This window comes from Actinotalea caeni, from assembly GCF_009733795.1.
In the GTDB taxonomy this organism is placed as follows: domain Bacteria; phylum Actinomycetota; class Actinomycetes; order Actinomycetales; family Beutenbergiaceae; genus Pseudactinotalea; species Pseudactinotalea caeni.
The window spans coordinates 1-55,615 of sequence record NZ_WNXX01000012.1 but is presented as its reverse complement, the minus strand read 5'-3'; the positions used below and the strand labels follow the sequence as shown (position 1 = coordinate 55,615).

The following is a 55,615-nucleotide window of genomic DNA, read 5'->3' as shown; positions in this document are numbered from 1 at the left end:
AGACACCTGGCATGACCCGACGCATCGTCATCACCGGCGGCGGCAGCGGCCTGGGCCGCGCCGTCGCGCACCGACTGCTCGCTGAGACCCCCTCGTTCGCGCTGGTCGGGCGACGGCTCTCGGCGCTGGAGGAGACCGCGGCCGAGCTGCGCGAGACGAACCCCGACGTCGAGGTCACGCTGCACAGCGCCGACCTCGCCGACCCGGTGGCCGTCCACAACGCCGCGGCGGAGATCACCCTCGGGGGCTCCGTCGACGTGCTCGTGCTCAACGCGGGCGGGAACTTCGGCGTCGGCGCCGGGAGCGACCTCGGCTCGGTCGCCGAGGCCTGGCGGGCCGACTTCGAGGGCAACGTGCTCACCACGGTGCTGCTCGCGCACGCGCTGCGGCCGCACCTGACCCGCCCGGGAGCGCGGGTCGTCGCGATGAGCTCGGTCGCCGGGATCCGCGGCTCCGGCTCCTACGGCGCCGCGAAGGCCGCGATCAACGCGTGGGTGTGGTCCGAGGCGAGCGCGCTCGCCACCGAGGGGGTGACGGTCAACGCCGTCGCGCCCGGGTTCGTGCCGGACACCGACTTCTGGCGGCCCCGCATCGAGGCCGACCCGGGAGTCTGGGACTCCCGGGTCGCGCAGATCCCGATGGGGCGCCCTGGCACCCCCGAGGAGGTCGCGGAGGCCGTCGCCTACCTCGCCTCGCCGCAGGCCGGCTGGACCACCGGCCAGATCCTGCAGGTCAACGGCGGCACCGTGCTGGGGCGCGGCTGAGCGCTACGCCCGCACGACCTGCTCGTGCTCGGCGAGCGCCTCGGCCAGGCCAGGCACGCCGTCCGCGCCCACCGGCACCTCGAGGCTGGACCCGGACAGGTCGCCACCGATCGGCTCCGCGCGGCCGCCCAGGTGCGCCGCGAGGAAGTGCTCGGTGACCGCGTTGAACGCCTTGCTGTTCTCCGGCCGGTGGAAGCCGTGGCCCTCGTCGGGGAACAGCGCGTAGGTGACCGGGATGCCGTTGCTGGTCATCGCCTCGACGATCTGGTCGCTCTCCGCCTGCTTGACGCGCGGGTCGTTGGCGCCCTGGCCGATCAGCAGCGGTCGCACGATCCGCCCGGCGTGCGTCAGCGGCGACCGCTCGGTGAGCAGCGCCTGGCCGTCCTCGGTGCGGGGGTCGCCGACGCGGCGCGCCAGCGACTCGAACATCGGCTTCCAGTACGGCGGGATCGTCGCGAGGAGCGTGTGCAGGTTCGACGGCCCGACGATGTCGACACCGCACACGAACGTCTCGGGCGTGAACGTCAGCCCGACGAGCGTCGCGTAGCCGCCGTAGCTGCCGCCCATGATCGCGACCCGGTCCGGCGTGGTGACGCCGTGCTCGACCGCCCAGGCGACCGCGTCGAGGAGGTCGTCGTGCATCGCGGCCGCCCACTCGCGGTCGCCCGCGTTGGTGAAGGCCTTCCCGAAGCCCGTCGAGCCGCGGTAGTTCACCTGCAGGACGGCGTAGCCGCGGTTGGCCAGCCACTGCGCGTACGGGTCGTAGCCGAGGGCGTCACGCGCCCACGGCCCGCCGTGCACGCTCAGCACGAGCGGCACCGCCGCGGTGGCGAGGCCGTCGCGCAGCTCGACACCCGCCGGCAGCGTGAGGTAGCTCGGCAGCGTCAGGCCGTCGCGCGCGGCGATCTCGACCCCGTGCATCGGGACCAGCGGTGCGCCGTCGAGCGCGGGCCGGCCGCTGAACAGGTGCTCGAGACGGCCCTCGGCACGGTGGTAGCGGTAGTAGGTGATCGGCTCCTCCGGCGCGGTGCGGGCGATCACCCAGGTGGCGTCGTCGAGCGTGCGGGAGGTGACGACGACGTCGCCCGGCCCGAGCTCGGCGAGCCGGTCGAGGTCGGCGCGGACGGCGTCGTCCAGGACGGTCCAGGTCTGCTCGAGGTAGGTGACGGCGACCGCCTGCACCTCGCCGGTGGTCGGGTGCACGAGCAGGTCGCCGCCGACGTCGGCGCGCGGGTCGGCGTGCAGCAGGGTGCGCTCGCCCGAGCCCTGGTCGACCGCGAGCAGCGCCGCGGTGTCGCGGTCGCGCGAGTCGAGCATGTACAGCACCCGGCCGTCGGCGGTCAGCCCCAGCGGCGCCGTCGTCAGCGAGTCCTCGAACCCGATCTCCTCGCTCAGCCGCCAGCCGTCCTCGGTGCGCGCGAGCAGGTCGGTGCCGGCGTCCGGGCGCTGCCGCACCGCGTACCGCAGCCGGTAGTCGTCGTCGGCGAGGTAGCCCGCGAAGCCCTCGGTGTTCTCCTCGACGAGCGTGCGCTCGCCGGTGACGAGGTCGACGCGGTAGACGTCGTGCAGCTCGGCGTCGCGGTCGTTCATGCCGACGAGCACCTCGTCCGGCACCCGCTGGCTGAGGTGGACGACGTCGGCGCGCGTGTGCTCGTACGCCGTCAGGTCGAGCGGCTCGCCGCCGGTGACGTCGACCCGGAACAGGTGGAAGTCCTCGTCGCCGCCGGTGTCGCGCAGGTACAGCAGCACGTCGGGGCGGTAGGACCAGAAGAACGCACGGATGCCCCGCGCGGCGTCGCGCGTGACCGGCCGCGCCGCGGCGGGGTCGTCGGCCGGGGCCACCCAGACGTTGAGGACGCCGTCCAGCGGGGCCAGCCAGGACAGGTGGCGGCCGTCCGGGCTGAGCCGGACGGCGGCGCGCTCGGGGTTGCCGAACAGCGCGTCGCGGGGGATGAGGTCGACGTGGGGTGAGCTCATCGGAGCAGTATCACCCGGCGGCGCGCCCCTGGGCCGGACGCCGCCGGGGGACCGCGGGACGAGCCCTCGCGATGCGGCATGATGACGCCCATGCGTCTGCACATCGCCGCCGACCACGCGGGCTTCGAGCTCAAGACCGCCCTCGTCGAGCACCTCCGCTCGGCCGGCCACGACGTCGTCGACCACGGCGCCCACACCTACGACCCCGCCGACGACTACCCGGCGTTCTGCTTCGCGGCCGCCGAGGCCGTCGTCGCCGAGCCCGGTTCGCTCGGGATCGTCATCGGTGGCAGCGGCAACGGCGAGCAGATCGCCGCGAACAAGGTGCGCGGCGTGCGCTGCGCGCTCGCCTGGAACGTCGCCACGGCCCAGCTGGCGCGCCAGCACAACGACGCCAACGTCGTCGGCATCGGCGCCCGTCAGCACAGCCAGGAGGAGGCCCTCGCGATCGTCGACGCGTTCGTCGCCGAGCCCTTCTCCGGTGACGAGCGGCACCAGCGCCGCATCGACGAGGTCGGGGCCTACGAGTCGCGCTGAGCGCGGGCCGCGGCGCGCGCCTGCTGCCGCCGCGTCAGCACGGCCAGCGCCGCGTTGAGCGGCACGAGCACCACCACGACGACCGGCATCAGCGCGGTCGCGGCGACGCACAGCGCGGTGACGACGGCGGTGAGGACCAGCCAGCCCGCCTCGACGTAGGGGCTCGGCCGGCCGGCGGTGCGCACGACCCCCGAGCGGGCGGCCTCGCCCTCCCGCGTGTCGGCCACCAGCACCTCGCGCAGCCGCACCGTGCGCACGCCGGTGACCACCGCCGAGGCCACCAGCCACCCCAGGCCGGCGGCGGCCGCGCGGGCCGCGACGCCACCGGGCGTGAGCAGCGCGACGAGCAGTGCCAGCAGGGGGGTGACGGCCGCCGTCGTGACGGCGCCGACGATCACCGCGGCCGCACCGGGGCGCGACCGCCGGGTCAGCGCGAAGGCCACCAGCCCGAGGGCGGTCGCCAGCACCCAGGACGCGGCGCCGAGCACCGTCGCGAACGCGGCCTCGCGCGCGAGCAGCAGCGTGGCGGCCAGCCACAGCACGGCCAGCGCCGCGACGGCCACGAGGGCACCCAGCAGCTCGCGCCGGTAGGCGTCGACCAGCGGCTTCTCGTCGACGTGGCTGTGGGGCACCGAGTCGTCGCAGTGCTCGCAGACGTACGGGGTCTCCGCCGCCGTCCCGGCAGCTGTCGCGGTGCTCTTCTTCGCCTCGGCCACGACAAGCGATCATAGGTGGGTGCTGCCGCCGCCCGACGACTACGCCGAGCTCGTGCTGGACACCGTCGCGACGATCCCCGAGGGGCGGGTCGCCAGCTACGGCGCGGTCGCGGCCGCCGTGCGCGAGGTCACGGGCAGGGGGAGCGCCCGCGTCGTCGGGCGCGTGATGGCCCGCTACGGCAGCGAGGTGTGCTGGTGGCGCGTGGTGACGGCGTCGGGCGCGCTCGCCGAGCGGGTGGCGGGCGAGCAGCGGGCCCGGCTGCGCGCCGAGGACGTGCCGTTCACGCGCGACCGCGTCGACATGCGGCGGGCCGCGTGGCAGCCGTCGCCGCCGGGGCTGTGACGCCTCAGATGTAGATCGCCGGGTCGGTGAGGTCGTCGCGCGCGGCGGCCGCCACCTTCTTCGGCTTGCCCGGCACCCCCACGACCACGAGGCCGTCGGGGACGTCCTTGACGACGACGGCGTTGGCACCGATCTGCACGTCGTCGCCGACCGTGATCGGGCCGAGCACCTTCGCGCCGGCGCCGATGACCACCCGGTCGCCGATCGTCGGGTGGCGCTTGCCCTTGCTCATCGAGCGGCCGCCGAGCGTCGAGGTGTGGAACATCAGCACGTCGTCGCCCACGACGGCGGTCTCACCGATGACGACGCCCATGCCGTGGTCGATGAAGAAGCGCCGCCCGAGCTGGGCACCGGGGTGGATCTCCACCCCGGTGACCAGCCGGACGACCTGCGAGATGACGCGCGCCGGGAGCCGCAGCAGCGGCGAGGTGACCCAGAGCCGGTGCGCCAGCCGGTGCGCCCACAGGGCGTGCACACCGGGGTAGAGCAGCGCGACCTCCAGCAGCGTCCGCGCGGCGGGGTCACGCCGTCGGGCCGTCTCGAGATCCTCCCGGACCAGCCAGAGCAGGGGGAGGTGGTGGGTCGCGCTCATGCTGTGCGGCTCAGGCCTCGGCGAGGTCGGCGAACAGGATCGTCGACAGGTAGCGCTCGCCGAAGCTCGGCACGATGACGACGATCGTCTTGCCGGCGTTCTCCGGACGCTTCGCCACCTGCACCGCAGCGTGGATCGCGGCGCCGGAGGAGATGCCGACCAGCAGACCCTCCTCGGCCGCGGTGCGGCGCGCGGTCTTCACCGCGGTCTCGGCGTTGACGTCGATGACCTCGTCGTAGACGGAGGTGTCGAGGATCTCCGGCACGAAGTTCGCGCCGATGCCCTGGATCTTGTGCGGGCCGGGCTGGCCGCCGTTGAGGATCGGGGACTCCTCGGGCTCGACCGCGATGATCTTGACCTCGGGCTTGCGCGACTTGAGCACCTGGCCGACGCCGGTGATCGTGCCGCCGGTGCCGATGCCGGCCACGACGATGTCGACACCGCCGTCGGTGTCGTTCCAGATCTCCTCGGCGGTGGTCTTGCGGTGGATCTCCGGGTTGGCCTCGTTGGCGAACTGGCGGGCCAGCACCGCGCCGGGCCGCTCGGCGGCGATCTCGTTGGCGCGGTTGACGGCGCCCTTCATACCCTCCGAGCCCGGGGTGAGCACGAGTTCGGCGCCGAAGGCGCGCAGCAGCATCTTGCGCTCGTTCGACATCGTCTCCGGCATCGTGAGCACGACGTCGTAGCCGCGCGCCGCGCCGACGAACGCGAGCGCGATGCCGGTGTTGCCCGAGGTGGCCTCGACGATGGTGCCGCCCGGCTTCAGCTCGCCGGAGGCCTCGGCGGCGTCGATGATCGCGACGCCGATGCGGTCCTTGACGCTGTTGGCCGGGTTGTAGAACTCGAGCTTGGCGAGCACGGTCGCCTCGGCGCCGTCGGTCACCTTGTTGAGGCGCACGAGGGGCGTGTTGCCGATGAGCTGGGTCGCGTCGTCGTAGATGCGGGCCATGGGGTTCCTTCTGCTGCTGGGACCGATACGGGGCAAGGGTCGCACGAGCGGGTCGGTGCCCGCTCGCCGTCGGGGGCCGTCTCAGCCCGCAGACGGGCGGCGGACGGGGTCCTCGACGGGCTCAGGAGGCGTCGTCGGGGGTGGGCTGCCGGGCGCGGTCGGCGACCGTGTTGAGCAGGGCCGCCGCCTGGGTTGCACGGTCGACCGTGACGACCACGCGGCGGCCCGCGGTGCGCTCGACCTCCAGGCCCTCGCCCGCGCGGGTGACGAAGCCGAGCGCGCCCGTGAACGACACGCGCACGCCCCAGCCCCCGAAGTCGTGCATCGGCCTCACCTCGGTGACGTCGGCGCGCACGACCTCGGCGGCGGGCACGTGGTAGCGCGGCCAGCCGAGCCCGCCGCGCAGCGTGAGCCCGCCGGCGTCGACCTGGACGCGCCAGCCGGACATGACGAGCAGCAGCGCGCCGATGAGGACCGGGAACACCAGCGTCCACCAGTCGCCGGTGAGCAGCCCCACGGGCACCGTGACACCCAGCAGCAGCGCGATCACCGCGATCGGCACCGCGACGGGGATCGAGGGGAGCGGCGCCGTCCACACGGCCTCGCCGCCCTCGGGCAGCGACAGCCGGGGCGCGTCGGCAGGGACGGCGTCGGTCGCCGGGGCGGGGGCATCGGCCCCGGCCAGCCACGTCGCCAGCCCGCCGACGACGACCGAGGCCAGCACCGCCAGTGCGATCGGGGCGCCGGGGGTGCCGACGGCGGTGGCGTCGGTGGCGTCGAGCTGGACGGCGGTGATGCCGACGACCAGGCCCGCCATCATCGTGGCCATGCCGGCCGAGAGGCCGACCATGCCGCGGCGTGCGGCGCCGCGCACGACGACCGCCAGCACGACGGCCGGGAGGCAGATCGCGGCGCTCATGACCGCCAGCGGCAGCAGGTGGTCGCCGAACGAGCCGACCCGGTCGACGCCGTCGACACCCCAGTGCAGCGCCAGCGGGTCGGGCAACCGCGGGCGCCAGGAGAGCACCAGCGACACCGCCGCCCCCAGGACGACGGCGGGGAGGACGGCGCCGAGCAGGACGGCGCGGGTGCGGAGGGTCACGTGGTCTCCTCGGTGAGCAGGGCGGCGAGGGTGGCGGGCTGGATGCCGAGGCGCTCGGCCTCGGCGCGGGTGGCGGCGACCAGCTCGCGCAGCCGGGCGTAGTCGCGGGCGGCCGAGGGGCTTACCGTGGCGCCGCGGCCGCGGTGCAGGTCGAGCAGGCCCTCGTCGCGCAGGTCGCGGTAGGCGTGCAGCACCGTGTTGACGTTGAGGTCGAGCGCCTCGGCGAGGTCGCGCGCGGCGGGCAGCCGCTCGCCCGGCGACGCCTCGCCCCGCACGACGGCGAGCCGCACCGCCGCGGCGACCTGCTCGAAGAGCGGCCGCGGCGACGCGGGGTCGATGGCGATCAGCACACAACTATGCTACTTGTGATAGCCCAAGCATCACAAGTAGTGGGCGGGAGCTCAGGCGGTGCCCGCGAGCGTCTGGACGGTGAGCACGACGATCGCGACCCCGACCGTGAACGCCAGGAGCCCGACGGCGCCCGCGAGCCAGTGCGGGGCGCCCAGGCGTCGTCGCGGCTGGCTGCGCGCGGGGTCGTGCGGGTCGACGACGACCGGGATCTCGGTGCCGTTCGTGGCGTGGAAGGTGATCGGCCCGGACCCGCTGCGCACCCGGCCGCCGGCGGTGTAGGAGTAGGAGGCGCGGTAGGAGCGGGTCACGCCGTCGGACGCCGTCGAGGCGTGCGTGTGCAGGACGACCCCGGTGGTGCGGGTCCAGGCACGCTCGCGCAGCTGCGTGCGCATGACCAGGGCGACCTGCACGACGAAGGGCGTCATCGCCAGGGCGCCGAGCAGCAGCCCCACCCAGGGGTGGTCGTCGAGCATCGCCGGTCTCCTGTGTCGGTGCTGGGTCGGTGAGCGCGGCCCGTGGGGCGGGGTCACCGTAGTGTGTCGTGGGTCGCTCTCGCGGATGTGCGAGCGGCCACCGATTACGGGTATGATCGTCCGGTTGCGGCTCCCGGGCTGCACCCTGGCGCGCCCTCAGTCCCTGGTCCGCGCGCCGCCCCTCGGGAACGGTGTCGATGTGTGCCGCCCCCGTCACGAACCAAGGAAGCGACAGCCATGAAGAAGGACATCCACCCGGAGTACGCGCCGGTCGTGTTCCGCGACATCTCCGCGGACTTCGCGATCCTGACGCGGTCCACGCTGACCTCGACGCAGACCGTCGAGTGGGAGGACGGCAACACCTACCCGGTGGTCGACGTCGACATCTCCTCGGCCTCGCACCCGTTCTACACGGGCAAGCAGAAGATCCTCGACACCGCGGGTCGCGTGGAGAAGTTCCGCCGCCGCTACGCAGCCAAGGGCGAGTCGCAGGCCTGACGGCCCGGCTCTCATCACCAGACCTAGGAGACATCGATGGCCGTCCCCAAGCGCAAGCTCTCGCGCAGCAACACCCGCGCCCGCCGCTCGCAGTGGAAGGCGCAGGTCACCGACCTCGTGCCCGTCCGCGTCGGCGGCCGTGAGGTCCGCGTGCCCCGCCGCCTGGCCAAGGCGGTCGAGCGCGGTCTCTACGTCCCGGAGGACTGAGACCCCCGCGTCGGCGTACCGACGCGTCCACGACAGGCCGTCCCGCACCGCGGGGCGGCCTTCGTCGTTGCCCGGGTGGGGCCGGTGCGGGTAGGGGCGTAGGCGTAGGCGTAGGCGCGGGCGTGGGCGCGGGCCTCGCCCCAGCGTTCTCCGCACACCCACGCCGAGTTCGTGCCCCCGTGCCGAGTTCGTGCCGGGCACGGCACGAACTCCGCCCGGGAGCACGACCTCGGCACGGACCCGGACGCGGACAGGCTGCAGCAGGGGGCACCCGGCGACGCCGACGCCGGGGCGCGGGCGGACGCGGCTCGGGCTGGGTGCGGGCCGCAGCGGCGTGGACGCTGCCGCGAACTCGTACCTGCGTGCCCAACTCGTACGGTGCACGCTACGAGCTGGGCGCGGCGCTACGAGTTCGCTGGTGGTCGTCAGCGGCTGCCGGCCCATGCCTCCGATCGGCGCCGAGTTCGTGCCTGCGCCCCGAGTTCGTGCCGGGCGCGGCACGAACTTGGCGGCCACGCACGAACTCGACCCATGGGGTGGCCAGAGGGGCGACGGCAGGGCCGCGTGGGGTGGCGCCTCACCGTGGCCGTGGCCGGCGCGGGCCTCATGACGGAGGCCGCCTCGACTGCGTCGGGCGGCCTCGTCGTGCGGAGCGGGTGACGGGAATCGAACCCGCACCATCTGCTTGGAAGGCAGAGGCTCTACCATTGAGCTACACCCGCTGGTCGTGCCCCACGAGGGTACATGCCGCCGGCGGGTCGTTTCGTGCGCGAGCCGCCGTTCGCGCAGCACGGGATGTGGCGCAGGTTGGTAGCGCGTCCGCTTTGGGAGCGGAAGGTCGCAGGTTCAAATCCTGTCATCCCGACATCGGCCGGGCGGCAGCCCGGCCGTGACGGGATGGACAGATGCTGGGAGCCGATCGCGCTGCGACGAAGGAGCGGCGCGACCGGCGGTTCCTGTCATCCCGCCGCCGGAGCGTCGGCCCGGTGGCTCCTCCATCCCGACGCGTGGCCCTCTCTGCGGCGACCGTGGACGCGGCGACCAGCAGTTCCTGCCGTCCCGACGGCGACCGCACGGCGCCCGGGTCGCGGTGGGACCGGCGCATGCTGGGAGGGGCCGTCGGCGGCCCCTGCCCCCGCGTCCGTGGCGGGGACGGCGGTGCCGTAGGATTGGACGGCCCGTCGGCGCCTGATCGACCTCCTGCGCCGGGCTACAGACCACCTCCGAGCCGGTGCCATCCATGTGCGAGCGCCCGGGCGGAGACCCCCGAGTACCACGTTCAGGAGTGCATGCCGTGAAGAGCGCCGTCGAGACCGTCGACGAGACCCGGGTCAAGCTGACCGTCGAGGTCCCGATGGTCGAGCTGCAGCCCAACGTCGACAAGGCCTACAAGGAGATCGCGCAGCAGGTCACGATCCCGGGCTTCCGCAAGGGCAAGGTGCCGCCGCGGATCATCGACCAGCGGGTCGGCAAGCCCGTGGTGCTGGAGCAGGCGATCAACGAGGCGATGCCGGAGCTGTACCGCCGCGCCGTCACCGAGGCCGACATCAAGCCGATCGGCCAGCCGAAGATCGACGTCACCACGATCCCCGGCCTCACCGGCGAGGACGACGGCGACGACCTCGTCTTCACCGCCGAGCTCGACGTGCGTCCCGAGATCGAGCTGCCCGACCTGTCCGGCGTCACCCTGACCGTCGACTCGGTCGAGGTGACCGACGAGGACGTCGAGGAGAGCCTCACGACGCTGCGTCAGCGCTACGCCAGCCTCGTCGGCGTCGACCGCCCGGTCGCCGACGGCGACTTCCTCAGCATCGACCTGCGCGCCGCGATCGGCGACGAGGAGATCGACACCGCGAGCGGCGTCTCCTACCAGGTCGGCTCCGGCAACCTGCTGCCCGGCATCGACGAGGCCGTCATCGGCCTGTCGGCCGGCGAGACCGCGACGTTCTCCGCCCCGCTCGCCGGTGGCGAGCACGCCGGCGAGGAGGCCCAGGTCACCGTCACCGTCGTCTCGGTCAAGGAGCAGGAGCTCCCCGAGGTCGACGACGACTTCGCCCAGATGGCGTCCGAGGTCGACACGATCGACGAGCTCCGCGAGAACCTGCGCACGCAGGTCGCCGACGCCAAGGTCAACAACCAGGCCGTGCAGGCGCGTGACCGGCTGCTCGAGCACCTGCTCGAGAACACCGAGTTCCCGCTGCCGCAGGGCGTCATCGAGGACGAGATCCACCGCCACCTCGAGGGCGAGGGCCGCCTCGACGACGACGAGCACCGCGAGGAGGTGCGCGAGCAGGCCACCGACGCGCTCCGCCGTCAGCTGCTGCTCGACGCGCTGGCCGAGAAGGTCAAGGTGCAGGTCGAGCAGGGCGAGATGGTCGAGTTCATGCTGCGGACCGCCCAGCAGTACCGGATGGACCCGAACGAGTTCATCCAGAGCGCGGCGGCGAACAACCAGATGCCGCTCTACATGGCCGAGCTCGCGCGCAACAAGTCGCTCGCGGTCGCGCTGCGCGACGTCACCGTCGTCGACGAGGCGGGCAACGCCGTCGACCTCACCGAGTTCATCGGTGACGAGGACGAGGACGCCGCGGCGACCACGACCGAGACCGTCGAGGTCGAGGCCGACGAGCCCGAGGCGGACGAGGCGGCCGAGGCCGAGGACGGCGACACCCAGCAGTCCTGAGGGAGTCTCGCTGCCGGCGCCCCGTGTGCGCTGGCAGCGAAACCCCGCCGGGCGCGGGCATGACCCGCCGGAGGGCGGCGTTAGCCTCCCATGCAAGGCGGCTCCCCGGCGGGGACCGCGGCGAGCGAAGACCACCTCGAACCGAGCAGAAACGGCGGCACACGTGAGTCAGCACATGATCGACCTCCCGCAGGCGGCGGGCCCCGACACCAAGGGTCTGACGCTCGGCGACAGCATCTACAACCGGCTCCTCCAGGAGCGCATCATCTGGCTGGGCTCCGAGGTGCGCGACGACAACGCGAACCAGATCTGCGCGCAGATGCTCCTGCTCGCCGCCGAGGACAGCGAGAAGGACATCTGGCTGTACATCAACTCGCCCGGTGGCTCGGTGACCGCCGGCATGGCGATCTACGACACCATGCAGTACGTGCAGCCCGACGTCGCGACCGTCGGCATGGGCATGGCCGCCTCGATGGGCCAGTTCCTGCTCTCCTCGGGCGCCAAGGGCAAGCGCTACGCCACCCCGCACACGCGGGTGATGATGCACCAGCCCTCGGGCGGCATCGGCGGCACGACCACCGACATCAAGATCAACGCCGAGCTGATCCTGCACATGAAGCGGGTGCTGGCGGAGATCACCGCCGAGCAGACCGGCAAGACCGTCGACGAGATCCTCCGCGACGCGGACCGCGACCGCTGGTTCACCGCCGACGAGGCGCTCGAGTACGGGTTCATCGACCACGTCGTCACGCACGCCAGCTCCGTGCGCGGCGGCGGCGGGACGTCGGACTGAGCCGGCCGGTCAGGACAGGGAGACAGCAGACATGAACTACGACCCCACCCTCGGCCTCGCCGGCGGTCGCGCACCGCAGACGCCCTCGGCGCGCTACATCCTCCCGCAGTTCGAGGAGCGCACCGCCTACGGCTTCAAGCGCCAGGACCCCTACACCAAGCTGTTCGAGGACCGCATCATCTTCCTCGGCGTGCAGGTGGACGACGCCTCCGCGGACGACATCATGGCCCAGCTCCTCGTGCTGGAGAGCCAGGACCCTGACGGCCTCATCACGCTGTACATCAACAGCCCCGGTGGCTCGTTCACCGCGATGACGGCGATCTACGACACGATGCAGTACATCAAGCCGCAGATCCAGACCGTCTGCCTCGGGCAGGCGGCCTCGGCCGCGGCGGTCCTGCTCGCCGCCGGCTCGCCCGGCAAGCGCCTGGCGCTGCCGAACGCGCGCGTGCTGATCCACCAGCCCGCGATGGAGGGCGGCTACGCGCAGGCGTCGGACATCGAGATCCACGCCAACGAGATGATCCGTATGCGCGAGTGGCTGGAGAACACACTGGCGCAGCACTCGGGCAAGGACGTCGAAGAGGTCCGCAACGACATCGAGCGGGACAAGATCCTCTCGGCGGAGGCGGCCAAGGAGTACGGCCTGGTCGACCAGGTGCTCGAGAGCCGCAAGGCGCCCGCCGTCACCGCGGGCTGAGACCACTGACCACGCACGGGGCTCCGCACCGGCCGCAGCAGGCCGGGCGGGGCCCCGCGCGCGTGTCCGGGGACCTCCGTGCGAGCACCGTGCTGCCGACACGCGGCCGGTATTCGCACGTGCGTCACCGGGGCGACATAGTGTGCAATGGTGCTGTGCGCCCGGGTCGGCCGGCCGCCGCGCACCCAGCAAGAACCCAGACGAGCAGGAGGTACCGATGGCGCGCGTAGGAGAAGGTGCCGACCTGCTCAAGTGCTCGTTCTGCGGCAAGAGCCAGAAGCAGGTCAAGAAGCTGATCGCCGGCCCCGGCGTCTACATCTGCGACGAGTGCATCGAGCTCTGCAACGAGATCATCGAGGAGGAGCTCGCCGAGGCGAGCGAGCTGGGGCTCGTCGAGCTCCCCAAGCCGCGTGAGATCTTCGAGTTCCTCGACTCCTACATCGTCGGCCAGGAGAGCGCCAAGCGCTCGCTCGCGGTCGCGGTCTACAACCACTACAAGCGCGTCCAGGCCAGCGAGCAGGGCGGCACCGCCTTCGGCGGCGGCGAGGGCGACGACGTCGAGCTCGCCAAGTCGAACATCCTCCTCATCGGCCCCACCGGCTGCGGCAAGACCTACTTCGCGCAGACGTTGGCGAAGATGCTCAACGTGCCGTTCGCGATCGCGGACGCCACCGCGCTCACCGAGGCCGGCTACGTCGGCGAGGACGTCGAGAACATCCTGCTCAAGCTGCTGCAGGCGGCGGACTTCGACGTCAAGAAGGCCGAGACCGGCATCATCTACATCGACGAGATCGACAAGATCGCCCGCAAGAGCGAGAACCCGTCGATCACGCGCGACGTGTCCGGCGAGGGCGTGCAGCAGGCGCTGCTGAAGATCCTCGAGGGCACGACCGCGTCGGTGCCGCCGCAGGGTGGGCGCAAGCACCCGCACCAGGAGTTCATCACGATCGACACCACCAAGGTGCTGTTCATCGTGGCGGGCGCGTTCGCGGGCCTGGAGGAGATCATCGCGGGTCGCGCCGGCCGCGCCGGCATCGGGTTCGGGGCGCCGCTGCGCTCGGCCGAGGACACCGACGCGATCGCCGACGTGATGCCCGAGGACCTGCTGAAGTTCGGGCTGATCCCCGAGTTCATCGGCCGTCTGCCGGTCGTCACCACCGTGGCCCCGCTCGACGCCGAGGCGCTGGGCCGGATCCTCACCGAGCCGAAGAACGCGCTCATCAAGCAGTACCAGAAGATGTTCGAGCTCGACGGCGTCGAGCTGGAGTTCACCGACGACGCCGTCGCGGCCGTCGCCGACCAGGCGATCCTGCGCGGCACCGGCGCGCGGGCGCTGCGGGCGATCCTCGAGGAGGTCCTGCAGTCGGTGATGTTCGACGTCCCCTCGCGCGACGACGTCGCCCGCGTGGTCATCACCCGCGAGGTCGTGCTCGAGAACGTCAACCCGACCCTCGTGCCGCGTGAGACCACGCGCGCCAAGCGGACGCCGCGGGAGAAGAGTGCCTGACGCCGACGCACCCGGCGGCGTGCCGCCCGAGCTCGTCCGGCTCCGCGGCAGCATCGACAACATCGACGCCGCCCTCGTGCACCTGCTGGCCGAGCGGTTCAAGTGCACCCAGCAGGTGGGCCGGCTCAAGGCCGAGCTGGGGCTGCCGCCGTCGGACCCGGCGCGCGAGGCGGTCCAGATCGCGCGGCTGCGCGCGCTCGCCGAGGAGGCCGGTCTCGACCCCGTCTTCGCCGAGAAGTTCCTCGCGTTCATCGTCGCCGAGGTGATCCGGCACCACGAGGACATCGCGGGCTCCACGCGCTCCTAGGTCCTGCGGGATCTCACGGTCCGCGCCCGGCCGGCGTGAGACCGGTGTTACGGCTGGGCAACGGCCGTCGAACGGCCGTGAAACGCGCCCTGGTTAGCGTCGTCGTCACCGAGCACGCGACCCTCCCGGGAGGCCCGATGACCGCGCAGCACCCGCGTCACCTCGTCGTCGTCGGAGGCGGCATGGTCGCGCAACGACTCGTCGAGGCGCTGCGTGCCCGCGACGAGGCCGGCACGTGGCGCGTCACCGTGCTCGCCGAGGAGCCGCTCGCCCCCTACGACCGCGTCGCGCTCACCTCCTACTTCGGCGCCCGTGACGTCAGCGAGCTCACGCTCGGCGACCCGGCGCTGTGGGAGGACGAGCTGGTCACGCTGCACCGGGACCGCGCCGTCACCGCGATCGACCCGCAGCGGCGCGAGGTGACCGACCGGCTCGGCACCGTGCACCGCTACGACGAGCTGGTGCTCGCCACCGGGTCGCGCGCGGCCGTGCCGCCGATCCCGGGCACCGACCTGCCGGGCGTCTTCGTCTACCGCACGATCGACGACGTCGCCGCGCTGCGCGGGTGGGTCGAGGGGCTGCGGGAGGACCAGGGGCGGGGGCCGCGCGCCCGCCCGCTGCGGGGTGCCGTCATCGGTGGCGGCCTGCTCGGCCTCGAGGCCGCCGGCGCCCTGACGGCGCTGGGTGCGCAGGCGACGGTGGTGCAGTTCGGTACGCACCTCATGGACGCCCAGATCGACCTCGGTGGCGCGCAGGCGCTCACGCGGCTGATGAACGCGCAGGGGATCGCGGTCCGGACCAGCACCGCGACCACGCAGATCCGGCCCTCGCGGCGCACCAGAGCCGTCGGGCGCCTGGACTTCGCCGACGGCGGCCGTCTCGACGCCGACGTCGTGGTCCTCGCGACCGGTGTCCGCCCGCGCGACGAGCTCGCGCGCGCGGCCGGGCTGGAGGTCGCCGACCGTGGCGGGGCCGTCGTCGACCTCGCGTGCCGCACGTCGGCGCCGCACGTGTGGGCGGTCGGCGAGGTCGCCTGCATCGAGGGACGCTGCCTCGGGCTGGTCGCGCCCGGCTACGCGATGGCCGAGGTCGTCGTCGACCGGCTGCTCGGCGGCGACGCGACGTTCCCCGGCGCCGACACCGCGACCAAGCTGAAGTTCCATGGCGTCGACGTCGCGAGCTTCGGTGACGCGTTCGCCGCGTCCGAGGGCGCGATGGAGGTCGTCTGGGCCGACCCGGTCGGCGGCGTCTACAAGAAGCTCGTGCTCTCCGACGACGCCCGCACCCTGCTGGGCGGGGTGCTCGTCGGCGACGCCTCCGCCTACGCGACGCTGCGCCCGCTCGTCGGGACGGCGCTGCCGGCGGAGCCCGGGGCGTTCCTGCTGCCCGAGGGCGGTGGGGGAGCGCCGTCGGTCGAGCTGCCCGACGACGCCGCGGTCTGCTCGTGCAACAACGTCTCCGCGGGAACGGTGCGCGCGGCCGTGACCGAGCAGGGCTGCACCGACCTCGCCGGCGTGAAGGCCTGCACCCGCGCCGGCACCAGCTGCGGGTCCTGCCTCCCGCTGGTCAAGACGATCGTCGGCACCGAGCTGGAGCGGGCCGGGATCGCCGTCTCGACGGCGCTGTGCGAGCACATCGCGCTCTCCCGCGCCCAGCTGTTCGACGCCGTCCGGGTCGCCGACCTGCACACGTTCAGCGAGATCATCGAGCGGTTCGGGACCGTGCCGGCGGGCGAGAGCGGGCCGGCGCGCGGGTGCGACATCTGCAAGCCGGTGATCGCCTCGATCCTGGCCTCCCTCGGCAACGGCCACATCCTCGACGGCGAGCAGGCCACGCTGCAGGACACCAACGACCACGTGCTGGCCAACATCCAGAAGGACGGCACCTACTCGGTGGTGCCCCGCATCCCCGGCGGCGAGATCACGCCCGAGGGGCTCGTGGTCATCGGGCAGGTCGCGCAGGAGTTCGGGCTGTACACGAAGATCACCGGTGGCCAGCGCATCGACATGTTCGGCGCTCGCATCGAGCAGCTGCCGCAGATCTGGGCGCGGCTCGTCGAGGCGGGCTTCGAGTCGGGGCACGCCTACGGCAAGTCGCTGCGCACCGTGAAGTCGTGCGTCGGGTCCACCTGGTGCCGCTACGGCGTGCAGGACTCGGTCGGCATGGCCGTGCGGCTGGAGCTGCGCTACCGGGGCCTGCGCTCGCCCCACAAGATCAAGCTGGGGGTCTCAGGGTGTGCGCGCGAGTGCGCCGAGGCGCGCAGCAAGGACGTCGGCGTCATCGCGACCGAGAAGGGGTGGAACGTCTACGTGGGCGGCAACGGCGGGTTCGCGCCGCGGCACGCGCAGCTGCTCGCCGAGGACCTCGACGACGAGACCCTGGTCCGCACGATCGACCGCTTCCTCATGTACTACATCCGCACCGCCGACTGGCTGCAGCGTTCCGCCAGGTGGATGGAAGAGGTCGAGGGCGGTCTCGACGGCGTCCGCGCGGTCATCATGGACGACACCCTGGGCATCTGCGCGGACCTGGACGCCGCGATGCAGGCCCACGTCGACAGCTACACCGACGAATGGAAGGCCGTGCTCACCGATCCCGACAAGCTGCGTCGGTTCGGCTCGTTCGTGAACGCGCCGGACGTCGCCGACCCCGATCTCGCCTACGTGGCCGAGCGCGGGCAGCGGCGACCCGCGACCGACGCGGAGCGGAGCGCGGGTGCGACCCTCATCGCGGGCCCGACGCTGGCGGTGCGCTCGTGACCGCAGCACCGACGGCGACGGGCGTGCGGGTGTGCGCGCTCGCCGACCTGCTGCCGGAGCGGGGCGCGGCGGCGCTGGTCGACGGCGTGCAGGTGGCGGTGTTCCGGCTCCTCGACGACACCGTGCGGGCGGTCGGGCAGCGAGACCCGTTCAGCGGTGCGAACGTCATGTCGCGGGGGATCGTCGGCACCCGCCAGGGCGAGCCGACGGTGGCCTCGCCCATGTACAAGCAGGTGTTCTCGCTCGACACCGGCCGGTGCCTCGACACGCTCGGCTACGAGCCGGTCGGTGGCGCCGACCCGGACCTGCCCGTGTGGCGCGCCCGGGTCGTCGACGGCGACGTCTGGCTCGAGCCGACCACCGGGGAGGGCTGACGTGGAGGTCCTCGGGCTGCGGCTGGCCGGCCGCCAGGTGCTCGTCACCGGCGGCGGGCCGCGCGCGGCCGACGTGGCCGCGCGGCTGCGCGCGACCGGCGCACGCGTCCGGGTGGTCGCCGCGCTCGTCTGCGAGGACCTGCGCGACCTCGCCGCCGAGGCCGCCGTCGACCTCGTCGAGCGGGACGCTCTCGCGAGCGACCTCGACGACGTCTGGCTGGTGGCGTCGGCCGACGACGGCCCGTCCGAGCGGGCGCGCGTCCGCGCCTGGGCGGAGCAGCGGTGCGTCTGGTGCCTCGACCCCGACGGCACGGCCGCGCTCGCGGAGACCACCGACGTCGCGGGCGTGCGGATCGGCGTGCTCGCCGACGACCCGCGCCGGGCCGCCGCCGTCGGCTCGGGCATCGCGGACCTCCTCGACGAGGGGCGGCTGGACCTGCGGGGCGACCCGGCCGCGGCCGGCCGCGTCACCCTGATCGGTGGTGGCCCGGGCTCGCCCGAGCTCATCACCGTGCAGGGCCGGCGGGCGCTCGCCGAGGCCGACGTCGTCGTCACCGACCGGCTGGGCCCGCGCAGCGTGCTGCGGCACGTGCGGCCCGGCGTCGAGGTGATCGACGTCGGCAAGACCCCCGGTCACCACCCGGTGCCGCAGCACGAGATCAACGCGATCCTCGTCGAGCGGGCGCGTCGCGGGCAGGCGGTGGTGCGGCTCAAGGGCGGCGACCCGTTCGTGTTCGGCCGGGGTGGCGAGGAGGTGCAGGCCTGCCGGGCCGCGGGCGTACCGGTGACGGTCGTGCCGGGCATCAGCAGCGCGATCGCGGTGCCCGAGCTGGCGGGCATCCCGCTCACGCAGCGGGGCGTCGTCGCGGCGTTCCACGTCACGAGCGGCCACGAGGGCCTGGACCCGGCCGCGCAGGCGTGCGTGCGCGACGGCTCCGCGACCGTCGTCGTGCTCATGGGGGTGTCCAACCTCGGCCTGATCGTCGAGCAGGCGCTCGCGGCGGGGGCGCCCGCCGACACCCCGGTGGCGATCGTCGAGCGCGGCTCGACGCCGGAGCAGCGCGTCACGCGGGCGCCGCTGGCGGAGATCGTGGCGCAGGCCGCGGTGGCGCGGGTGCGCGCCCCGGCGGTCGTCGTCGTCGGCGCCGTCGCCGACCCGGGCCTGCTGGCGGACGCGTGAGCGTGACGCGCCGCGAGCAGGGCCTGCAGCAGGTGATGGCGGGCTGCTCGGTGCTGGTCACCGCCGACCGCCGCGCCGCCGAGCTGGGCACCGCGCTGGCGCGCCGGGGCGCGGTCGTGCACCACGCGCCCGCGCTGTCGATCACGAACGCGGTCGACGACGCCGCGCTGCTGGCGGCGACCGCCGACCTGGTCGAGCACGGCGTGGACGTGCTGGTCGTGACGACCGGCATCGGGTTCCGCTCCTGGGTGGAGGCGGCCGACTCGCACGGCCTCGGGGACGCGTTGCACGCGACGCTGGCGCAGGCGCGCATCGTCGCTCGCGGCCCGAAGGCCCGCGGCGCGATCCAGGCCGCGGGCCTGACGCCGGACTGGGTCGCCGAGTCGGAGACGGCCGCCGAGGTCGGGGAGCTGCTGCTCGGGGAGGGCGTCGAGGGGCTGCGGGTGGCGGTGCAGCACCACGGCGCCGGCTCCGACGGTCTCGACGGCCTGCTGACCGCCGCCGGGGCGCAGGTGGTGCCGCTCGTCGTGTACCGCTGGGGCCCGCCGCCGGACCCCGAGGCGCTGCGGCGCTCGGTGGTCGCGGCCGCGGCGGGGGAGTTCGACGCCGTCGTCTTCACCTCCGCCCCCGGCGCGGAGGCGTGGCTGTCCGCCGCCGACGAGGTGGGCGTGCTGCCGGCGCTGCGCGAGCGGTTCGACGACGGCACCGTCGCCGCGGCCGTCGGGCCGGTGACGGCGCGGCCGCTGGTCCGGCTCGGTGTCACGCCGCTGCAGCCGGAGCGCGGGCGGCTCGGTGCGCTCGTGCGGGCGCTGGTCGAGCACTTCACGCACGCCGAGCACCTCGCGGTCGACACGGTGCGCGGGCGGCTGTGCGTGCGGTCGCGGGTGGCGCTGCTCGACGGCGAGGTGCTGCCGCTGTCGCCGAGCGGTGTGGAGGTGCTGCGGCTGCTGGCCTCGGCGGCGGGCGGCGTCGTCACGCGCGCCCAGGTCCTCGCGGTGCTGCCGGGCGACTCGCAGGACCCGCACGCGGCCGAGGTCGCGGTCGCACGCGTGCGGGAGTCGGTGGGGCGCGAGCTCGTGCGCACGGTCGTCAAGCGCGGCTACCGGCTGGCGGTCGCATGACGACGCTGCTGCTGTCGTCCCACGGCACCTCCGACCCCGGGGGCCGGCGGGCCGTCGCCGGGCTGGTGTCCGCGGTCGCCGAGGCCGCCTCGACGCCCGTCGCGGCGGCGTTCGTCGACGTCGAGCAGCCCGACGTCCCGACGGCGCTGGACCGGCTGGTGGCCGACGGGGCGACGCCGGTCGTGGTGCCGCTGCTGCTGTCCGCGGGCTACCACGTGCACGTCGACCTCACCGAGGCGACGGACGCTTTCCCGACGGCGCGGCTCACCGGGGCGCTCGGCCCGGACCCGCGGCTCGTCGCGGTGCTCGTGCGGCGGCTGCACGAGGCTGGCCTGCGCGACGACGACGCGGTGGTGCTCGCCGCGGCCGGGTCCTCCGACGCGCGCGCCGTCGTCGATTGCGGCCGCGCCGGCGCCATGCTCGCCGAGACGCTGGGCCGCGACGTCGTCGTCGGCTACCTGTCCGCCGCGACGCCGGCGCTGCCACGTGCCGTCGCGGACGCGCGCGCGAGCGGGCGTCGCGTCGTCGTCGCCACCTACCTCCTCGCGCCCGGGTACTTCCTCGACCTGACCCGGCAGGCAGGCGCCGACGTCGTCAGCGACCCCTTGCTCGTGCCCGACGCCCCCGCACCCCCCGAGCTCGTCGAGATCGTGCTGGAACGCGCCGCGGCTACCCTCGCGGGGTGAGCGCGCACGCCGACGACCCGGAGGTCCTCCCGGACGGGCGCGTGCTGCTGCGGCTGCCCGACCCCGCGCACCGCCACCAGCGGGTGCGGCTGCTCGCCGGTCTCGGCACCCTCGACCCCCGGCCCGACCTCTCCTGGTCCGACGGCGTCTGGTCGGTCTGCGCCGCGCTGCCGCCCGTCGACCGGGTCGAGTACGCGTTCGAGGTGACGACGGCCGGGCAACCGGCACCCGCCGTCGTCCCGGGCGGGGTGCTGGAGCGACACGGCTACGCACCGCCCGCGTGGTGCGGTCGCGAGGTGCCGGACGGCGCGGTCGCACCGTTGCCGCTCGACGTCGCGGGCGTGACCGCGCGGCTGTGGTCGCCCGCCGGGCTCGACGGCGCCGCGGCCGCGCCGCTGCTGGTGGTGCACGACGGGCCGGACTACCTCGAGCACGCGGCGCTGGTGCGCTACCTGAGCGTGCTCGCGGCCGACGGCGAGGCGCCGCCGACCCGGGTGCTGGCGCTCACGGCGGACCCGCGCGACCGGTTGTACGGCGCGTGCGACGAGTACGCGCAGGCGCTGGTCGCCGCGGTGCTGCCGCGGGCGAACGAGCACGCCCCGACGACGGCGGTGGTCGGCCTCGGCGCGAGCCTCGGCGCGCTCGCGGTGCTGCACGCCGAGTGGCGCCACCCGGGCACCTTCGGCGCGATGCTGCTGCAGTCGGGGGCGTTCTTCACGCCCGCGACCGACCCGCAGGAGCGCGGGTTCCCGGCGTGGGACGCCGTCACCGGACTGGTCGCGGAGGTGGGGGAGGACGACCGTGCGGCCGACCTGCCGCCGACCGTGGTCACCTGCGGCGCGCACGAGGAGAACGCTGCGAACAACCGGCTGCTCGCGCGGCGGCTGGCGGAGGTCGGTGTCGCGACGACACACATCGAGACCGGCGGTCTCCACACGATGAGGGCGTGGCGCGACGCGCTGCACCCCGGTCTGCGCGACCTGCTCGTGGCGGCTGCGTGAGCGACGCGCCCTAGGCGGTTCGCGCCATCGGCGCCTCGCCGAGCAGGGCGAGCGTCGCCTCGACGATGCGGGCGGCGGCGTCCTCGGCACGGCGAACGAGCTGTCCTCCTCGCTGCTGCGCGTCACGCAGGCGGCCTGGTGGACCCGGTGGCGCATGTCCGCGGCGCTCGGCGCGGTCCGCACCCAGTCCACGCGCCGCGGCGTCACCTCCGACCTCGCCGCCGCAGGGTGGTCGGCGACGGGGTGATCGGTCCGCCGGCGCGGTAGCGTTCCCGTCGAGGACGGGAGGGCTCATGGCGGAGTCGCGACACCTCGTCGGGCTGCTGCTCGGCACCGAGGAGGACTGGCCGCGGGCCTTCGAGGAGATCCTGCGCCGGGTCGGCGGGGTGACGACGGCCGACGGCGTGCGGCACACGTTCGCGACCGAGCGGCTGCGGATCTCGCCGTTCGACCTCATGGACCCTGTGCGCCCCGGGCTGGTGATCGACCGGCTCGCGCACTGGTACTACCACCCGCGCGAGTGGCTGAAGAAGGCCGCGCTGGTCGACGGCACCTACCTGCTCAACTCGCCGTTCACGTTCCAGGCGATGGAGAAGCACAGCGCCTACTGCGCGATGCTCCGGCTGGGTCTCAAGGTGCCGCGGACCGTGCTGGTGCCCTACAAGAACCCCGTCGACAACGCGCGCTGGGCGTACACCTCGGCCACGTACAACGACCCCTTCGACCTCGACGAGATCGCGGCCGACCTGGGCTACCCGCTCTACATGAAGCCGTTCGACGGCGGTGCCTGGCGGGGCGTGTCCCGGATCGAGAACCCCGAGGAGCTGCACGCCGCGTACGACGCGTCGGGTGGGATGCTCATGCACCTGCAGGCGACCGTCGAGCACGAGGCGTTCGCGCGGGCGCTGTCGATCGGTCCCGAGACGATGGTCATGGACTTCCGGCCCGAGCTGCCGATGCACGAGCGCTACCAGGTGAGCCACGGCTTCCTGTCACCGGGTGCGGGCGCCGAGGCGGTCACGGTGAGTCGCCTCGTCAACGCGTTCTTCGGCTGGGAGTTCAACTCCGCCGAGATGCTGGTCGCGGGCGACGAGGTGTACCCGATCGACTACGCCAACGCCTGCCCGGACGTGGCGCTGACGTCGCTGCACTACTACTTCCCCTGGGCGATGACCGCGCTCGTGCGGTGGACCGTGTACTGCCTCGCCACCGGACGCCGGGTCGGTCTGGAGCGAGGCGTGGAGCGCTACCTCGAGGTCGCCGACGCCGCCTCGCTCACCTACGAGGAGAAGATGGAGCGCTACCGGAGGCTCGCGGACGAGTACTTCGAGACCGAGCGCTACTGGACGTGGTGCGCCGAGCACCTCGGCGACCTCGACGCGCGCGTGCTCGACTGGGTGGCCTCGCCGGACTTCGACGCACTCCTCGTGGAGACCGTCCGCGCGACCTACCCCGAGCACGAGCACGACCGGTTCGTGGCGCACGTCCGCGGGCTGGTCGGGCAGTGGGTGAGCGAGCGCCGGGACTAGCAGCCGGGTGGCGAGCGTCGCACCACGAGGGCGACCACGACACCGACGCCGAGCGCCGCCGGCGCGGTGACGACCGGGTGGGACCCGGCGGCGGCACCGAGCACGGCGCCGCCCTGCGTCTCCACGGCCGTCCACGCGGTGGCGAGCACCCCGCCCAGCCAGCGCAGCACCGGGGGCACCGAGGCGGTCACCTGCACGGAGGCGAGCAGATCGAGCATGGGGCACCTTCCGGGTGGGGTGCCTCCAGCCTCGGCGCGACACGGCGCCGTCGGTAGTGCGGGGGCTCACCGGTCCACGGGATGCCGTCACCGGTCCTGGCTGACGGATGTCACGCGGGGACGGTGAGCCACTCCTGCGGGGTGATGTCGCGGGGGTGCGACGCGGCGAGACCCAGCGCGGGGCGCCCGACGTCGATCGTGAGCGTCGCCTTGGTCTGCGGGCGGTCGTCGGGCGCGCGCCGCGGGTCGGGGTCGACGCAGACCGAGCCCGGCTCGTCCGACGCCAGCGCCGCGACCCGTGCGAGCGGGTCCACGGCCGCGAAGGCGTCCGCGCGGGCGCCCAGGAACGCCAGCCGCTCGCGCGTGGTGCTGTAGGGGTTCGCGGCCGCCTCGCCGGCCGCGAGGCCGGGGTCGAGGAAGTGGTTGGTGTGCAGCAGCGGCTCACCGGGGGTCGCGCGCAGCGCCGCCCAGCCGGCGGGGCTGAGCTCGACGCACGCCGCGGCCGGCTCGGCGGTCACCACGGTGAGGACGGTCGAGGCGCCGAGCGGGACGCCGTCGACCACCGCGAGCGCGTCGGCGAGCGTCCCGGCGCGGTCGAGGATCATGCGTGCGACGACGTGCACGGGGACCCCGACCTGGGAGCCGTCGGTCGTGTGCTGGAGGATGTTGAGGTGCACGCCGACGCCGCGCGAGCTCACGCCGATCTTGGCGACCTGCCCGTGCTCGCCGAAGGCGACCACACGGGCGCCGTCGGCGGTGGGGAGCGAGCGCACGACGGTCTCGTGCGCCATCTGCGCGTACCAGTCCCACGTCTGGATCGTGCGCGGGGTGCCGCCGTCGGCCGGCAGCACCACGGCCGTCGAGCACTCCTCGACAGCCGCCGCGCGCGCGAGGATCTCCGTGCGGGCGTTGATCGCCATCGCCTGCCACGGCTGCCGGCCCGCGCCACGGGCCACGCCGTCGATCTCGGCGAGCAGCTCGGGCGCGTGCCGGTCCACGACGGCGCGCGACTCCTCGGCGATCGCGCGGACGGTCGCGGGGTCGACTCCGCGGCCGGCGAACAGGGTGTCGTACTCGGCGAGCGTCGTGCGTACCTGGTCGCGCCAGGCCCGCCCGTAGGCCTCGCCCCGCTCGCCCGGGTCGGTGAGGTCGGTGCTCCAGGTGCGGATCGTCGTCGGCGTCACGGCGCCTCCTCGAGGACGATCTCGACCACAGGGACGGCGACGTCCGGCCTGCGGGCGGGCAGGTGGAGGGTGGCGCTGTCGAGCGGGACGTCGGGGGTCATGTGGCCGTGCGGGTCGTGCGGCTCGGGCTCGCTGACGCGGACCTCCGAGGCGTCGTGCAGCAGCTGGGCGTAGGCGATGCGGCCGCGCAGCCCCGGCAGGTGCACGTGGTTCATCGGCCACGCGAACAGGTGCAGGTAGAGCCGGTCGCCGCGCAGCGTGTAGCGGGCGTCGGGCGGGGGAGCGAACGGTGCCGGTCCGGCGCCGCGGAAGGACCGCTCGTGCACCGCGGTCCACGCGCCGATCTCGGCGAGCGTGCGGCGCGCCACCGGGTCGAGGTCGCCGCGGCCGGTGGGGCCGACGTTGAGCAGCAGGTTGCCGCCCTTGGAGACGCCGTCGACCAGCATCCGCACCAGCAGCTCGGGCGCCTTGTGGTCGTGGTTGTCGCGGTGGTAGCCCCAGGAGCCGTTGATCGTCTGGCACGCCTCCCACACCACCGGCTCGCCGTCGACGAGCACCTGCCCGCTGGGCTGGTGCTGCTCGGGCGTGGCCACGTCGCCCGGCAGGCCGAGGCGGTCGTTGACGACGATGCCGGGCTGCAGCTCGCGCACCGTGGCCAGCAGCTCCTCGGCGCCCCAGTCCTCCGGGCCCTTGCCCGGCAGGCCGTTGCGCTCCTCGGGGAACGTGAAGTCGAAGAACAGGTAGTCGATGCGGCCGTACCGGGTGAGCAGCTCGCGCACCTGGCCGTGCAGGTAGGCGCGGTAGCGCGCCATGTCGCGACCGGCGTTGAGCGCCTCGACGTCGTCGCCGCGCCGCGGGTGGTGGCCGTCGACGACGTAGTCGGGGTGGTGCCAGTCGAGCAGCGAGTGGTAGAAGCCCACGCGCAGGCCCTCGGCGCGGACCGCCTCGACGAACTCGGCGACGGCGTCGCGCCCGAACGGGGTGTGCACGCTCGTGTAGTCGGTGAGGTCGGAGTCCCACAGGCAGAACCCGTCGTGGTGCTTGGTCGTCAGCACCACGTAGCGCATGCCCGCCTCCCGGGCGGCGCGGGCCCAGCCGGCCGGGTCGAAGAGGTCGGCCTCGAACCGCGCGAGGTAGCGGTCGTAGTCCGCCTCGGGCGTCAGCTCGAGGCTCTTCACCCACTCGTGCCGCGCGGGGAGCGCGTACAGACCCCAGTGGACGAACATGCCGAAGCGGTCGTGGGTGAACCAGGAGGTGTGCGCCGTCACACCTCGGCAGCCAACACGGCCGCGGCGCCCGCGGTCAACTCGGGACCGTAGGCTGGACTGGCGGCCGACCGGCCGCGAGGACGACGAGGAGCACGTGCATGCAGCAGCAGCGGACCAGCTCGACGGGCTCGGTGGGCTCGACCCTGTTCTGGTTCGTGCTCTCGCTGGTCGTGATGGCGGTGAACTTCACGTCCGCGACGCGGGGGAGCTGGCTGGCGCTGCTCCTGGGCCTGCTCGCGGCGTGGTTCGCCTACCGCAACGGCTCCGTGCTGCTCGCCCACTACCGGGCGAGCACCGCGCGGCGCCAGGGCTGAGCCCCGGCGCCGTCACGGCGTCGTCCCAGGTGACCTCAGGGTCGTCTCAGGACTCCAGCACCAGCTCGCCCTCGGCGCGGTGCTCGGCACCGGCGACGAACGTGAGCTCGCCGTCGACGCCGCCCACGGCGCGCAGGTCGTCCAGCACCGCCGGCAGCAGCGCCACGTCGGCCTCGGGGGCGTGCACGACGGCGTCGGCGAAGCGGGTCTTCTGGCTCACCTTCGCCTCGCTCTTGACCTTGCGCAGCGCCGCGAGGGCGGCGCCCGCCGCGCTCAGCAGCGCGGGGTCGCCGTCACCGGCGGCCTCGCGCAGCGGCGCCGAGGTCGGCCACGGGGCGCGGTGGATCGAGCCCTCGCGCCACCACGACCAGACCTCCTCGGTCGCGAACGGCAGCACGGGAGCGAGCAGCCGCAGCACGACGTCGAGCGCGATGCCCAGCGTCGCGCGCGCCGAGGCGACGGCGGCCGGGGCGATGCCCGAGCCGTCGCGGCCGTAGGCGCGGTCCTTGACCAGCTCGAGGTAGTCGTCGCAGAGGGTCCAGAAGAACGTCTCCGTCACCTCGAGCGCACGCGTGTGGTCGTAGCCCTCGAGCGCCTCGGTGGCCTCGTCGACGACGTCGGCGAGCGCGGCGAGCACCGCCTTGTCGATCGGCTCCGCGACCGCGGCCGGGTCGAGCGAGACCGGCTCGTCGCCCCCGAAGGACAGCGCGAACTTGCTCGCGTTGAGGACCTTGATCGCGAGCCGGCGACCGATCTTCATCTGGGTCGGCTGCTGCGGGTCGAAGGCCGCGTCGGTGCCGAGCCGCGCCGAGGCCGCCCAGTACCGGACCGCGTCGGAGCTGTGCTGCTCGAGCAGGTCCATCGGGGTGATGACGTTCCCCTTGGACTTGCTCATCTTCTTGCGATCGGGGTCGAGGATCCAGCCCGAGATCGCGGCGTGCGCCCACGGCAGCGAGCCGTGCTCGAGGTGGCTGCGCAGCACGGTCGAGAACAGCCAGGTCCGGATGATGTCCTGGCCCTGCGGGCGCACGTCGAACGGGAACAGCCGCGAGAACAGGTCCTCGTCGTCCAGCCAGCCCGAGACGATCTGCGGCGTCAGCGAGCTGGTGGCCCAGGTGTCCATGATGTCGGCGTCACCGATGAACCCGCCCGGCACGCCGCGCTGGTCCTCGGTGTAGCCCGCGGGCGCCTGCGAGCTGGGGTCGATCGGCAGCTCGTCCTCGGTGGGCTGGATCGGGTCGTCGTAGTCGGGCTCGCCGTCGGCGTCGAGCCGGTACCAGAGCGGGATCGGCACGCCGAAGAAGCGCTGCCGGCTGATCAGCCAGTCACCGTTGAGACCGTTGACCCAGTTCGCGTAGCGGACCCGCATGAAGTCCGGGTGGAACTGCAGCTCCTCGCCGCGGCCGAGCAGCTCCCCGCGCAGGTTGCGGCCCGGGGCCTCGCGACCACCGTTGCGGATGTACCACTGCCGGCTGGTGACGATCTCGAGCGGCTTGTCGCCCTTCTCGTAGAAGTTCGCCTTGCGCTGGGTGGGCTTGGGGTCGGCGAGCAGGTCGCCGCTGGCGCGCAGCGCGTCGACGACGGCGGCGCGCGCCGAGAACGTCGTCTTGCCGGCGAGCTCGGCGTAGGCGGTGCGCCCGGTCTCGCTCGTGATCCAGTCGGGCGTCTCGGGCAGCAGACGGCCGTCGCGGCCGACGACGGAGCGGGTCGGCAGGTCGAGCTCGCGCCACCAGGTGACGTCGGTGAGGTCGCCGAAGGTGCAGCACATCGCGATGCCGGAGCCCTTGTCCATCTCGGCGTCGGGGTGCGCGAGCACCGGGACCTCGACGCCGAAGACCGGCGTGGTCACCGTGGTGCCGAAGAGCGGCTGGTAGCGCTCGTCGTCGGGGTGCGCGATCAGCGCGACGCAGGCGGGCAGCAGCTCGGGGCGGGTGGTCTCGATGACCACGTGGCCGCCGTCGGGCTTGTGGAACGCGAGCTCGTGGAAGTGCCCGGGGTAGTCGCGGGCCTCCAGCTCGGCCTGCGCGACCGCCGTCTGGAACGTGACGTCCCACAGCCCGGGCGCGTCGGCCTGGTAGGCCTCGCCGCGGGCGAGGTTGCGCAGGAACGCGACCTGCGCGACCTTCTGCGCGCGCGGGCCGATCGTCTGGTAGGTCTGCGACCAGTCGACCGACAGCCCGAGGTGGCGCCACAGGGCCTCGAACTGCTGCTCGTCCTCCGCCGTCAGGCGCTCGCACAGCTCGATGAAGTTGCGGCGCGAGATCGGCACCTGGTCGGCGGGCTTGATCGCCTTGCCGGTCTCGGTGACGCCGCCGGTGAAGGGCGGCTCGAAGTTCTCGACGTATGGCAGCGACGGGTCGCAGCGCACGCCGTAGTAGTTCTGCACGCGGCGCTCGGTCGGCAGGCCGTTGTCGTCCCAGCCCATCGGGTAGAACACCTCGCGGCCGCGCATCCGCTGGAAGCGCGCGACGACGTCGGTGTGGGTGTAGGAGAACACGTGCCCGATGTGCAGCGAGCCGCTGACGGTCGGCGGCGGGGTGTCGATCGAGAAGACGTCCTCGCGCGGGCGGGTGCGGTCGAAGGCGTAGGTGCCCTGCTCGCTCCAGCGCTGGCCCCAGCGCTGCTCGAGGCCCTCGAGGCTCACCTTGTCCGGGACCTGTGCGCGGCGGGTGGGCGCGGCGTCCGGCTGGTGCGAATCGGTGCTGGTCATGTCCTGGTCTCTCCGGGTCGGCGGGCATGGTCGCCCGCGTGGGGGATCGGGGGCAGGGGTGTCCTGCGGTCGCGAGCGTGGCCGACGGCCCGAACGCTCAGGCGAGGGGTACGGATACTCGTACGGGTACCTCGACGCGCGCCAGCACCACCGACGGGCCGGCCAGGAGGAACGAGGTCACGGGCACAGGGTACTCGGACCCGCGTCGGCGGGCCACAGCAGGTCAGGCCGCGGCGCCGCGCGCCCGGGTCCGCACCCGGTACAGGTTCGACGTCGCGGTGACCGCGAGCGTGTCCCGCTCCGGGCCGCCGAAGGCGAGGTTGGCCACGCGCAGCGGCACCCGGACCGAGCCCAGCCGCACGCCCGGCTCGCCCGGGGCAGCGGGCGCGTAGACCTGGATGCCGGAGGCGCACGAGCTCCACAGCCGGCCCTCGGTGTCGACGCGGATCCCGTCGGGCGGGCCGGGGTCGAGGTGGGCGAAGACGACGGGCTCGCCGAGGCGGGTGCCGCCGTCGAGCACGGGGAGGGCGAGGACGTGGCCCACCTCGGAGTCGGCGAGGTAGAGCACCGAGGCGTCAGGGGAGAAGGCCAGGCCGTTCGGGCCGGGGTGCGGGCCGCTGACGACGGTCGTGACGCCGTCGGTGCCGAGGCGGTAGACGTAGCAGCCGTCCATCTCGACCGTACCGCCGTAGCCCTCCTCGGGCTTGTCGATGCCGTAGCGCGGGTCGGTGAACCACACCGCGCCGTCGGGTGCGGTGACGAGGTCGTTGGGGGAGTTGTAGCGGCGGCCGTCGTGGCTGTTGGTGAGCGTCATCCAGGCGCCGTCGGCCTCGCGGCGGACGACGGCTCGCTCGCCGTGGGAGGCGGCCAGCAACCGACCCTGCGCGTCGAGGGTGTGCCCGTTCTGGTGGTGCGAGGGCTCGAGGAGGATGCCGGCGCCGTGCTCGGGCGTCCACACGAGCAGCCGGTTCCCGACGACGTCGCTCCAGACGATCTCCTCGGGCCCGGTCCAGGCCGGCCCCTCGAACCAGGTGCCGCCGGTCGCGAGCAGGTCGAGCGTGGCGTCGGGCGGGAACAGCGCGGCGAACGCGTCCTCGTGGCCGGGCGCGGGGTCGAGGTCGAGGGGGTCGCTGCTGATCACGGACGGCGTCGCGGGCACGCGGTCAGGCTAGCGGGACCGGTGCCGCGGCCGGGTGACCATCCGAGCGGTCAGGCGGCGGCGAGCAGCGGCAGCGCCCGCTCGATCGCGGCGTCGACGTCCTCGGCGGTGCTGTAGGCGTGCATCGCGAGGCGCCAGTAGTGCTGGTCGCCGAACGCGGTGATCTGGGCCTCGATCCCGGCGTCGCCGAGGCGGCGCCGCAGCGCGGTCGCGTCGGTGGTGACCGCTGCCGGGAGCGCGAGCAGCCGGATCGGGCCGACCGGCATGCCGAGGTCGACGGCGGTGTCCTCGCCCCAGCGTTCGGCCAGGGCCGCGCCGATGCGGTCGACGGCGTGGGCCGCCGCCGCGGTCGCGTGGTCGCGCACGCGGTCCCAGCCGATCTCGTCCTCCAGGTGCTGCAGCGACACCGGCGCGGTGAGCCAGGCGGTGTAGTCGGCGCTGGCCTGCCAGTCGAAGCGGCGGGGGAACGGGTCGGGCGCACCCCAGGAGTCGATGAGCGGCACGAGCCGCTGCGCCACGTCGGGGTGTGCGACCAGGACCGCGGTGCCGCGCGGGGTGGACGCGAACTTGTGGAGGTTGCCGACCCAGACGTCGGCGTCGGCCTCGCTCACCGGGTCGGTGAGCAGCAGCGGGGCGTGCGCGCCGTCGACGATCGTGAGGATGCCGCGCTCGCGGGCGCGGGCGCAGACGGTGCCCACCGGCATGCGCCGGGCGGTGACCGAGGTGACGTGGTCGAGCACGAGCATCGCGGTGCGCTCGGTGACGCCGGCCCAGATCGCCTCGGCGGCCTCGTCGTCGCCGGCGGCGAGCGGTACGTGGACCGTCCGGACGTGGGCGCCGGCCTCGCGGGCGGCTCGTTCGACGCCCATGCGCACCGCGCCGTAGGTGTGGTCGGTGAGGACGACCTCGGAGCCGGCGGGCAGCGGCAGCGACCGCAGCGCGGTGCTGACGCCCGCGCTGGCGTTGGGCACCAGCGCCAGCCGGTCGGGGTCGGTGCGCAGGAACCGGGCGATCTGCTCGCGCGCCTGTGCGATGCCGGCGGGCGCCGCCGCCATGAACCGCATCGGCGCGGCCTCCATCTCACGCTGCAGGCGCTGCTGGTGGTCGGTGGCCGCTATCGGCACGCGCCCGTAGGAGCCGTGGTTGAGGTGCAGCAGGCCGGAGTCGGGCCACAGCTCGGTGGCGGGTCGTCCGGTGCGGGTGAGCAGCGCGGGGAGCGCGGCGTCGGCGGCGTCGGTCACTGGGTCCTCGGGTCGTCGGGTCGAGTCACGGGCGCGGCGGTGCCGGGCGCCGCGGTGCCGGGCGTGGCCGTGCCGGAGCGTGGCCGCACCGGCGCGGCCGGGGCGGCCGGTGTCACGAACGTAGCCGGCGCGCGCTCGCAGGCGGGTGTGCGGCGCGCCTGGGGTGCGCGAGGCGGACACGGGCCGCTGGTCGAGCAGCGGCCCGCGTAAGGCGTGGCGCGTCGCGGCTGCACGTCGCGGGTGGTGGCCGGTTCGGGCGGGTGGCTGGTGGCGGGGGTGGTGCCGGGCTCGGGTCGTGGCGGTTGCGGTGGCGGTGACGGTGGGTGATTGGTGATTGCTGGGCGGGGCAGGCGAGCATGCGCCCGGAGTCACCGGCCGCGCGCAGTGGCCGTCCGTGCGCAGCTGCAGCGAACCGGTGGCCAGGTCTGCGGTGGACGGCCAGATCCACGCGGCTCGCCGAGGACGCGAGTCCGTGGCACGCCACCAGGGACCGAGTCCTGGCGGGTCGAGGCCCGCGTCGCCAGGCAGGGCACGCCTACGACCCCGCCGGGTGGCGGGGTCCGGGGCGGGATCCTCAGGTCTCGGGTGGCGTCCCGGCACGGGCGCGGCGGTCGGGCCGGCCGCGGGGCGAGCGGGTGAGGTCGTCGGCGGCGCTGCCGCGACCGGGCGCCGTCAGGTCGTCGACGGTGCCGTCGCGGTTGCGGCGGACCGTCAGCCCGTGCGGCGCCCGCCAGAGCACCGCGCCGCTCGCGAGCACGGCGTAGCGGAACCCGTGGTGGGTCTTGAGCGTGTGGTGGTGCTGGCACAGCAGTGCGAGGTTGTCGCTGCTGGTGGGCCCGCCGAGGTCCGGGCGGGTGTGGTCGTAGGGCACGACGTGATCGGCCTGGCACCGCAGCCCGGGTGCGTGGCAGCCCGGGAAGACGCAGGTGCCGTCGCGCAGCCGCACCTGCTCCTTGAGCCGCGTCGGCACCTCGTAGGCGCCTGCGTGCAGGTGCTCGGCCAGGTCGAGGACCGGGCGCACCGTCACGGTCGTCGCCTGGTCGCCGACCCACTCGCGGATCGTCTCGGCCGTGACGGGCGTGCCTGTGCTCTCCACCCGCCCGACGGCCGTGCCGCAGCCGCCGCTCCCGTGAGCGCCGGTGATCGCGCCGTCGGTGAGGTGCACGTAGAGCATCACCTGCCGCCTCGGCGGCATCCGCCGCCCGCCCCGGGCGCGCAGCGTTGCGTCCGGCTCGTCGACGCTCGGGCCACCGCCAGGCCCGTGCTCGCCGTCAGGCTCCCCGGTCATCGTCAGGTAGTCGCGGGCGAGATCGCCGAGCGCACGCGCGCGGCGGACGCCGAGCGGGTCGGCCGAGCCCCACAGCGCCTGCTGGGCGGCGCCGTGGGCCACGGCCGCCTCGAGGTCCTGCGCATCGGGCAGGTCGAGGCAGCCGCGGACCTCGGTGAGCCCGTCCAGCCCGGTGTCGGCGAGGCGGATCTCCAGACCGCGAGCCTCGGCGCGCCGGGCGGCGACCGCCTCGGCGAGCTCGCGGTCGTGCCGCGCCATCGCGGTCTCGACGAGGCCCTCCAGCTGCGGCCCCGTGACCCGGTCGGCCAGCGGCGCGACGGCGCGGTCGACGTAGCCGGCCCCTAGCCGCGACAGCGGTCGGGTGGCCTGTGCGACCCGACGGGCACGCCATGGTGCGACCTCGCCCGCGACCACGCGAGTCCAGAGCGCGGGCAGCCGGTAGGCGAGCTCGAGCGCGTCGGCGACCAGCGCGGTCGCCGCCTGCGTGCTGGTGCGGAGCGCCAGTCCGAGCTCGGCGACGGCGGCCCGGTCGACGTCGGGCACACCCTCGGCGGTGAGGTCGTGGCGCTCGGGAGCCGCACCCGCGGACGTCGGCGAGTACCAGGACGCCGCGTCACGCCCGAGCAGAGGCGGGTTCGCGACCACCCAGTCGACCGCGTCGACGAGCACCTGCACCTCGGCGGCCTCGGCGCGGGCGCGTGCCTCACGAGCCGACGCGAGCACGGCGGCAGGGTCGCGCACCTCGGCCGGGGGCCGCGCCACCCGGGTCTGCGTCGCCGTGCTCATGAGTAGAACATACGTGCGACCACTGACAACGGCTGTCGTGCCTCGGCCATCTGCTGTCGCATGCGACGCGGTGGGGGTCCGCTGGGCGCTGACCGCATCGCACCGACGGCACGCGCGCGCCATTGGCTCAGGGGACGCTCCGGCCTCACGCAGTCGAAGGCCGGTGGGATCCCCGGCACCAGGGCGCGACTGGCGGCCGCGCCCCAACCCGCCCCCTCACGCAGCCCGAGACGCGGGCATGGGGCGCCACTGCGCCCTGGCCCGCGAGGCCGCGGGTGTCACACGTCGCGCTCGGCCCGTTCGGTCACCCTGTCCTCCGGACGGCGTGCACGAGTGGGGAGCCGCCCAGCCCTCACCCCGCCGGCGCGAGGAGGCGTCGTTCCCTCACCCCACCAGCGCGACGACCCCCGCGAACCTCCCGGTGACGCCGTCGCGGCGGTAGGAGAAGTAGCGCTCGTCCTCGTAAGTGCAGCGGTCGACGTGCTCGACGTGCTCGACCCCCGCCTCGGCGAGCTGGGCGAGCACGCCGCGGGCGATGTCGACCGAGGGCGTGCCCCAGCTCGTGGTGCCGCCGGTGCCTGGCACCGCCGCCTCGACGTCGTCGCGCATGCCGGGCGGCACCTCGTAGCAGCGACCGCAGATGCTCGGGCCCACGGCAGCGCGGATCGCGCCCGGCCGCGCACCGCGCTCGAGCATGGCGGCGACGGCGTTAGGCACCACGCCCGCGACGAGGCCGCCGCGCCCGGCGTGCGCGGTCGCGACCACGCCGGCCTCGGCGTCGGCGAGCAGCACCGGCACGCAGTCGGCGACCATGACACCCAGCCCGACCTCGCGCGCCGTGCTCACCATCGCGTCGGCCTTGCGTCGGGTGTTCGGCTGGTAGCGGGTCACCTCGGCGACCGTGCTGCCGTGCACCTGGCTCGTCATCGTGATCGGGGCGCCCAGCCAGCGGCCGAGGATGCTGCGGTTCGCGTACGCACGGTCCCAGTCGTCGTCGACGTGGTAGCCGAGGTTGAGCGCCGCCCACGGCCCGGTCGACACCCCGCCCGCCCGGCTCGAGAACCCGGCGCGCACCCCGGGGCCGAGGTCGACCTCGGCCACGTCCAGCGGCCGCTCGTTCCAGCGTGTCGCGCCCGTCGTCCCGCCCGTCGTCCCACTCGTCGGCCCGCTCATCGCGCCCCACCGGCGCGGCGCGCCTGCCCGGCGAGCGCCTCGCCGACCCAGAACCGCAGCTCCTCGTCGTCGGCGACGACGTCGGCGGCCACCTCCAGCCACCGCGGCCCCATCGTGCGGCCGCCCTTCGTCCCGATCTCAACACCCGGGCGCCGCTGCAGCTCCTCCGACCGCTCGTCGGCCACGCGGACGAGCAGCCTGCCGTCCCCGCCGGCGGACAGCAGCAGGTCGCCGCGCACCATCAGCGCGACCCCACCGAACATCCGCTTCTCGACGACGTCGCCCGGGTCGTCGCCCAGCAGCGCACCGAGCACCTCGCGCACCCGGGCGCGCAGCCGCTCCCGGGCGTCCTGGTCAGCGGAACCGGTCATGCGGCCTCCATCGCGGGACGTGGCGCCCCCGGTCGGCGTCGGAGAAGCGGGCGATCGTCGCCTCGGCCCGCCGCACCCGCGGCGTCTCGACGCCGCGCAGGCAGTCCGGCAGGAACGCGTACCGCTCGACGAGCTCGATCGCGGCGCCGTCGCCCGCCTCGGCCTCGGCGCGCCGCTCGCGCCACCAGTCCGCGACGTCGCCCCAGCCGGGCGCAGCGAGCGAGCCGCCCACCTGGGTGACCGCCAGGCCCGAGCACAGCGCCGCGAACTTCAGCCGCTTCGCCAGCGGCCAGCCCCGCAGCGTGCCGAGCACGATCGCGGCGGCCAGCACGTCGCCCGCCCCGGTCGTGTCGATCGCGGTCACCGGGATCGCCGGCACGCGTGCGTGCTCGCCGGTGCTGCTGTCGATCGCGGCCACGCCGTCGCGGCCCATCGTCACCACCGCGAGCGGCACGATCTGCGACAGCGCCGCCAGCGCGTCGTCGACGGTCGACGTGCGCGTGTACGCCATCGCCTCCTCGGCGTTCGGGATGAACGCGTGGCAGCCGGCCAGCTCGTCGAGGATCCGCGTGTCCCACACCTGCTCGGGGTCCCAGCCGGCGGTCGCGAACACCAGCGCGCCCGCCTCCGCGCTGCGCCGCCACCAGCCCTGCGACCGCACCGCCGGGTCGCCCAGGTCCACCAGCACCGCACCGGCCCGCGGCGGGTCGGCCAGCATCTCCGACGCCGAGGTCGGCCAGGGGTGCCCGTGCGTGACGAACGCGCGGTCCTCCTCGTAGCTGAGCGCCACCGTCACCGGCGTGTGGTGGTGCGGGTGCCGCCGCGACCAGGTGAGGTCGATGTGCTCCTGGTCGCGCAGCACCCGCCACAACCAGTCCGCGTAGAGGTCGTCGCCGAAGGACGACGCCAGCGACGTCCGCAGCCCCAGCCGGGCGGCCGCGACGGCCAGGTTGGCGATGCCGCCGGGCGCGGAGCCCATGCCGTCGGTCCACACCTCGGTGCCGGGCCGCGGCGGCTGCGGGAACCCGGTGAACACGATGTCGAAGAACACCGTGCCCGCCAGCAGCAGGTCGAGCTCCGGTTCGGCCGTCATGGTCGAGAGTCTTCCATCGCGACCACTAGCGTGGCCACGTGCGGCTGACGATCCTCGGTGGTGGCGGGTTCCGTGTCCCGCTGGTGGTGGGCGCCGTCGCGGGCGCGCGCGACCGCGTGGACATCGACGAGATCGTGCTGCAGGACCTCGACGCCGCCCGGCTCGCGGTCGTGCAGGCGGTCGTCGGCGAGCAGCTCGCCGGCCGCGACGACGCGCCGCGGGTGCGGGTCGAGACCGACCTGCGCCGCGCCGTCGAGGGCGCCGACGTCGTGTTCTCCGCGATCCGGGTCGGCGGCACCGAGGGCCGGGTGCGCGACGAGCAGGTCGCGCGCGATCTCGGGCTGCTCGGCCAGGAGACCGTCGGCCCGGGCGGTCTGGCCTACGCGCTGCGCACCGTCCCGGTGGTCGACGACGTCGCGCGCACCATCGCCGACGTCGCACCGCAGGCGTGGGTCGTCTCCTTCACCAACCCGGCCGGGCTGGTCACCGAGGCGATGCGCGCCCACCTGGGCGACCGGGTCGTCGGCATCTGCGACACCCCGATCGGGCTGCTGCGCAGCGCCGCCCGAGCGCTGCGGCTGCCCGCGCGCGAGGTCACCGGCGACTACCTCGGCCTCAACCACCTCGGCTGGCTGCGCACCCTCGTGCACGCCGGCACCGACCACATGCCCTCCCTGCTGGCCGACCGCGAGCTGCTGCTGCGCCTCGACGAGGCCGCGCTGTTCGACGTCGACTGGCTCCGCGCGACCGGCGCGCTGCCGGGGGAGTACCTGCACTACTACGAGACCCCGCCGGAGCCGCACGCCGGCCCGGGCCGTGCCGCGTTCCTCGCCCGCCAGCAGGCCGCGTTCTTCGACGCAGGCCCCGGCCCGGGCGCGCACGACCGCTGGCTGGCCACGCTCGCCGAGCGCGAGAACACCTACATGGCCGACGCCCGCACCCGCGAGCACACCGACCTCGACGGCGGCCAGCGGCAGGGCGGCGGCTACCACGAGGTCGCCGTCGACCTCATGGCCGCGCTGCTCACCGGCACGCCCGCGTGGATGATCCTCAACCTCGCCAACGACGGCGTGATCCCCGCTCTCCCGGACGACGCCGTCATCGAGGTCTCGGCCCGCGTCGACGCCGATGGCGCTCGCCCCGACGGCCCGCACCGCCCGCTCACGTTGCACCAGCTCGGCCTGGTCGCCGGGGTCAAGGGCAGCGAGCGCCTCGCGATCGAGGCCGCCCGCACCGGCTCGCGCGAGCTGGCGTGGCGAGCGTTCGCGGGCCACCCGCTCGTCGCCTCGCCCGACCTCGGGCGGCGCCTGCTCGACGGCTACCTCGCCGCGGAGCCGCTGCTGCGCGACGTCCTCGTCCGGCCGTGACCGGCACCGGCACACGGCCCTCGCGAGCGGTGCACGAGCGCGAGATCACCACCCCGGTCGCGCTCACGCTCCCGGACGGACGCCTCAACCCCGACGCCGTCGGCTGGACCCGCACCCCGCTGGTCCGCACCGACGGCATCGGCCGCGGCCTGCTCGGCCGCGGCCGCAACAAGCGGTGGGAGTACTGGGCGGTCACCACGCCCACGCACGTCGTCGCGCTCGTCACCTCCGACATCGACTACGCCGGCGTGCACGGCATCTGGCTGCTCGACCGCCGCACCGGCGAGACGATCTCCCACGACGCCCTCGCGCTCGGGCTGCCCCGGGTCGCGCTGCCCGGCACGCTCGGCGAGGGTCCGGTGCGCACCCGCACCCGGCAGGTGCGGATCGCGATCGACGAGGTCGACGGCGGCACCCGGCTGCGCGCCGTCGGGGCACGCGTGCGGGTCGACGTCGTCGCGCACCGGCCGCCCGGGCACGAGAGCCTCGGCGTCGTCGTCCCGTGGAGCGACCGGCTGTTCCAGTACACGGTCAAGGACGTCGCCCGGCCCGCCTCCGGCACCGTCGTCGTCGACGGTGTCCCGCACGCCGTCCCGACGGGCGAGTCCTGGGCGGTGCTCGACCACGGCCGCGGCCGCTGGCCCTACGACGTCGCGTGGTGCTGGGGCGCGGGGTCCGGTCGCACCGACGGACGGGTGATCGGCGTCCAGGTCGGCGGCCGCTGGACCGACGGCACCGGGTCGACCGAGAACGCCCTGGTGGTCGACGGCCGGCTCACCAAGATCAGCGAGGAGCTGACCTGGAGCTACGACACCGCGGACTGGATGGCGCCCTGGCGCGTGACCGGCGAGACCGTCGACCTCACCTTCGAGCCGTTCCACCTCAAGGAGTCGGTGACCGATCTCGCGGTCTTCGCGTCGGTCACGCACCAGTGCTTCGGCACCTGGCACGGGCGGGTGCGCGAGCGGTCCGGCGCCTGGGTGCGGGTCGCCGACGTCGTCGGCTGGGCCGAGGACGTGCACAACCGGTGGTGAGCCGCGCCGGTGCGGCCTGGCAGGATCGGCACGTGCGAACGCCGTCGCCGCAGCAGGAGGAGGCCGGGTGAGCGCCACGATCGGGTACGCCGCGATGCTCGCGCAGTTCCACCCGCGCGAGGTCCTCGAGTACTGCGAGCACGCCGAGCGGCACGGCTTCTCGGGCGTCATGGCCGCCGACCACTTCCAGCCGTGGCTGCCGCAGCAGGGCCAGGCCTCGTTCGTCTGGAACGTGCTGGCGGCCGCGGGCGAGCGCACCACCGGCGACCTCGGCACCGGCGTCACCGCGCCCACGTTCCGGTACCACCCCGCGGTCGTCGCGCAGGCGAGCGCGACGCTGGCGGCGATGTACCCGGGCCGGCACTGGCTGGGCGTCGGCTCCGGCGAGGCGATCAACGAGCACGTCGTCGCGCCCTACTGGCCCGAGGCCGCCGAGCGGATCAACCGGATGTTCGAGGCGGTCGACATCATCCACAAGCTCTTCACCGCGAGCCTGCAGGGCAAGGACCACAAGCACAGCGGCGAGCACTTCAAGCTGGAGTCGACCCGGCTGTGGACGATGCCGGAGGTGCCGCCCGAGATCCTCGTCGCCACCGCGGGCCCGGTCACCGCGCGCCGCGCGGGCCGGCTGGCCGACGGCCTCATCACGACGGGCGCCCCGACCGACAAGATCGCCACCCTGCTCTCGCGCTTCGCCGCGGGCGCCCGCGACGCGGGCAAGGACCCCGCGACGATGACGAGGGTGCTGCAGCTGCACCTGTCCTGGGCCGAGACCGACGAGGAGGCGATGGCCAACGCGATGCGTGAGTGGCCGCACGGCGCCATGCGGTTCTCCGGTGGCGACATCCGCAGCCCGTTCGTGCTCGCCCAGATCGCCCGGACCGTCCGGCCCGAGGACTTCGCGGGGACGATGGTGATCTCCTCCGACCCCGACCTGCACCGCGCGGAGATCCAGCGCTACCTCGACCTCGGCTTCGACCGCGTCTACCTGCACAACGTCGGGCGCAACCAGCGCGAGTGGATCGAGGTCTTCGGTCGCGACGTGCTGCCCGCGCTCACCCGCTGACAAAGGAGCTCGTTTGCTGCTCGCCCAGGCCCCCGACGGGCTGCCCCAGATCACCTCCGGCACCGACCTCGCGGCCGTGCTGACGCCGCTGCTCGCGGGTCTCGTGTGGCCCGACGGCTCCGAGGGCATCACGGGCGACGACGTCGTCGTGGTCGCGTCGAAGATCGTCGCCAAGGCCGAGGGCCGGCTCGCCCGGGCCGCCGACCGGGAGGCCCTGATCGACGCCGAGTCGGTGCGCGAGGTCGCGCGCCGCGAGAACCCCGACGGCTCGGTCATGCGCATCGTCGAGACCCACCACGGGCTCGTGCTCGCCGCCGCCGGCATCGACGCCAGCAACGTCCCGAACGGCACCGTGCTGCTGCTCCCCGAGGACCCCGACGAGTCGGCGCGGCGGCTGCGGCGCGGCCTGAACGCACGGCTGGGCGTGCGCCCCGGCGTCGTCGTCACCGACACCGTCGGTCGGCCCTGGCGGCGCGGCATCGCCGACATCGCGATCGGCGTCGCCGGCTTCCACCCGATCGCCGACCTGCGCGGCACCCGTGACTCCCACGGCCGCGAGCTGCAGGCGACGACCGTCGCGATCGCCGACGAGATCGCCGCGGCCGCCGACCTCGTCAAGGGCAAGGTCGCTGGGCGACCGGTCGCCGTCGTGCGCGGCTCGGGTGCGAGGATCACGCCCGAGGACGGACCGGGCGCGCGTGCCGCGATCCGCAGCCCCGAGGAGGACCTGTTCCGGACCGGGGGCTGACCGCGGCCACCGTCGGGGAGGATGGGTCGCGTGCGGATGCTGATGCGCGACAAGGCGGCCGTCGAGGCCGGTGAGCTGACGCTGACGTTCCGGCGGTGGCGCCGGCCGCAGGTGGTCGCGGGCCGGCTCTACCGCACGGTCGTCGGCCGGCTCGCGATCGACTCGGTCGAGGTGGTGCCGGCCCGCGCGATCACGCGCGCGGACGCCGTGCGTGCCGGCTACCCGAGCGTGGCCGCGCTGCTGCGGGAGCTGCCGGGCGAGGAGACGCTGCCGATCCACCGGATCGCCTTCCACCTGCACGACGGCCCCGACGAGCGGGACCAGCTCGCGCACGACGACGACCTCGCACCGGCCGACGTCGAGGCGATCACCCGACGGCTGGACCGGCTCGACCGCGCGTCGGCGATCGGCCCCTGGACCCGGCAGACGCTCGAGCTGATCGCGGCCCACCCCGAGCGGCGCGCGCCCGACCTCGCCGCGATGGTCGGGCGCGAGCGCGACCCGTTCAAGCTCGACGTGCGCAAGCTCAAGGGCCTGGGTCTCACGCTCAGCTTCCCCGTCGGCTACCGGGTCTCGCCGCGCGGCGAGGCGTACCTGGCCCACGTGGCCGCCACCCGGGACCCCTCGTGACCGCCGTCGAGGTCGCACCCGGCGTGCTGGTGACGACCAGCGCGATCGACACGACGACGTCGACCGTCGTCGTCGACGGCGAGCACGCGCTCCTCGTCGACCCCGCCTGGCGGCCCAGCGAGCTGGCACGGCTGGCCGACCTGCTCGACGAGCGCGGGCTGACGGTGACCGCCGGGTTCAGCACGCACGCCCACCACGACCACCTGCTCTGGCACCCGCGGTTCGGCGCCGCGCCGCGGTGGGCGTCGCCGCGCACGGCCGCGCTCGCGGCGAGCGAGCGCGCCACCCTGCTCGACCAGATGGGCCCCGGCTGGCCGCCCGAGCTGCTCGCGCTGCTCGGAGCCGTCGAGGCGGTCGACGGCGACCGGCTGCCCGCGCCGTGGGAGGCGGTCGAGATCGTCGTGCACGACGGCCACGCGCCCGGGCACACCGCGGTGCGGCTGGCCGACCGCGGTGTCCTGCTCGCCGGCGACATGCTCTCCGACGTCGAGCTGCCGCTGCCGTGTGGACCCGACGACCTGCCCGCCTACCTCGCCGGGCTCGACGCGCTCGCACCCTGGGTCGCGCGCGCCGAGGTGCTCGTGCCGGGCCACGGCCACCCGACCCACGACCCGCTCGCCCGGCTCGACGCCGACCGGCGCTACCTCGACGACCTCATGACCCGCGGCGACTCCGACGACCCTAGGATCGGCCACCCCGGCATGGCGGAGCACCACGCGCACCTGCAGCGACTGGTGCGCGGCGAGCCGGGCACGCCCCGCCCGGTCGGGCTAGAGCGGCGAGACCACGAGCGCGCGGCCGCGCTCGCCCGTGACCCACTCGCCGCGCACGCGCCACACCTCGGCCAGCAGCGCGGGGGAGAGCACCGCGACCGGCTCGCCGACCGCGGCCACCTCGCCGCCGTGCAGCACGACCACCTCGTCGCACAGCGACGCCGCCTGCGCGAGGTCGTGCAGCGCGACCAGCACCGCGACGCCCGCGTCGGCCACCTCGCGCACCAGCCGCACCATGTCGAGCTGCGCGGCGAGGTCGAGGTGGTTGGTCGGCTCGTCCAGCAGCAGCACCCGCGGCTGCTGCGCGAGCGCGCGCGCCAGCTGGACGCGCTGCCGCTCGCCGCCCGAGAGCGTGTCGAACGACCGGTCGGCCAGGTCGGCGACGCCCGCGCGCTCGATCGCCTCGTGCACGACGGCGTCCGCGGCCCCGTCCGCGGCGCCGAACCGGCGCTCGTGCGGGATCCGCCCGAGCGCGACGACGTCGCGCACCCGCAGCGGCACCTCGGCGTGGGCGTCCTGCTCGACGAGCGCGAGCCGCTGCGCCCGGTCCCGGCGACGCATCGCGGTCAGGTCGTGCGCGAGCCCGTCCTCGGTGACCGCGAGCGTGCCCGCGCTCGCGGGCAGCGCGCCGACGACCACGCGCAGCAACGTCGACTTGCCGGAGCCGTTGGGCCCGAGCAGACCGGTGACCGTACCGGCGCGCAGGTGCAGCGACGCGCCGCGCAGCAGCTCCAGCCCGTCGACGCGGTAGCCGAGACCCTCGGCAGTCAGGTCGGTCGCCAGCAGCGTCATGCCTCGCCCCGCCGTCGGCTGCGCATGAGGAGGATCGCGAACACCGGGGCGCCGAGCAGCGCGGTGAGCACCCCGACCGGGACGTCGAGCGGCGCGAACGCGGTGCGGGCGACCGTGTCGGCCCACAGCAGGAACACCCCGCCGACCGCGGCGCTCGTGCGCGCGACGGCCGCGTTGCCGGAGCGGCCGGGCCCCAGCAGCAGCCGCACCACGTGCGGGACGGTGAGCCCGACGAAGCCGATCGCGCCGCTCACGCTCACCAGCGCACCGGTGAGCAGCGCGCTCAGCACCAGCAGCAGCCAGCGGGTGCGCACGACGTGCACGCCGAGCGCCGTCGCCGCGACGTCGCCGAACGAGAACGCGTCCAGCGTGCGGCCGAAACCGAGCAGCGCCCCACCCAGGACGACGACCGCCACCGCGGCGATCAGCACCGAGCTCCAGCTCACCGCGCCGAAGGTCCCCATCAGCCAGCCGAGGATGTCGCGGTAGGAGTCGCCCTGCGCCGTGGAGAAGATCACGAACGAGACGCCCGCGGCGGCCGCCTGGCCGACGGCGACACCCGCGAGCACGGCGCGGGTCGCGGTGAGCCGGCCGCCGATCCCCGCCAGCCCCAGCGTCGCCAGCAGCGCGAGCACGGCCCCCGCGAACGCCGCGACCGGCAGCGGCACCGCCACCCCGAGCACGAGCACCGCCACCGCGCCGAGCGCCGCCCCGGAGGAGATGCCGAGCAGGTAGGGGTCGGCGAGCGGGTTGCGCGTCGCGGCCTGCAGCACGACGCCGCACAGCGCCAGCCCCGCGCCGACGAGCACCGCGGCGACCGCCCGCGGTGCGCGGCCCTCCCAGATGATCGCGTCGCGCACCCGGCTCAGCGGGTTCTCCGCCACCGCGACCGGCAGGCCGCGCTCGGCGAGCCACGCCGAGACGTGGTGCCAGCCCGAGGCGAGCACGTCGCCCGGCGTGATCGGGGCGGGACCCGCCACCGAGGCGGGACCCACGACGAGCGCGAGCAGCAGCGACACGACCAGCACCGCCAGCCCCACGAGCAGCCACGGCACCCGACTCCCGCGCGGCCGCGCGACCACGCCGGTGCGCGCGGCCGACGCCGCGGTGGGGACGCGGACGGTGGTCACGGCAGCGGCACCTCCACGAGCTGCTGCGCGAGCGACGCCACCGCGTCGACGTTGCGGACGCCGGCCTCGGTGGCCGCGAACTCCACCACCAGGTACCGGCCCTCGGCGACCGCGGGCAGCGCCGCCGTCACCGGGTTCGACTCCAGCACCTCGATCTTGTGCTCGGCGGTGTTCCACGCCGAGTCGACCAGCACGACGACGTCGGGCTCGGCGGCGGCGACGGTCTCCCACCCGATCGAGCCCCAGCCGGCGTCGATGTCGGCGGCGATGTTCTCCAGCCCGACGGCGTCCATGATCATCTGCGGCGCGCCGCTGCCACCGCCGACGAACGGGGTGTCGGACCCGGAGGAGTACCACAGCGCGGTGAGACCGGCGGTCGAGGGCTGGACCTCGGCGAGCGCGGCACGCTGCTCCTCGACGAGCGCGGCGGCCTCCTCGCGGGCGCCCAGCAGCTCGCCGGCCTCCAGCACGTGCGCGAACACGTCGTCGAAGGTCAGCGGGTCCGGCCGGTACCCGTCGCCCTGGCACGCGGCCGGCGCGACGTAGGTGGCGACGCCGAGATCGGCGAGCTCGGCCCGGTCGCCGATGGTGTCGGCCGCGAAGTGCGACTCCCAGCCCGCGAAGACCAGGTCGGGCTCGGCCGCGAGCACGACCTCCGCCGACGGCGCCCGCTCGGAGAGGATCGGGACGTCGGCACCGGCCTCGGCCAGGTCGGGCGGGAACGGGCCGTCGAGGAAGGCGGCCCCGACGAGCCGGTCGGCCGCCCCGAGCGCGAGCACGAGCTCGGTCGTCGAGGACTTGACGGTGACGATCCGCTCGGGCGGTGCCTCGAGCGTCACCTCGGTGCCGCAGTTGTCGACCGTGACGGGGTAGCCGTCGTCCGCGCCGGGTGGGGGCGCCGCCTCGGTCGGGCCGGCGGCGTCACCGCCACCGGCGCAGCCGGCGAGCAGCAGCGCCGCCGCGACGACGAGCGACGCGGCACGCGGACGCGACGGGTGCGCACCAGCGGGGGCGCGGAGGAGGGAGGGTGCAGACATCGTGCTCCAGGCGGTCCGGGCAGGGGAGGGCATCCGGCGACGTGGCCGGGGACGCCCGGCCAAGACCCAGCCGGGAGCGCCGAGGCAGATCGGCCTCGGTGTCCGCGTGCACCATGGTACGCATCGGTGGCCCGGGCACGCACGGGCGGGCGCGGGCGCTCAGCCCGCGGACACCCGGCTCAGCCGAGCCCCGGCGCGATCAGACCGGCCAGGCTCAACGTGCTCTCGCCGTCGGGCGTGGTGACGAGGAGCCCGTCGGCGATCTCGACGTCGCCCGGGAACCACACCGACCACCAGCCGTCGTCGAGCGAGGCCTCGGCCGTCACGCCGTCGACCGTCGAGACCTCGACCGCGGTGACGTCGTCGGCCGCCAGGCCCACCACCGTGGTGATCGGCCCCTCGCCGGCCTCGCGTGCCCAGACCGCGCCCGGGTCGAGCACGAGCACCGGCGCGGTGCCGAGCTCGAGGTCGGACGGCGACGGCGTGCGGGCACCCTCGGCGACCACGAACCTCTCCTCGCCCGCCGTCGAGGCCAGGCACCGGACGAACACGCCCTCGCCGCTCAGCACGACGAACGTGTAGGACCCGCGCTGCTCGGCGAGCACCGGCTCGACCGGCACCGGCGGCGTGCCCGGCTCGGTGTCCGGGCACTCGGCGGCCGCCTCGGCGACCGGCACGAGCGTCGGCTCCGCAGCCCACGTCGCGTAGGCGCGCGGGCCCGAGGAGGTCAGCACCAGCGCGATCGCGACGGCGACGACCACGGTCAGCGCGGCCGCGCCCATCGCCAGGCGCTGCGCCGGGCGCGAGCGACGCGGCGGGAGGAGGTGCGTCACGTCGGCCTGGGCCGCGCTGTGCACCTCCTCCCGGATGCGGGCGAGCATCGCCTCGCCGTCGATCTCCGGGCCGTCGGCCGCGGGATCGAGGCCGCGCACGGCGTCCAGCAGCGGCTGCCTCATCGAGCACCCCCCGTGCTGCGCTCGAGGAGATGGAGCAGTCGTCGCCGAGCCCGGAACAGGCGCACGGCGAACGCCGAGGTGGTGACACCGAGCACCTGGGCGGACTCGGCGTTGCTCAGTCCGTCCCATGCCACCAGCGCGATCACCTCCTGCTCCGTCTCGGACAGCTGGTTCCAGGCCCGCCCCAGATCGGTCCGCGAGGCGATCGCGTCGTCGAAGCCGTCGGTGTGCGCGGGCGCGCTACCGGCCTCCTCGGCGATCCGTACGTGCAAGGCACGCTGCCTCGCCTCCGCCCTGTAGGTGTTCCTGATGACGTTGCGCGCCACCCCGTACAGCCACGCACGTGCCTCCACGGGGATGTCGCTCAACCTCCGCCATGCCACGACGAAGACCTCCGCCAGGACGTCTTCGACCGCGTCGGGTGGGACCCGGCGACGGATGAAGGCGGCCAGCTCGCGGTGGTGGCGCCAGTACAGCTCCTCGAACCGCGCCCGCTTGCCGGCCTTCATCCGTCGTCCCGTCCCGCCTCACGTGTGTCGATGTCCGCTCCACTGCATCTGATTACATGTGACGTGGATCACGTCGCAGGGAAGGGGTGCCTACCGTGGTGTATCAAGGTCGGATGTCTCGAGGTGTCGTTCGTCGGGTGTCGGCGTGCATCGGTGTGCTCGGGCTCCTGGTGCTCGGGGTCGCGGCCGCTCCCGCGAGCGCGGGCACGCGTGCCGACGAGATCGGTGCCGCCGAGTGGTACGAGGCGGCCGACGACGCCGTCGCCGAGATCGAGGCTACCGACTGGGCCGCGATCTCGGCGCAGCAGGGCTGCCGGCTGGTCGACGTCGAGGTGACCGAGGTCGTCGACCCCGAGCTGAACGCGGCGATCGGCGCCCCCGCGGACCTGGCCGTCCCCGTGGTCGAGCGCGAGGAGCGGTGCGGCGGGCTCGACTCCAGCATGGTCGCCGGCAGCGGGCTGCGGACGACCGTCGCGCCCGGCAGCGACTGCTCGACGACGTCCGGGCCCGGCACGCTGTGCATCTCGCGGTCGGGCAGCTACGTGACGACCAGCTTCCGCTACAACGGCTCCGGCACGGTCAAGGCGTACCTGCGGATCTACAAGATCTCCTCCAGCGCCTCCGGCTGCCCGACCGGCACGACGCTCGCGACCAGCTCGACCGCGAGCTACAGCAACGGCACGCAGCGCAGCCTGTCGGTCTACGCGCCCTCCTCCGGTGCGTTCTCCTCCTACGTGTGGCGGTACGTGGCGCTCAACCACTACACCGCGTGGGGCTCCGCCTGCGGCGTCCTCTGACGGAGGCGGGCCGCACGGGTCCGTGCCATCCTTGCCCGCAGCGGGCGATCCCCGCGGATGAGGAGCGTCGATGACGACGATGACCACGCTGACCAGCGCCGTCGACCCGGCGAGCGAGGCGTACCGGACCAACGCCGAGAGCCAGCGCGCCCTCGTCGCCGAGCTGCGCGAGCGGCTCGCGCGGACCGCGCGCGGCGGCCCCGAGCGGTCGCGCGAGCGCCACCTGGCGCGCGGCAAGCTGCTGCCGCGGCAACGGGTCGAGGAGCTGCTCGACGAGGGCAGCCCGTTCCTGGAGGTCGCGCCGCTCGCCGCGTGGGGCATGTACGACGACGAGTGCCCCGGCGCCGGCATCGTCGCCGGCATCGGGCGGGTCGCGGGCCGGCAGGTGATGGTCGTCAGCAACGACGCGACGGTCAAGGGCGGCGCGTACTTCCCGATGACGGTGAAGAAGCACCTGCGGGCCCAGCAGATCGCCGAGGAGAACCGGCTGCCCTGCCTGTACCTCGTCGACTCCGGCGGCGCGAACCTGGAGCGCCAGGACGAGGTGTTCCCCGACGCGCACCACTTCGGGCGCATCTTCGCCAACCAGGCCCGCATGAGCGCCGCCGGCATCCCGCAGCTCGCCGCCGTGCTCGGCTCGTGCACCGCGGGCGGTGCGTACGTGCCCGCGATGGCCGACGAGTCGGTGATCGTCGCAGGGCAGGGCACGATCTTCCTCGGCGGGCCGCCGCTGGTGAAGGCCGCGATCGGCGAGGAGGTCAGCGCCGAGGAGCTCGGCGGCGGCGACGTCCACGCGCGGGTCAGCGGCGTGGTCGACCACCTCGCGGACTCCGACGCGCACGCGCTGGCGATCCTGCGCGACGCCGTCGCGACGCTGCCGCGACCGGCCGAGCCCGCGTGGGAGGTGCTCCCGAGCCGCGAGCCGGTCGTCGACCCCGGCGAGCTCTACGGCGTGGTCCCGGTCGACGTCAACCAGCCCTACGAGGCGCGCGAGGTGATCGCGCGGGTCGTCGACGGCAGCGAGCTCGTCGAGTTCAAGCCCGAGTACGGCACGACGCTCGTCACCGGCTTCGCGCGCATCCACGGCCACCCGGTCGGCATCCTCGCGAACAACGGGGTGCTGCTGAGCGCGAGCGCCCTCAAGGGCGCCCACTTCATCGAGCTGTGCGACCAGCGCGGCATCCCGCTGGTGTTCCTGCAGAACATCTCCGGCTTCATGGTCGGGTCGCAGGCGGAGGCGGGCGGCATCGCGAAGGACGGCGCGAAGATGGTCACCGCGGTCGCGACGACCCGGGTGCCGAAGCTGACGGTGATCATCGGTGGCTCCTTCGGCGCGGGGAACTACGCGATGTGCGGGCGCGCCTACGGGCCGCGGTTCCTGTGGACCTGGCCGGGTGCGCGGATCTCGGTCATGGGCGGCCGGCAGGCCGCCTCGGTGCTCTCGACCGTGCGGCGCGACCAGCTCGCGGCCCGGGGCGAGGAGTGGTCCGACGCCGATGAGGAGGCGTTCGCGGCACCGATCCGGGAGCGCTACGAGGCCGAGGGCAACCCGTACCACGCGACCGCGCGGCTGTGGGACGACGGCATCATCGACCCCGCCGACACCCGTACCGTGCTCGGGCTCGCGCTCGACGTCGTCTCCCGCACCCCGCTGCCCGAGCCCCGGCTCGGGCTGTTCCGGATGTGAGCGCGATGACCCGGACCGCCCCGTTCAGCCGCGTCCTCGTCGCCAACCGCGGCGAGGTCGCGGTCCGTGTCACCCGCACGCTGCGGCGGCTCGGCATCGCCTCGGTCGCCGTGCACACGCCGGCCGACGACGGCGCACGGCACGTCCGCGAGGCCGACCTCGCGGTCGCCGTCGGCTCCTACCTCGACGCCGAGGCGATCGTGGCGGCGGCCCTGCGCACGGGCGCCGAGGCGGTGCACCCCGGCTACGGGTTCCTCGCCGAGAGCCCGGTGCTCGCGCGCGCCTGTCTCGACGCCGGGCTGGCGTGGGTCGGTCCCGGCCCGGCGGTGCTGGAGCTGATGGGCGACAAGATCGCGGCCAAGGCGCACGTTGCCGCGCTCGGGGTCCCGGTCGTGCCGGGCGTCGGCGAGGACGGGGCCGCGGCGGGGGAGCGGGACGCCGTGCTCGCGGCGCGGGCCGACGAGGTCGGCTACCCGCTCGTCGTCAAGCCCAGCGCGGGCGGCGGCGGCAAGGGCATGCAGGTGGTGCGCGAGCCGGCGGCGCTCGCCGAGGCGATCATTGCCGCGCGCCGGGTCGCGGCGGCGGCGTTCGGGGACGACACCCTGCTGCTCGAGCGCTACGTGCCCGCGCCCCGCCACGTCGAGGCGCAGGTGCTCGGCGACACCGACGGCACCGTCGAGCTGGTCGGGCTGCGCGAGTGCTCGTTGCAGCGGCGGCACCAGAAGGTCGTCGAGGAGGCGCCGGCGCCGTTCCCGCACGGGCGGGTCCGCGAGATGCTCGGCGTCGCGGCGGTGCGCATCGCCCGCAGCGTCGACTACGTGGGCGCCGGCACGGTGGAGCTGCTGGTCTCGGGGGAGGACCCCGAGGCCTGGTACTTCCTCGAGATGAACACCCGGCTGCAGGTCGAGCATCCGGTCACCGAGGAGGTCACCGGCCTCGACCTCGTCGAGGCGCAGCTGCGCGTGGCGACGGGCGAGCCGCTGCCGGGCACCGCGGTCGCCGAGCGCGGCCACGCGGTCGAGGCGCGGGTCTACGCCGAACGGCCGGAGCGCGGCTTCCTGCCGAGCACCGGGGTGCTGCTCGAGGTCGTCGAGCCCACCGGCGTGCGGGTCGACTCCGGGGTCGCCACCTGCTCGCGCGTCACGACCGACTACGACCCGATGCTGCTCAAGGTGGTCGCCTCGGCGCCCACCCGCGAGCAGGCGCTCGACCGCCTCGACGCCGCCCTCGCGCAGACGGTCGTGCTCGGCGTGCACACGAACATCGACTACCTGCGACGGCTGCTCGCCACGCCCGCGGTGCGGCAGGCGCGCGCCGACACCGCGTTCCTCGACGGCTTCGAGCCGCCGGCGCCCGCCGCACCCGACACGGACGTGCTCGCGGCCGCGGCCGCCGCGCTCGCGGAGCCGGCGGAGGACGGGCTGTGGGGGTCCCGCAGCGGCTGGCGCGTCGGCGAGCACCGGCGCCCGCGCGTGCACCTGCGAGCCGGCGAGGACGTCCACGAGGTCGAGGTGCCGCTCGCCCCGCCCGCCGGGCTGCGCACCGCCGTCGAGCACGACCGGGGCGCCGTGTGGGTCTGGCGCGACGGCCAGGTGTGGGAGCTCCGTGCGCTGAGCCGCGCCGAGCGGGTCGAGCGGTCGCGTCGGCAGCGGCAGGGCGCGGCGCCCGACCCGCAGCTGCGCACCCCGATGCCGGGCACCGTCGTCGCGCTGCCGGTGCCACCCGGCGAGCGCGTCGCACCGGGCGACGTCGTCGCGGTCGTCGAGGCCATGAAGATGGAGAACCCGGTGACGGCGCCGGTGCCGGGTATCCTCGATCTCGCCGTCAGGCAGGGCGACGTGGTCACAGCCGACCAGCTCCTCGCCACCATCCATGCCGACCCCCACGGTCCACAAGACACGGGGGCGGTCTCGCACTGATCCACGAGATCCGACGAAGGAGTCATCGATGGGCTACGGGTTCACCCCCGCGCAGCTCGAGCTGGCCGAGCAGGTCAAGGAGTTCGCCGACACGGTCGTCGCGCCGGCCTCCTACGAGTACGACAGCAAGCAGACGCTCCCCTACGGGATCATCCGCCAGATGGGCGAGATGGGCCTGTTCGCGCTGCCGTTCCCGGAGCGCTACGGCGGCTCCACGCCGCACGGCGACTACACCGCCTTCTGCCTCGCGGTCGAGCAGATCGCACGCGTCGACCAGTCGCTCGGCGTCACCCTCGAAGCCGGCATCGGTCTCGGCGCGGTGCCGATCCTGCGGTTCGGCTCGCAGGAGCAGAAGGAGGGCTGGCTGCCGCAGCTCGCCGCGGGCGAGGCGCTCGGCGCGTTCGGGCTCACCGAGGCCGGTGCCGGCTCCGACGCCGGTGCGACGCGGACGACCGCGGTCCGCGACGGCGACCACTGGGTCATCAACGGCTCCAAGCAGTTCATCACCAACTCGGGCACCGACATCACGCGGCTGCTCACGGTCACCGCGGTCACCGGCGAGGTCGTGCGACCCGACGGGACGCGGGCGCCGGAGCTGAGCGCGTTCCTCGTGCCGGTGCCGAGCGAGGGCCTGGAGGTCGGGCCCTCCTACGACAAGATCGGCTGGCACACCTCCGACACCCACCCGCTCACGCTCACCGACGTGCGCGTGCCCGCCGAGAACCTGCTGGGCGAGCGGGGGCGCGGGTTCGCCTACGCCGTCGCGTGCCTCGACGAGGGTCGGATCGCGTTCGCGGCGCTCGCGACCGGGGCGGCGCAGGGCTGCCTCGAGGAGGCGATCCGCCACAGCAAGGAGCGCGTCGTCTTCGGGCGGCCGCTGGAGTCGCGCCAGCACGTCGCGTTCACGATCGCACGCATGGCCACCCGGGTGCACGCGGCCCGTCTCGCGTGGGTCGAGGCGGCGCGGCTCATGGCCGAGGGCGAGCCGTTCAAGCAGGCCGCCTCGATGGCCAAGGTGATCGCGAGCGAGGCCGCGGTCGCGTGCGCGCACGACGCGTCGCAGATCATGGGCGGCTACGGCTTCCTCAACACCAGCGTCGTCGGCCGTCACTACCGTGACAGCAAGGTGCTCGAGGTCGGCGAGGGCACCACCGAGGTGCAGCTGATGGTGATCTCCCGCGAGCTCGGGCTCACCGGCGGCGGCCTGTAGGGGAGGCGGCATGGAGCAGGTGCAGCAGCGCGGGTTCTACCTCGACGAGATCACCGAGGGCGTGGTGTACCGGCACGCGCCGGGGCGCACGATCACCGAGGCCGACAACGTGCTGTTCTCGACGCTGTCGATGAACCCGCAGGCGCTGCACCTCGACGCCGCCTACAGCGCGGGCCAGCCGTTCGGGCAGCGGCTGGTCAACTCGATGCTCACGCTCGCGACGCTCGTCGGGCTGTCGGTCGGGCACCTCACGCAGGGCACGATCGTCGCGAACCTCGGGTTCGAGGACGTCCGGTTCCCGGCGCCGCTGTTCCACGGCGACACCCTTTACGCCCAGACCGTGCTGACGGCGAAGCGGCCCTCGGCGTCGCGGCCCGGTCAGGGCGTGGCCACCTTCGAGCACACCGGGCGCAACCAGGACGACGTCGTCGTCGCGGTCGCGACCCGGCACGTGCTCATGTGGCTGAGCGAGGCCGACCACCTCGCGCACGAGGCCGGGCACCGGTGAGCGACCCGCTGCTGCGGGGACCGGCGCTGCTGTTCTGCCCGGCGGACCGGCCCGACCGCTACGCCAAGGCCGCCGCGCGGTCCGACGGCGTGATCCTCGACCTCGAGGACGCGGTCGCGCCCGCGGACAAGCAGGCGGCCCGTGCGGCGCTGGCCGCCCACCCGCTCGACCCCGAGCGCACGGTCGTGCGCGTCAACGGGGTCCGCTCCGGCGAGCTCGAGGCCGACCTCGAGGCGCTCGCGGGCACCCCGTACCGCACGGTCGTGCTCGCCAAGACCGAGAGCGCGGCGGACGTCGCGGCGCTCGCGGGGCTCGCGGTCGTCGCGCTCGTCGAGACCGCCCGGGGCGTGCTGGCGGCGTCGGAGATCGCGGCGGCCGACGGCGTCGTCGGGCTCATGTGGGGCGCGGAGGATCTCGTCGCGTCGCTGGGCGGGTCCGCCAGCCGCCGGCCGGACGGTCGCTACCGCGACGTCGCCCGGCACGCGCGCAGCACCGTGCTGCTCGCGGCGGGGGCGCACGGCCGGATCGCGATCGACGCCGTGCACACCGACCTCGACGACCTCGACGGGCTGCGCGCGGAGGCCGAGGACGCCGCAGCCTCCGGGTTCGGGGCGACCGCCTGCCTGCACCCCCGGCAGGTGCCGGTCGTGCGCGACGCCTACCGCCCGCCCGCCTCGCGCGTGGCCTGGGCGCGGCGCGTGCTCGACGCCGCGGCCGGGCAGGGCGTCGTCGCCGTCGACGGCGAGATGATCGACGAGCCGCTCCTGGCCCAGGCGCGCGCGGTGCTCGCGCGTGCCAGCATCGAGACGTGACCGACGAGGAGCTGATCGGCCGCTGGCGGGCGGAGGAGCGCGAGCAGCCCTCGGGGTGGAGCTTCGCCGACCTCGAGGGCCGGGATGACGACCGACGCGACGCCGTGGGACTTCGCCGCCACCTGCGCGACGGCGCTGCGCGCGGCGCAGCGGGTGCTCGACATGGGGACCGGGGGCGGCGAGACGCTGCTCGCGCTGCGCGACCGTGCGCTCGCCGAGGGCGGTCCGCTGCCGGCGAGCATCACCGCGACCGAGGGCTGGCCCGCCAACGTCCCGGTGGCCCGGGCCGCGCTCGCGCCGCACGGCATCGACGTCGTCGCGTTCGGCCAGCCGGACGACGATCCCGCGCCGGCACCGATGCCCTTCGGCGACGGCACGTTCGACCTCGTCCTCGACCGCCACGAGTCCTACCACCCGGTCGAGGTGGCGCGCGTGCTCGCACCCGGTGGCACGTTCCTCACCCAGCAGGTCGGCGGGGACGAGCTGGGGGAGCTGCGCGACCTGCTGGGCCACGAGCCGGCGGCGCCGCACGTGCGCTACGCGCCGTTCCGGCAGGCGCTGCTCGACGCGGGGCTGGAGGTCACCGACGGCGCCGAGCACGTCGGTCGCTACACGTTCGTCGACGTGGCCGCGCTCGTCGCCTACCTGCAGCGCGTGCCGTGGCAGGTGCCCGAGGACTTCACCGTCGACCGCTACGCCGACCGGCTGCTCGAGCTGCACCGGCGCACCGGCGGCGGACCGGTCGCGCTGACGATGACGCGGTTCTGGTTGCGGGCGCGGCGTCGCACCTGAGCCCTAGCGTGGGCACGTGGACGAGCAGACCAGCCACGAGCAGACCAGCCACGAGCAGATCGGCACCGCCGGCGTCGAGGTCGTGAGCGCCGTCGGGCGCTACGACGGGTTCTACGAGGTCGTCGGCGTCAAGAAGCCGGGCGGCCGGGGCTGCTGGTGCATGAGCTACCGCGACTCCTCGGTGACCGACCGGGCCGGCTACATGCAGCGCGAGTGCGCGACCGAGCCGGGCCCCGGCGTGCTGGCCTACGTCGACGGCGAGCCTGCCGGCTGGTGCTCGGTCGCGCCGCGCGCGAGCTACCGGCGGCTGATGCGCTCGCGCACGATCCCGGTCCCCGACCCCGATGCGTGGTCGGTCGTGTGCTTCGTCGTCCGCCCGCGGTTCCGCCGCCGCGGCCTCATGCACGCCCTGCTCGCGGGCGCCGTCGAGCACGCGCGGGCGCACGGCGCCCGCGTCGTCGAGGGGTACCCGATCTCCTCCGACGAGCCCGGCAGGGTCGACATCATCTCGGGCTACGTCGGCACGGTCGCGCTCTTCGAGCGCGCGGGGTTCGAGCGTGTGCTGGAGACCACCGCGCACTCCGGCGGCCGGGTGCGGTGGCTCGTGCAGCGTCGGCTCGAGCCGGCGGGCTGACCCGTCAGGCGCCGAGGCGCTCCGGCCGCACCTTCGCCCACTCCAGCGCGTGCCGGATCGCGTCGGCGATCGTCAGCTCGGCCTTCCAGCCGAGCAGCTGCTCCGCCCGCCCGGAGGTCGTGTAGCAGCCGATGACGTCGCCCGGCCGCGGCGGACCCTCGACGACCTTGAGGTTGCCCTCGCCGACGACCTCGGTGAACGCCGCGACCAGCTCGCGGACCGTCGTGCCGGTGCCCGTGCCGACGTTGAGCACGACGTAGGGCTCCTCCGGCGTGCACACCTCGTCGAAGTGCTCGAGCGCGGCGACGTGCGCCTGCGCGAGGTCCCACACGTGGATGTAGTCGCGGATCGCCGAGCCGTCCCGCGTCGGCCAGTCGACCCCGGTGATCGTGAACACGTCGCCGTAGGTGTAGGCGTCGACGAGCTTGCCGAGCGCGTGCGTCGGCTTCGGGTTCTGCAGCCCGGTGCGCAGCCGCGGGTCGCCGCCGACCGGGTTGAAGTAGCGCAGCGAGAGCGTGCGCAGGTCGGTGGCGGCGGCCACGTCGGCCATGATCCGCTCGCACAGCATCTTCGACGCCGCGTAGGGGCTCTGCGGGTTCAGCGCCGACGTCTCGCTCACCGTGAGGTCGGGCTCCGGCTCGTACATCGAGGCCGAGGAGCTGAACAGCAGCCGGGTGCAGCCCGCGCGCCGCAACGAGTCGAGCAGCTCGATCGTCTTGGCGACGTTGTTGCGGTAGTAGCCGATCGGGTCGGCGACCGACTCGGGCACGACGATCTTGGCCGCGCAGTGCACGGTCGCGGCGATGTCGGGGTGCTCCTCGAAGATCCGCGCGACCAGCGCGTGGTCGGCGATGTCGCCCTGGTAGAACGCCGTGCCGTCGGTGAACTCCGCGCGACCGGTCGACAGGTCGTCGAGGACGACGACGTCCCACCCCTTGTCGCGGCAGGCCAGGCCGACCGTGCTCCCGATGTACCCGGCGCCGCCGGTGATCAGAACCTTCATCGCGTCTCCCTCTCGCCAGCCGCCCATGCTAGTGACGTCCGGCGCGGCCGCCCGGCGTCCGTCCACCGCGACGCCCTGGATGCGCCAAGATGTGCGCATGAACCCGCCGCTCGCGACCCTCGTGGGCGTGCGGCCGCACCGGGTCGACGGCGCGGCGCTGCGGCGCCGGGTCGGCGGCCGCACGGTCGTGGTGACCGGTGCGTCCCGCGGCGTGGGTCGGGCGGTCGCGGCGCGGTGCGCGGCCGCCGGCGCGCACG

Annotated in this window: 54 protein-coding genes, 2 tRNA genes and 1 pseudogene; 33 read left to right on the top strand and 24 right to left on the bottom strand. The window is 74.5% G+C overall.

The genetic code is table 11. The features are described 5' to 3' along the window. The first annotated feature begins 11 nt into the window (after positions 1–11). Positions 12–764: an SDR family NAD(P)-dependent oxidoreductase gene (locus GPA02_RS11700; protein ID WP_156200213.1), complete on the top strand. Its 753-nt coding sequence runs from the start codon at positions 12–14 to the stop codon at positions 762–764. 3 nt (positions 765–767) lie between these two features. On the opposite strand, the gene GPA02_RS11695 is transcribed toward GPA02_RS11700, so the two are convergent. Continuing rightward, positions 768–2,741, bottom strand: a complete 1,974-nt coding sequence (locus GPA02_RS11695; RefSeq protein WP_156200212.1) for a S9 family peptidase — start codon at positions 2,739–2,741, stop codon at positions 768–770. A gap of 90 nt (positions 2,742–2,831) precedes the next feature. Here GPA02_RS11695 and GPA02_RS11690 point away from each other — a divergent pair, with 90 nt between their 5' ends. After that, positions 2,832–3,278 carry a ribose-5-phosphate isomerase gene (locus GPA02_RS11690; RefSeq protein WP_156200210.1) on the top strand — a complete coding sequence of 149 codons (447 nt, stop codon included), beginning with the start codon at positions 2,832–2,834 and terminating at the stop codon, positions 3,276–3,278. On the opposite strand, the gene GPA02_RS11685 is transcribed toward GPA02_RS11690, so the two are convergent. After that, on the bottom strand, positions 3,263–3,994 hold the full coding sequence (locus GPA02_RS11685) for a hypothetical protein (RefSeq protein WP_156200208.1): 732 nt from the start codon (positions 3,992–3,994) through the stop codon (positions 3,263–3,265). The genes GPA02_RS11690 and GPA02_RS11685 overlap by 16 nt on opposite strands. Positions 3,995–4,013: 19 nt before the next feature. On the opposite strand from GPA02_RS11685, the gene GPA02_RS11680 reads away from it, so the two are divergent. After that, entirely contained in the window at positions 4,014–4,337 is a 324-nt protein-coding gene (locus GPA02_RS11680; protein WP_240134013.1) for an MGMT family protein, read from the top strand. Between the two features lie 4 nt (positions 4,338–4,341). Here GPA02_RS11680 and cysE read toward each other — a convergent pair whose 3' ends face one another. The 5 genes from cysE to GPA02_RS11655 form a co-directional block, all read right to left on the bottom strand. After that, complete coding sequence (gene cysE / locus GPA02_RS11675) at positions 4,342–4,929, bottom strand: serine O-acetyltransferase (RefSeq protein ID WP_156200206.1); 588 nt, start codon at positions 4,927–4,929, stop codon at positions 4,342–4,344. A gap of 10 nt (positions 4,930–4,939) precedes the next feature. Next, entirely contained in the window at positions 4,940–5,878 is a 939-nt protein-coding gene (gene cysK / locus GPA02_RS11670) for a cysteine synthase A (protein WP_156200205.1), read from the bottom strand. Between the two features lie 121 nt (positions 5,879–5,999). Further along, positions 6,000–6,980: a DUF1648 domain-containing protein gene (locus GPA02_RS11665; RefSeq protein WP_156200203.1), complete on the bottom strand. Its 981-nt coding sequence runs from the start codon at positions 6,978–6,980 to the stop codon at positions 6,000–6,002. Beyond that, positions 6,977–7,330 carry a GntR family transcriptional regulator gene (locus GPA02_RS11660; protein WP_156200201.1) on the bottom strand — a complete coding sequence of 118 codons (354 nt, stop codon included), beginning with the start codon at positions 7,328–7,330 and terminating at the stop codon, positions 6,977–6,979. Before GPA02_RS11660 ends, GPA02_RS11665 begins: the two co-directional genes overlap by 4 nt. A 51-nt stretch (positions 7,331–7,381) precedes the next feature. Then, positions 7,382–7,804 (bottom strand): DUF3592 domain-containing protein, encoded by a 423-nt coding sequence (locus GPA02_RS11655; RefSeq protein ID WP_156200199.1) that lies wholly within the window; start codon positions 7,802–7,804, stop codon positions 7,382–7,384. 237 nt (positions 7,805–8,041) lie between these two features. On the opposite strand from GPA02_RS11655, the gene GPA02_RS11650 reads away from it, so the two are divergent. Both GPA02_RS11650 and rpmF read left to right on the top strand, forming a co-directional pair. Continuing rightward, on the top strand, positions 8,042–8,302 hold the full coding sequence (locus GPA02_RS11650; protein WP_156200197.1) for a type B 50S ribosomal protein L31: 261 nt from the start codon (positions 8,042–8,044) through the stop codon (positions 8,300–8,302). 36 nt (positions 8,303–8,338) lie between these two features. Continuing rightward, positions 8,339–8,509, top strand: a complete 171-nt coding sequence (rpmF, locus tag GPA02_RS11645; protein WP_156200195.1) for a 50S ribosomal protein L32 — start codon at positions 8,339–8,341, stop codon at positions 8,507–8,509. A 651-nt stretch (positions 8,510–9,160) separates the two neighbouring features. Here the strand turns inward: rpmF and GPA02_RS11640 are convergent. After that, positions 9,161–9,231: transfer RNA gene (locus tag GPA02_RS11640), tRNA-Gly, on the bottom strand. 69 nt (positions 9,232–9,300) lie between these two features. Here GPA02_RS11640 and GPA02_RS11635 point away from each other — a divergent pair. The 13 genes from GPA02_RS11635 (at position 9,301) to GPA02_RS11575 (ending at position 23,149) form a co-directional block, all read left to right on the top strand. After that, positions 9,301–9,374, top strand: a tRNA-Pro gene (locus GPA02_RS11635). Between the two features lie 429 nt (positions 9,375–9,803). Further along, on the top strand, positions 9,804–11,192 hold the full coding sequence (tig, locus tag GPA02_RS11630; protein WP_156200193.1) for a trigger factor: 1,389 nt from the start codon (positions 9,804–9,806) through the stop codon (positions 11,190–11,192). A 175-nt stretch (positions 11,193–11,367) separates the two neighbouring features. Further along, complete coding sequence (locus tag GPA02_RS11625) at positions 11,368–11,985, top strand: ATP-dependent Clp protease proteolytic subunit (RefSeq protein ID WP_156200313.1); 618 nt, start codon at positions 11,368–11,370, stop codon at positions 11,983–11,985. A 31-nt stretch (positions 11,986–12,016) separates the two neighbouring features. Continuing rightward, the gene (locus tag GPA02_RS11620; RefSeq protein ID WP_156200191.1) at positions 12,017–12,685 is read left to right on the top strand and encodes an ATP-dependent Clp protease proteolytic subunit; all 669 of its coding nucleotides are present in this window, start codon (positions 12,017–12,019) and stop codon (positions 12,683–12,685) included. Between the two features lie 217 nt (positions 12,686–12,902). Further along, positions 12,903–14,192 carry an ATP-dependent Clp protease ATP-binding subunit ClpX gene (clpX, locus tag GPA02_RS11615; RefSeq protein ID WP_156200189.1) on the top strand — a complete coding sequence of 430 codons (1,290 nt, stop codon included), beginning with the start codon at positions 12,903–12,905 and terminating at the stop codon, positions 14,190–14,192. After that, on the top strand, positions 14,185–14,499 hold the full coding sequence (locus GPA02_RS11610) for a chorismate mutase (protein WP_156200187.1): 315 nt from the start codon (positions 14,185–14,187) through the stop codon (positions 14,497–14,499). Before clpX ends, GPA02_RS11610 begins: the two co-directional genes overlap by 8 nt. 137 nt (positions 14,500–14,636) lie before the next feature. Beyond that, entirely contained in the window at positions 14,637–17,258 is a 2,622-nt protein-coding gene (gene nirB, locus GPA02_RS11605) for a nitrite reductase large subunit NirB (RefSeq protein ID WP_156200185.1), read from the top strand. Then, entirely contained in the window at positions 17,255–17,632 is a 378-nt protein-coding gene (gene nirD / locus GPA02_RS11600) for a nitrite reductase small subunit NirD (protein ID WP_156200183.1), read from the top strand. The genes nirB and nirD overlap by 4 nt, the downstream gene beginning before the upstream one ends. Position 17,633: 1 nt before the next feature. Further along, on the top strand, positions 17,634–18,812 hold the full coding sequence (cobA, locus tag GPA02_RS11595; protein WP_156200182.1) for a uroporphyrinogen-III C-methyltransferase: 1,179 nt from the start codon (positions 17,634–17,636) through the stop codon (positions 18,810–18,812). A gap of 35 nt (positions 18,813–18,847) precedes the next feature. Beyond that, a complete protein-coding gene (locus GPA02_RS11590) occupies positions 18,848–19,933 on the top strand; it encodes a uroporphyrinogen-III synthase (RefSeq protein WP_156200312.1) in 1,086 nt (361 codons plus the stop codon). Beyond that, positions 19,930–20,619: a sirohydrochlorin chelatase gene (locus GPA02_RS11585; RefSeq protein ID WP_156200180.1), complete on the top strand. Its 690-nt coding sequence runs from the start codon at positions 19,930–19,932 to the stop codon at positions 20,617–20,619. The genes GPA02_RS11590 and GPA02_RS11585 overlap by 4 nt, the downstream gene beginning before the upstream one ends. Continuing rightward, on the top strand, positions 20,616–21,620 hold the full coding sequence (locus GPA02_RS11580) for an alpha/beta hydrolase (protein WP_156200178.1): 1,005 nt from the start codon (positions 20,616–20,618) through the stop codon (positions 21,618–21,620). Before GPA02_RS11585 ends, GPA02_RS11580 begins: the two co-directional genes overlap by 4 nt. Positions 21,621–21,913: 293 nt before the next feature. Further along, positions 21,914–23,149 (top strand): ATP-grasp domain-containing protein, encoded by a 1,236-nt coding sequence (locus GPA02_RS11575; protein WP_156200176.1) that lies wholly within the window; start codon positions 21,914–21,916, stop codon positions 23,147–23,149. On the opposite strand, the gene GPA02_RS11570 is transcribed toward GPA02_RS11575, so the two are convergent. From GPA02_RS11570 to GPA02_RS11560, 3 genes are all read right to left on the bottom strand, one after another. After that, positions 23,146–23,367 (bottom strand): hypothetical protein, encoded by a 222-nt coding sequence (locus GPA02_RS11570; RefSeq protein ID WP_156200175.1) that lies wholly within the window; start codon positions 23,365–23,367, stop codon positions 23,146–23,148. The two genes, GPA02_RS11575 and GPA02_RS11570, sit on opposite strands and share 4 nt — an antisense overlap. Before the next feature lie 110 nt (positions 23,368–23,477). Continuing rightward, positions 23,478–24,551 (bottom strand): C45 family autoproteolytic acyltransferase/hydrolase, encoded by a 1,074-nt coding sequence (locus GPA02_RS11565; protein ID WP_156200173.1) that lies wholly within the window; start codon positions 24,549–24,551, stop codon positions 23,478–23,480. Continuing rightward, positions 24,548–25,819: an alpha-L-fucosidase gene (locus GPA02_RS11560; RefSeq protein WP_275689721.1), complete on the bottom strand. Its 1,272-nt coding sequence runs from the start codon at positions 25,817–25,819 to the stop codon at positions 24,548–24,550. The genes GPA02_RS11565 and GPA02_RS11560 overlap by 4 nt, the downstream gene beginning before the upstream one ends. A gap of 98 nt (positions 25,820–25,917) precedes the next feature. Here GPA02_RS11560 and GPA02_RS11555 point away from each other — a divergent pair, with 98 nt between their 5' ends. Then, positions 25,918–26,133 carry a hypothetical protein gene (locus GPA02_RS11555; protein ID WP_156200171.1) on the top strand — a complete coding sequence of 72 codons (216 nt, stop codon included), beginning with the start codon at positions 25,918–25,920 and terminating at the stop codon, positions 26,131–26,133. 46 nt (positions 26,134–26,179) lie between these two features. Here GPA02_RS11555 and valS read toward each other — a convergent pair whose 3' ends face one another. From valS to GPA02_RS11520, 7 genes are all read right to left on the bottom strand, one after another. Beyond that, the gene (gene valS, locus GPA02_RS11550; protein ID WP_156200169.1) at positions 26,180–28,843 is read right to left on the bottom strand and encodes a valine--tRNA ligase; all 2,664 of its coding nucleotides are present in this window, start codon (positions 28,841–28,843) and stop codon (positions 26,180–26,182) included. 223 nt (positions 28,844–29,066) lie between these two features. Then, on the bottom strand, positions 29,067–30,002 hold the full coding sequence (locus tag GPA02_RS11545; protein WP_204986594.1) for an SMP-30/gluconolactonase/LRE family protein: 936 nt from the start codon (positions 30,000–30,002) through the stop codon (positions 29,067–29,069). 50 nt (positions 30,003–30,052) lie between these two features. Continuing rightward, positions 30,053–31,243 (bottom strand): aminotransferase class V-fold PLP-dependent enzyme, encoded by a 1,191-nt coding sequence (locus GPA02_RS11540; RefSeq protein ID WP_156200168.1) that lies wholly within the window; start codon positions 31,241–31,243, stop codon positions 30,053–30,055. Between the two features lie 574 nt (positions 31,244–31,817). Then, positions 31,818–33,317 carry an HNH endonuclease signature motif containing protein gene (locus GPA02_RS11535; RefSeq protein ID WP_156200166.1) on the bottom strand — a complete coding sequence of 500 codons (1,500 nt, stop codon included), beginning with the start codon at positions 33,315–33,317 and terminating at the stop codon, positions 31,818–31,820. A gap of 384 nt (positions 33,318–33,701) precedes the next feature. Then, on the bottom strand, positions 33,702–34,490 hold the full coding sequence (gene pgeF, locus GPA02_RS11530; protein WP_156200165.1) for a peptidoglycan editing factor PgeF: 789 nt from the start codon (positions 34,488–34,490) through the stop codon (positions 33,702–33,704). Beyond that, positions 34,487–34,861, bottom strand: a complete 375-nt coding sequence (locus GPA02_RS11525; RefSeq protein ID WP_156200163.1) for a TfoX/Sxy family protein — start codon at positions 34,859–34,861, stop codon at positions 34,487–34,489. Before GPA02_RS11525 ends, pgeF begins: the two co-directional genes overlap by 4 nt. Further along, on the bottom strand, positions 34,845–35,954 hold the full coding sequence (locus GPA02_RS11520; protein ID WP_156200161.1) for a carbohydrate kinase family protein: 1,110 nt from the start codon (positions 35,952–35,954) through the stop codon (positions 34,845–34,847). Before GPA02_RS11520 ends, GPA02_RS11525 begins: the two co-directional genes overlap by 17 nt. Before the next feature lie 38 nt (positions 35,955–35,992). Between GPA02_RS11520 and GPA02_RS11515 the strand changes: the two genes are divergently transcribed. The 6 genes and pseudogenes from GPA02_RS11515 to GPA02_RS11490 all read left to right on the top strand — a co-directional run. After that, positions 35,993–37,321, top strand: a complete 1,329-nt coding sequence (locus tag GPA02_RS11515) for a family 4 glycosyl hydrolase (RefSeq protein ID WP_156200160.1) — start codon at positions 35,993–35,995, stop codon at positions 37,319–37,321. Beyond that, positions 37,318–38,355, top strand: a complete 1,038-nt coding sequence (locus GPA02_RS11510) for a DUF2804 domain-containing protein (protein ID WP_240134012.1) — start codon at positions 37,318–37,320, stop codon at positions 38,353–38,355. The genes GPA02_RS11515 and GPA02_RS11510 overlap by 4 nt, the downstream gene beginning before the upstream one ends. 67 nt (positions 38,356–38,422) lie before the next feature. Beyond that, positions 38,423–39,421 carry a TIGR03557 family F420-dependent LLM class oxidoreductase gene (locus GPA02_RS11505; RefSeq protein WP_240134011.1) on the top strand — a complete coding sequence of 333 codons (999 nt, stop codon included), beginning with the start codon at positions 38,423–38,425 and terminating at the stop codon, positions 39,419–39,421. A 13-nt stretch (positions 39,422–39,434) separates the two neighbouring features. Continuing rightward, a complete protein-coding gene (gene cofE / locus GPA02_RS11500; protein ID WP_156200158.1) occupies positions 39,435–40,169 on the top strand; it encodes a coenzyme F420-0:L-glutamate ligase in 735 nt (244 codons plus the stop codon). Positions 40,170–40,205: 36 nt separating this feature from the next. Then, complete coding sequence (locus tag GPA02_RS11495) at positions 40,206–40,799, top strand: ASCH domain-containing protein (RefSeq protein ID WP_156200307.1); 594 nt, start codon at positions 40,206–40,208, stop codon at positions 40,797–40,799. Continuing rightward, positions 40,796–41,332 (top strand): annotated as a pseudogene (locus GPA02_RS11490) (MBL fold metallo-hydrolase); the annotation flags it as partial. The gene GPA02_RS11495 and the pseudogene GPA02_RS11490, both read left to right, overlap by 4 nt. Positions 41,333–41,569: 237 nt before the next feature. Here GPA02_RS11490 and GPA02_RS11485 read toward each other — a convergent pair. The 5 genes from GPA02_RS11485 to GPA02_RS11465 form a co-directional block, all read right to left on the bottom strand. After that, positions 41,570–42,364 (bottom strand): ABC transporter ATP-binding protein, encoded by a 795-nt coding sequence (locus tag GPA02_RS11485; protein WP_156200156.1) that lies wholly within the window; start codon positions 42,362–42,364, stop codon positions 41,570–41,572. After that, a complete protein-coding gene (locus tag GPA02_RS11480) occupies positions 42,361–43,494 on the bottom strand; it encodes an iron chelate uptake ABC transporter family permease subunit (RefSeq protein ID WP_156200154.1) in 1,134 nt (377 codons plus the stop codon). The genes GPA02_RS11485 and GPA02_RS11480 overlap by 4 nt, the downstream gene beginning before the upstream one ends. Beyond that, positions 43,491–44,531: a putative F420-0 ABC transporter substrate-binding protein gene (locus GPA02_RS11475; protein ID WP_156200153.1), complete on the bottom strand. Its 1,041-nt coding sequence runs from the start codon at positions 44,529–44,531 to the stop codon at positions 43,491–43,493. The genes GPA02_RS11480 and GPA02_RS11475 overlap by 4 nt, the downstream gene beginning before the upstream one ends. Before the next feature lie 179 nt (positions 44,532–44,710). Further along, positions 44,711–45,487: a hypothetical protein gene (locus GPA02_RS11470; RefSeq protein WP_156200151.1), complete on the bottom strand. Its 777-nt coding sequence runs from the start codon at positions 45,485–45,487 to the stop codon at positions 44,711–44,713. Continuing rightward, entirely contained in the window at positions 45,484–45,996 is a 513-nt protein-coding gene (locus GPA02_RS11465) for an RNA polymerase sigma factor (RefSeq protein ID WP_156200149.1), read from the bottom strand. Before GPA02_RS11465 ends, GPA02_RS11470 begins: the two co-directional genes overlap by 4 nt. 137 nt (positions 45,997–46,133) lie before the next feature. Here GPA02_RS11465 and GPA02_RS11460 point away from each other — a divergent pair, with 137 nt between their 5' ends. The 8 genes from GPA02_RS11460 to GPA02_RS11425 all read left to right on the top strand — a co-directional run bounded on the left by GPA02_RS11460 (position 46,134) and on the right by GPA02_RS11425 (position 54,355). Next, a complete protein-coding gene (locus GPA02_RS11460) occupies positions 46,134–46,793 on the top strand; it encodes a hypothetical protein (RefSeq protein WP_156200147.1) in 660 nt (219 codons plus the stop codon). Positions 46,794–46,872: 79 nt separating this feature from the next. Continuing rightward, positions 46,873–48,480 (top strand): carboxyl transferase domain-containing protein, encoded by a 1,608-nt coding sequence (locus GPA02_RS11455; RefSeq protein WP_156200306.1) that lies wholly within the window; start codon positions 46,873–46,875, stop codon positions 48,478–48,480. 5 nt (positions 48,481–48,485) lie between these two features. Then, positions 48,486–50,399 (top strand): acetyl/propionyl/methylcrotonyl-CoA carboxylase subunit alpha, encoded by a 1,914-nt coding sequence (locus GPA02_RS11450; protein WP_156200145.1) that lies wholly within the window; start codon positions 48,486–48,488, stop codon positions 50,397–50,399. A 28-nt stretch (positions 50,400–50,427) separates the two neighbouring features. Beyond that, the gene (locus GPA02_RS11445; RefSeq protein WP_156200142.1) at positions 50,428–51,609 is read left to right on the top strand and encodes an acyl-CoA dehydrogenase family protein; all 1,182 of its coding nucleotides are present in this window, start codon (positions 50,428–50,430) and stop codon (positions 51,607–51,609) included. Between the two features lie 10 nt (positions 51,610–51,619). Continuing rightward, positions 51,620–52,117 (top strand): MaoC family dehydratase, encoded by a 498-nt coding sequence (locus tag GPA02_RS11440; RefSeq protein ID WP_156200140.1) that lies wholly within the window; start codon positions 51,620–51,622, stop codon positions 52,115–52,117. Beyond that, positions 52,114–52,929, top strand: coding sequence for an HpcH/HpaI aldolase/citrate lyase family protein (locus GPA02_RS11435; protein ID WP_204986592.1), 816 nt, complete (start codon positions 52,114–52,116; stop codon positions 52,927–52,929). Before GPA02_RS11440 ends, GPA02_RS11435 begins: the two co-directional genes overlap by 4 nt. Positions 52,930–53,013: 84 nt before the next feature. Further along, the gene (locus tag GPA02_RS11430) at positions 53,014–53,721 is read left to right on the top strand and encodes a class I SAM-dependent methyltransferase (RefSeq protein WP_156200138.1); all 708 of its coding nucleotides are present in this window, start codon (positions 53,014–53,016) and stop codon (positions 53,719–53,721) included. A 16-nt stretch (positions 53,722–53,737) separates the two neighbouring features. Continuing rightward, positions 53,738–54,355, top strand: coding sequence for a GNAT family N-acetyltransferase (locus GPA02_RS11425; protein ID WP_240134010.1), 618 nt, complete (start codon positions 53,738–53,740; stop codon positions 54,353–54,355). Positions 54,356–54,359: 4 nt separating this feature from the next. Here the strand turns inward: GPA02_RS11425 and galE are convergent, their stop codons facing one another. Then, the gene (galE, locus tag GPA02_RS11420) at positions 54,360–55,358 is read right to left on the bottom strand and encodes a UDP-glucose 4-epimerase GalE (RefSeq protein WP_156200136.1); all 999 of its coding nucleotides are present in this window, start codon (positions 55,356–55,358) and stop codon (positions 54,360–54,362) included. Positions 55,359–55,615: the final 257 nt, after the last annotated feature.

Excerpts from the sequence above, each read along its gene's own strand:
- GPA02_RS11700 (WP_156200213.1), top strand. The coding sequence starts at position 12 with ATGACCCGACGCATCGTCATCACCGGCGGCGGCAGCGGCCTGGGCCGC.
- GPA02_RS11695 (WP_156200212.1), bottom strand. The coding sequence starts at position 2,741 with ATGAGCTCACCCCACGTCGACCTCATCCCCCGCGACGCGCTGTTCGGC.
- GPA02_RS11690 (WP_156200210.1), top strand. The coding sequence starts at position 2,832 with ATGCGTCTGCACATCGCCGCCGACCACGCGGGCTTCGAGCTCAAGACC.
- cysE (WP_156200206.1), bottom strand. The coding sequence starts at position 4,929 with ATGAGCGCGACCCACCACCTCCCCCTGCTCTGGCTGGTCCGGGAGGAT.
- cysK (WP_156200205.1), bottom strand. The coding sequence starts at position 5,878 with ATGGCCCGCATCTACGACGACGCGACCCAGCTCATCGGCAACACGCCC.
- GPA02_RS11655 (WP_156200199.1), bottom strand. The coding sequence starts at position 7,804 with ATGCTCGACGACCACCCCTGGGTGGGGCTGCTGCTCGGCGCCCTGGCG.
- GPA02_RS11650 (WP_156200197.1), top strand. The coding sequence starts at position 8,042 with ATGAAGAAGGACATCCACCCGGAGTACGCGCCGGTCGTGTTCCGCGAC.
- rpmF (WP_156200195.1), top strand. The coding sequence starts at position 8,339 with ATGGCCGTCCCCAAGCGCAAGCTCTCGCGCAGCAACACCCGCGCCCGC.
- GPA02_RS11625 (WP_156200313.1), top strand. The coding sequence starts at position 11,368 with ATGATCGACCTCCCGCAGGCGGCGGGCCCCGACACCAAGGGTCTGACG.
- GPA02_RS11620 (WP_156200191.1), top strand. The coding sequence starts at position 12,017 with ATGAACTACGACCCCACCCTCGGCCTCGCCGGCGGTCGCGCACCGCAG.
- clpX (WP_156200189.1), top strand. The coding sequence starts at position 12,903 with ATGGCGCGCGTAGGAGAAGGTGCCGACCTGCTCAAGTGCTCGTTCTGC.
- nirB (WP_156200185.1), top strand. The coding sequence starts at position 14,637 with ATGACCGCGCAGCACCCGCGTCACCTCGTCGTCGTCGGAGGCGGCATG.
- GPA02_RS11590 (WP_156200312.1), top strand. The coding sequence starts at position 18,848 with ATGGCGGGCTGCTCGGTGCTGGTCACCGCCGACCGCCGCGCCGCCGAG.
- GPA02_RS11585 (WP_156200180.1), top strand. The coding sequence starts at position 19,930 with ATGACGACGCTGCTGCTGTCGTCCCACGGCACCTCCGACCCCGGGGGC.
- GPA02_RS11575 (WP_156200176.1), top strand. The coding sequence starts at position 21,914 with ATGGCGGAGTCGCGACACCTCGTCGGGCTGCTGCTCGGCACCGAGGAG.
- GPA02_RS11570 (WP_156200175.1), bottom strand. The coding sequence starts at position 23,367 with ATGCTCGATCTGCTCGCCTCCGTGCAGGTGACCGCCTCGGTGCCCCCG.
- GPA02_RS11555 (WP_156200171.1), top strand. The coding sequence starts at position 25,918 with ATGCAGCAGCAGCGGACCAGCTCGACGGGCTCGGTGGGCTCGACCCTG.
- valS (WP_156200169.1), bottom strand. The coding sequence starts at position 28,843 with ATGACCAGCACCGATTCGCACCAGCCGGACGCCGCGCCCACCCGCCGC.
- GPA02_RS11535 (WP_156200166.1), bottom strand. The coding sequence starts at position 33,317 with ATGAGCACGGCGACGCAGACCCGGGTGGCGCGGCCCCCGGCCGAGGTG.
- pgeF (WP_156200165.1), bottom strand. The coding sequence starts at position 34,490 with ATGAGCGGGCCGACGAGTGGGACGACGGGCGGGACGACGGGCGCGACA.
- GPA02_RS11525 (WP_156200163.1), bottom strand. The coding sequence starts at position 34,861 with ATGACCGGTTCCGCTGACCAGGACGCCCGGGAGCGGCTGCGCGCCCGG.
- GPA02_RS11520 (WP_156200161.1), bottom strand. The coding sequence starts at position 35,954 with ATGACGGCCGAACCGGAGCTCGACCTGCTGCTGGCGGGCACGGTGTTC.
- GPA02_RS11495 (WP_156200307.1), top strand. The coding sequence starts at position 40,206 with ATGCTGATGCGCGACAAGGCGGCCGTCGAGGCCGGTGAGCTGACGCTG.
- GPA02_RS11485 (WP_156200156.1), bottom strand. The coding sequence starts at position 42,364 with ATGACGCTGCTGGCGACCGACCTGACTGCCGAGGGTCTCGGCTACCGC.
- GPA02_RS11475 (WP_156200153.1), bottom strand. The coding sequence starts at position 44,531 with ATGTCTGCACCCTCCCTCCTCCGCGCCCCCGCTGGTGCGCACCCGTCG.
- GPA02_RS11470 (WP_156200151.1), bottom strand. The coding sequence starts at position 45,487 with ATGAGGCAGCCGCTGCTGGACGCCGTGCGCGGCCTCGATCCCGCGGCC.
- GPA02_RS11465 (WP_156200149.1), bottom strand. The coding sequence starts at position 45,996 with ATGAAGGCCGGCAAGCGGGCGCGGTTCGAGGAGCTGTACTGGCGCCAC.
- GPA02_RS11455 (WP_156200306.1), top strand. The coding sequence starts at position 46,873 with ATGACCACGCTGACCAGCGCCGTCGACCCGGCGAGCGAGGCGTACCGG.
- GPA02_RS11450 (WP_156200145.1), top strand. The coding sequence starts at position 48,486 with ATGACCCGGACCGCCCCGTTCAGCCGCGTCCTCGTCGCCAACCGCGGC.
- GPA02_RS11445 (WP_156200142.1), top strand. The coding sequence starts at position 50,428 with ATGGGCTACGGGTTCACCCCCGCGCAGCTCGAGCTGGCCGAGCAGGTC.
- GPA02_RS11440 (WP_156200140.1), top strand. The coding sequence starts at position 51,620 with ATGGAGCAGGTGCAGCAGCGCGGGTTCTACCTCGACGAGATCACCGAG.
- GPA02_RS11430 (WP_156200138.1), top strand. The coding sequence starts at position 53,014 with ATGACGACCGACGCGACGCCGTGGGACTTCGCCGCCACCTGCGCGACG.
- galE (WP_156200136.1), bottom strand. The coding sequence starts at position 55,358 with ATGAAGGTTCTGATCACCGGCGGCGCCGGGTACATCGGGAGCACGGTC.